Source organism: Streptosporangium sp. NPDC050284, from assembly GCF_044459525.1.
In the GTDB taxonomy this organism is placed as follows: domain Bacteria; phylum Actinomycetota; class Actinomycetes; order Streptosporangiales; family Streptosporangiaceae; genus Streptosporangium.
The window spans coordinates 56,772-114,442 of sequence record NZ_JBITIZ010000006.1 but is presented as its reverse complement, the minus strand read 5'-3'; the positions used below and the strand labels follow the sequence as shown (position 1 = coordinate 114,442).

Genomic DNA, 57,671 nt, shown 5'->3' with positions numbered 1-57,671 from the left:
TGGAGCGCTCGATGGCGGTGGGGTCGCGGTCGATCCCGATCAGGTGGAGCGAGGGATGCGCGGCCAGCAGGGCCTCGGCGTGACCGCCGAGCCCGAGGTTGGCGTCGACGAGCACGGGGGCGGGGCGGGCGAGCGCCGGAGCGAGCAACTCCAGCACCCGGTCGAGCATGACGGGGACGTGACCCCCGGCCGTCTGGAGATCATGGTTGTGGTTCTCGGCGCGCATGAAGCGCAACCCCCCTCTTTCCCGCCTCGTCCCGTGGACGCGCGGCGGACGCTCACCGGTGTCTTGAAAACAGGCCCCCACCCCCGGGGCCGTCCGGCCAGGTCCCCATCCGCACCCGCGTGTCCACCCGTCACCTGACACCGGGGAAGGTGCATCAGCTGACGGACAGGTGGTTGCGGGTGGAGACCTCGCCGAACGACGTTTTACCGATGAGTCGACCGTGGAATCACAGAATCCCTGGCAGCACCTCCTCCGACAGATCGGCGAAAGCCTGCTCTTGGTCGGCCAGATAGGCGCTCCAGGCGTCCGCGTCCCAGATCTCCAACCGGGTGTTGGCTCCGATGACCACGCAGTCGCGGCGCAGGCTGGCGTATTCGCGCAGAGGTTGCGGAACGGTGATCCGGCCCTGCTTGTCGGCGACCTCGTCGGATGCACTGGCGAAGAGGACGCGGCTGTAGTCGCGGACCGCCTTGGCGGTCACCGGCGCGGTGCGCAGAGCCTCGGTTATGCGCTGAAACTCCTCTACGGGAAAGACGTAGAGGCAGCGCTCCTGGCCTTTGGTGATCACCAGACCCTCCGCCAGCTCCTCGCGGTACTTCGCCGGCAGGAACAGCCGTCCCTTGTCATCAAGACGTGGGTGGTGGGTGCCGAGGAACACCGGCCTCACCTCCCGTGCCCAGCGGAGCGCCAGGCGTCGCAGCCCTGCCCTCCACTGCGCACCACCATACTCCACTTCTCTCCACCGTCAACTGATTCCACGCCTCTTCACGACGGGTTTCGCCGACATTTCCCCAGTTCAAATGGGGTGGTGCGGAGTGGAGGGGGTAAGCGGCCCCTCGTACGCCACGGGCGTGTCGAGTAAGGCCGCCAAATAGACTAAGGATCATGAAATAAGTCGGATCGCGGCGAAGAATGATGGAAGGCGGGGGTCCTCGCACCGTCCCGGAATCGGCGCACCCGGACACGTGATCGCGACGACCACATCGCCTGCTATGACCGTTTACCCGGAATCAGCCCTGATGACCACATAAAGTCGCCGTGGGAACGTATGGCGCCGTAGTGTCGGCAGGCAGAATGAGTTACGGGATCGCAAAGATTCCGCAACGGTAACCCCTCGGCGCACAACCGCCGCACCCTCATGGAGGCCTGGTGGCAGTAACACATGACGTCTCACCACAGCTCGATGATCTTGTGGTCACCGCTCACCGGATTCGCGAGTCGATCGAATCGGTGATCGAGGGCAAGAGCGACGTCGTCCGCCTGACCTTGACCGTACTACTCGCCGAGGGACACCTCCTTATCGAGGACGTGCCCGGAGTCGGCAAGACCATGCTCGCCAAGGCGCTGGCGCGGTCCATCGACTGCCCGGTGCGCCGTGTGCAGTTCACCCCCGACCTGCTACCGAGCGACATCACCGGGGTGAGCGCCTACAACCAGCAGACCAGGGAGTTCGAGTTCAAGCCTGGCCCGGTCTTCGCCAACATCGTGGTCGGTGACGAGATCAACCGGGCCTCGCCGAAGACCCAGTCGGCGCTGCTGGAGTGCATGGAGGAGCACCAGGTCACCGTCGACGGCGCGACCTACCGCCTGGACTCCCCCTTCATGGTGATCGCGACACAGAACCCGATCGAGATGGAGGGCACCTATCCCCTTCCCGAGGCACAGCGTGACCGGTTCACCGCCCGGATCGCGATGGGCTACCCCGCGCCCTCCGCGGAGCTGGAAATGCTCGACGTGCACGGCGCGGCCTCCCCGCTGGACAAGCTGGAGCCGGTGGCCACCACCGAGGAGGTGAAGGCCCTGATCGAGGCGGTGCGCGGGGTCTACGTCTCCCAGCCGATCAAGAAATACGCGATCGACCTGGTGACCGCCACCCGTCAGTCCCCCGACCTGAGGCTGGGCGCCTCCCCCCGCTCGACCTTGCAGCTGGTCAGGGCAGCGCGGGCGCACGCCGCACTCGCGGGCCGCGACTACGTCATCCCCGACGACCTTCAGGATTTGTGCGCCCCCGTGCTCGCGCACCGGCTGCTGCCCAGCATCGAGGCCCAGGGGCAGCGCCGCCCACCCGAGCAGGTGATCGCCGACCTGGTCCGCCGGGTGCCCGTGCCCGAGGCCCAGGCCCGGTGACCTCTGGCCTCAAGGCGCTCACCGCCCGCGGCCGGTCCTTCCTCGCGTCCGGCGTCGCGGCGCTGTTGTGCGCTTTCATCCTCGGCGAGCACGACCTGCTCAGGATCGGCGTGCTGATCGTCTCGCTGCCGCTGCTCGCGGCCCTGGTGGTCGCCCGCACCCGTTACCGGCTGAGCTGCGCCCGGCGCCTGGACCCGCCCAGGACCGAGGTGGGCAGCGAGGCCACCGTGACGCTGCGGCTGGAGAACATCACCCGGCTGCCGACCGGTCTGCTGATGATCGAGGACACCGTTCCCTACGCCCTCGGCGCCCGGCCCAGGTTCGTGCTGGACCGGGTGGAGGCGCAGGGCATCCGGGAGATCGACTACCGGGTCCGCTCCGACCTTCGCGGGCGCTTCACCATCGGGCCGCTCTCCATCCGGATCAGCGACCCCTTCGGCCTGGTCGAGCTGACCAGGTCGTTCACCATCACCGACACGCTCATGGTGACGCCTCAGGTGGTGGCGTTGCCCCATGTACGCCTGTCCGGTGAGTGGACGGGCGGGGGCGACAGCCGTACGAGAAGCGTCGCGGCCGCGGGAGACGACGACGTCGCGCCACGCGAGTACCGTCAGGGCGACGACCTGCGTCGCGTCCACTGGCGCTCGACCGCCAGGCACGGCGAGCTGATGGTGCGGCGCGAGGAGCAGCAGTGGCAGAGCAGGGGCGCGCTGCTGCTGGACACCCGGCGCTACGCCCACCGGGGCGAGGGCCCGCGCTCGTCGTTCGAGGCGGCGGTCTCGGCCGCGGCCTCCATCGGCGTACACCTCGCCCACGAGGGTCTCGGCCTGCGCCTGGTCACCGACCAGGGAGCCGAGCAGCTCACCGACAGCGGGCTGAGCCTGTCGCTGCTGGACACCCTGGCCGTCGTGCGGACCAGCACGGCACGGTCACTGGAGTACGGCGTCGGCGCGCTGCGGCAGGGGGGCGGCGACGGCCTGATCGTCGCCGTGCTCGGCAAGATGGACCTCGACCAGGCCCAGGAGCTGGCCAGGGTCAGGCACGGCAACATGACCGGCGTGGCCGTGCTGCTGGACGTCGAGGGCTGGGAGAATCCCGAACTGGGCGAGGACGAGGAGTTCCGGGCGGTGCGCTCGGTGCTCACAGGAACGGGCTGGCGCGTGGTAGGGCTGCCCGCCGGTACCTCCGTCGCGAGCGTCTGGCAGGACGTCGCGCAACGCGGACGATTCGCGGCCGGCAGGAGTGGCTCATGAGACTTTCCATCGCGTCGGGCACGGCCACGGGAGCGGTCGCGCTCGGGCTCTACCCGCTCTTCCAGGGCGGTGCCTGGTTCTGGTCGAGCCTGGGCGCCATCCTGGTCGTGACCGGGGTCGGCATGCTGGCCGGCCACCACACGCTGCCCGGCTGGCTGGCGCCGCCCGTGCAGGTGTTCGCGGTGTTCCTCTATCTCACGGCGGTGTTCGCCGGGGACGAGGCGTGGGCGAGGGTGTTTCCCACCTGGGACTCGCTCGCCAGGCTGGACGAGTTGCTGACGACGGGCTTCGCCGACATTCAGCGGTTCGCCGCTCCCGTGCCCGACAGCACCGGCATCGTCCTGCTCACCTGCGGCGGTGTCGGCCTGATCGCCGTCCTGGTGGACCTGCTCGCCGCGCGGCTGCGCAGGGCGGCGCTCACCGGGCTGCCGCTGCTGGCGCTGTTCACGGTCCCGGCCGCGGTGATCGTCGAGCCGATCAGCTGGCCGGCGTTCATCATCGGTGCTCTGGGCTACCTGGGGATCCTCGTCGCCGACGGACGGGAACGGGTCGGCCAATGGGGCCGCGCGGTGCTGGTGCGCCGCACGTCGGCCTTCACCGCCACCCGGCCGAGCCCCGCCGACACCGGGCCGCTGCGGCTCTCCGGCAAGCGCATCGGCTTCACCGCGATCGCGCTCGCCGTCCTGCTGCCCGCGCTGCTGCCCACTCTTGAGCCCGACCCGCTGTTCGCGTTCGGTGTGGGCAACGGCAGAGGCGGCGGCGGCAACTCGATCAGCATCCCGAACCCCATGGTCAACCTGCGCGGCCAGCTGTCGCTGCCGGAGAACTCCACCGTCCTGACCTACCAGGCCAGCGACAGCACGCCGCGCTACCTGAGGATGTACTCGCTCGACGTCTTCGACGGCGAGCAGTGGACGATGTCGGAGCCCAGGGGCCGCCCCGAGGACCGGACCTCGGAGGCGCCGATGCCACCGCCTCCCGGTCAGGACGCGAACGTGCCCGTCACGCCCGCGACCGTCACCGTCACGGTGAGCCCGCAGGTCAGGAGACTGAGCTTCCTCCCCCTGCCCTACCCGGTGTCCAAGGTCACGGTGGCGGGCGACTGGCGTCCCGACCGCGACACGCTCATGGTCTTCTCCACGCGGAACACCGCGGGGGGCCTCACCTACCAGGCCCTCACCGCCGAGCCCGAGGCCACGGCGGACAGGCTCAAGGCGGCATCCCCGCCCGCCACGGCGATCAGGGATCGATACCTGACGCTGCCGGAAAACCTGCCCGAGGAGATCAGGCAGCTCGCCCTCAGGGAGACCAAGCAGGATGCCGGCCCGTACGAGCAGGCGATCCAGCTGCAGGAGTTCTTCACCAAGACCGGCGGGTTCACCTACAGTCTGGCCACCCAGGGGCACGACGGCCCGGCGTTGACGGACTTCCTCATCCGCAACAGGACCGGCTACTGCGAGCAGTTCGCCGCGTCCATGGCGGTGCTGGCACGCGTCCTGGGCATCCCCTCCAGGGTCGCCATCGGTTACACCGGGGGCAGCGTCACCTCCGAGGGGTGGCAGGTGCGCACCCACGACTCGCACGCCTGGCCCGAGCTGTACTTCGAGGGCGTCGGGTGGCTCCGCTTCGAGCCCACCCCGGCGGGCGGAGCGGGTCAGGGCAGCGCGACGGTGCCGTCCTACACCCGCCCCGAGGTGGCGCCGGCCACCCCCGACGAGCCGAGCGCGGCACCGTCGTCGGCCCCCGACGACTCCGACTCGCCCACCGGCGCGGCGAACGACCGCCGCCGCGAGCAACTCGACCGGGACTCCGGTGGCGCGCTGATCCCGGTGGACGAGGGAATGCCGCCGGCCGCGAAGATCGGCATCGGGGTCGCGATCGCGCTTCTGGTCGCGCTGATCCCCGCGCTGATCCGCTGGCAGCTGCGGGCCCGCCGAGACAGGTCCTACTCACGGCCGACGAGGGGTCCCGCGGGCGGGGGTTCGGCCGTCCCCGATCCCACCGCCGCCGCGCCCGCCGCGGTCAGGGAGATCCGCTGGGAGCCGGCGGTGACGGCCGCGTGGGCCGAACTCGACGACGCCCTGTGCGACTACGGGATGTCGCGGCAGGCGAGCGAGAGTCCGCGCGCGCTGGCCAGGCGGCTGGCCGAGCAGTACGTGTTCGAGCCGGAGGCCGCCGCCGCGCTGGCGAGGATCGCCGCGGCGGTGGAGCGGATGCTCTACGCCAGAACGCCGGGCGAGATCGGTACCCTGCGCGAGGACATGCGCAGCGTGCGGCGAGCGCTGGCGGCCACCGTGACCCGTGGCAGGCGGATCAGGGCGGTGCTGCTACCGCCCTCCACGCTCCTGCGGGCGCGGGCGATGGGCGGGCGGGTGCTGGACGGTTTCGACCGGCTGGAGAACATCCGGCTGCGCCGACCGGCCAGGAAGGGCGCCTGAGCTCTCCGGTGGCCGGGGTGCGACGTCGCACCCCGGCCACCGGAGAGCCTGACGGCGAGGCCGGAGCCGCCGGGGCACGCGAGGGGGGAACTCGGCGGATGACACGGGCCGCTCCCAAGCCGGGAGTGGCCCTCGTCGTCGTGAAGGGATCGTCGGGGAGATCCACCGCGGGCGGTGACGCTCCCCGCCGGGCTAGCGCTCGTCGTTACGACGGCGCCAGCGCTCCTCCATGCGTTCCATGAAGCTCTGGCGGGAGCCGCCGGGACGGCGCCCCCCCTTGCCTCGCGGCTGATCGGGCGACGTGGCCGCGTTGGCCTCACCGAACCCGTTCATCCGCTTCCAGCTGGACAGACCCCACAGACACGCGGCGAGCATGACCACGAAACCGCCGACGCCGAGCGGGATGTTGATGATCACAACGCCGACCATCAGCAGGACGACACCCAGGATGAAGCCGATGGAGGCTTTCACCAGGCGGCGCCTGTAATGGCTACGGGGATCACTGATCCTGACGGTATTGGCCCACTTCGGGTCCTCGGCGTAGAGGGCCTGCTCGATCTGGTCGAGCAAGCGCTGCTCGTGCTCAGAGAGCGGCACGGCGCCTCCCAAGGACAGCCCCAGGACGGGGAAGACGGTGACGGACGACACGGGGTGTCCGAACCTCGCGGTCGGTTATCCCCAGAATACGAGGCTGTAGACGTAGACGAAAGAAAACGTCCAACGTAGTCCAAACCGGAGGCCGCATCATGGGTCTATTCCATCAAACGGCGGGCGAACAAGGGAGGCCGGGAGGACGGCATCGCGACCGAATCTGCGGGCCGCCCTGTCCATCGCCCGTTCGGCCTCCCGCCAGCCCGTCTCGCGCTCTCCGAGCCCGAGTTGCCGGGTCGCCCCGGCGGCCGGACCGAGGTTCTCCACCCGCACGCCGACCAGCCTCAGCCGGGTGTTCTCCAGGCCGGAGGCGGCGTAGAGGGCACAGGCGACCTCGTACAGGATCTTGGCGACGTCGGTGGGCTCGCGCAGGCTCCTGGACCGGGAAAGGGTGGTGAAGTCGGCGCGGCGGAGCTTGACGCTGACCGTGCGGCCGACACTGCCCCCCTCCCTGAGCCTGGCGGCGACCCGCTCGGAGAGCCGGAGCAGCTCCCTGCGGATCTCCACGGGATCGGCGATGTCTGTGGCGAAGGTCTCTTCCGCGCCGATGCTCTTGTCGGGGACGTACGGGGTCACCGGGCGTTCGTCGCGACCCCAGGCGAGCGCCGCCAGGTGCGCGCCGGCCGCCTGGCCCAGATCCCGCTGGAGCGTCTCCACAGGGGCCCTGGCGAGGTCGCCGACGGTCTTGATGCCGAGGCGGGCCAGTGACCGCTCCGTGCGCTCTCCGACGCCCCACAGCGCCGCCACGGGCAGCGGGTGCAGGAAGTCGACCACCTTGTCGGCGGGCACCACGAACAGGCCGTCGGGCTTGCAGTGCCGTGAGGCGAGCTTCGCCACGAACTTGCTGCCGGCGACCCCGACGGAACAGGTGACGCCCTGCTCTCGCACGACCTGCTCACGGATCATCCTGGCGATCGCCGCCGGTGGGCCGAGACGCTTGCGGGCCCCGCTGACGTCGAGGAACGCCTCGTCGGAGGCGATCGGCTCGACCTCGGGGGTGTAGGTGTGGAAGATCTCCATGACGCGCCGGGAGACCTCCGCGTATTTGCCCCGGCTCGGCGGGATGATCACCGCTTGGGGGCAGAGCCGTCGGGCCCGGGTCATGGGCATGGCCGAGTGCACCCCGAATCTCCGGGCCTCGTAGGTGGCGCTGAGCACCACCCCGCGCGCCCCGGGCGCGCCGATGATGACGGGAGAACCCCGAAGCTCGGGACGGTCGCGCAGCTCGACGCCCGCGTAGAAGGCGTCCATGTCGACGTGGAGGATCGGGCAGCCGCTGTCGTCCGTGCCCAGATCGGAACCCGGACGCGGCATCTGCTGCTTTCTCGACACGCCGCCATCCTACGGGAACACGCGTTCGATGTGGCGTTCACCGGTGGCCAAGCATGTGCAGTTGGGTCGCGATGTCGCGGAGCACCGGGTGCACCGCCGCCGCCTGCTCCAGGGCGACCAGGGCGCGGGCGGCTCCGGGCTCGCCGTCGAGCAGCCTGCTGGGCACCAGGTCGGCGAAGACCCGCACACCGTGCACCTCGCCGGGCGTGAAACCCGCCGCGGCGAGAAGCCGCTCCAGAGCCTCTCGGGTGAAACGCCTGGGCGTGGGGTCGCGGTCGCCCCAGCGGCCCTGGGGGTCGTCCAGGACCTGGAGTGCCTCGTCGAACCTGCCGGCGATGGAGCGGTGGAGCGCGGCGGCGAGCGGGTTGGCGGCGAGCACGCTGATCACGCCGCTCTCGCGCAGCAGGCCGGCCATCGCCCTCACCGCGCCGTTCGGGTCCTCCACGTACTCCAGCACGCTGTGGCAGAGCACCAGGTCGGCCCCGCCGCCCGGGAGCAACTCCCCCAGGTCCGCGGCGTCACCCTGCAGGGCGCGCACCTCCACCCCCGCCTCCGCCGCGCGGCGCTCCAGCGCGGCGAGCGAGTCGGGGCTGGGATCGACGACCGTCACGGCGTGCCCCAGGTCGGCCAGGGGAACGGCGAAACCGCCCGTTCCGCCCCCGGCGTCGACGATGTCGAGCCGCTCACGGCCTGTCGCGGCCACCCGCTCGGCCAGCACGGCACTCAGGACGTCCCACACGACCGCTGTGCGGACCGCGGGGGTGCCCGCCTGCCGTGAGATGCCTACGGCGTGCAACTTCAGATCGCCTCCTCGTTCGGTGACGAGCCCAGCCTACGCGGCGCGCCCCCCGGTGCGGCCCAAGGAGTATCCATACTCGCGCTTGATCGAGTCTTTTTCCCGGCCCGGACGGATCCCGTGGGCAAGCCGGGAGAAAAGGGGACACCTCGGGCAGGGGTACGTCGGAGCGGGGAGACCCGGAGATCCGGGCCTCCCGTGAGGCGGCCGGTGAGGCGTCTCCCAACCCTGACCGGGTTTCCCTCGGCCGAGACGGTCGTTCCCCGCCGAGACTTTCCCTGTCGACGTTCGGTGCGGGGCCGCTAGAGCGCCAGGGACGGCTTGAGCTGCTTGAAACGGGCCATCAGCCCGTTGACGAACTGCGGCGACTCGTCGGTCGACAGCTCGGAGGCCAGGCTGACCCACTCGCTGATGACGACGCCCTCGGGAACGTCCGGCATCCACAGCAGCTCGTAGGTGCCGCCGCGCAGGAGGTTGCGGTCGACCGCGGGCATGCGGTCGAGCGTCCAGCCCTCGGAGTAGGTGGTGATCAGCTCGTCGATGCGCGACCGGTGCCTGCACACGCCCTCGACGATCGTCGTGGTGTATTCGTTCACGGGCGGCTCGGCCCGCTCAAGGCGCTCGGCGAGGACGCTCAGCGGGTCCTGCCCGCGTGCCTCGGCCTCGAAGAGGATGTCCAGCGCGCGCCTGCGCGCCTTACCTCGTGCCGACATCAGGCGCGGCCGAGATAATCGCCGGTGCGGGTGTCGACCTTGACCTTCTCACCGGTGGTGATGAAGAGCGGCACCTTGATCTCGGCGCCGGTCTCCAGCGTGGCGGGCTTGGTGCCGCCGGTGGAGCGGTCGCCCTGGAGGCCGGGCTCGGTCTCGGCGACGAGCAGCTCGACGGCCGCGGGCAGGTCGACGTAGAGGACGTTGCCCTCGTTGATCGCCACGGTGGCCAGCATGTTCTCCAGCAGGTAGTTGGCCGAGTCGCCGACCGCCGTCCTGGAGACGTTGAGCATGTCGTAGGTCTCGGTGTCCATGAAGACGTAGTCGTCGCCGTCCATGTAGGAGAACTGCATCTCGCGCTTGTCGACGTTGGCCACCTCGACCTTCACGCCCGCGTTGAAGGTCTTGTCGACGACCTTGCCCGATAGCACGTTCTTGAGCTTGGTGCGGACGAACGCGCCGCCCTTGCCGGGCTTGACGTGCTGGAACTCCACGACGGCCCAGAGCTCACCGCCGTCGAGCTTGAGCACCAGGCCGTTCTTGAGGTCGTTCGTCGTCGCCACTAGTCTCTCCTGCGTACGGCCGCTCTTAAAGGACGAGCAGCTCTTTGGTCGTCCGTGTGAGAAGTTCCGGTCCGCCATCGCGCACCACGAGCGTGTCCTCGATACGGACACCACCCCTGCCGGGAAGGTAAACCCCTGGCTCGACGGTCACCGGGACTCGATCCTCTAGTCTAGCGTGCTCAAGGTCGCGCTCCGGCTCTCTCGAAGATCGTTCCGGCTTCGGAGAACCTTCCCGCTCTCCCCGGGAGTCCTGCGGTTCCTCGGGTCTTGCCGGTGACAGGAACGGCGCCTCGTGGATCTGCAGCCCGACGCCGTGGCCGAGGCCGTGTTTGAAGAACTCCCCGTACCCCGCCTCCACGATCAGGTCGCGGGCCGCGGCGTCCACCTCGTGGAGCGCCGCGCCGACCCGCGCGGCCAGGCTCCCGGCCCGCTGGGAGGCGCGGACCAGGTCGTACAGCTCGCGCTGCCACCCCGCGGGCTCGCCGATCGCCACGGTCCTGGTCATGTCCGCGTGGTAGCCCCGGTACAGCGCCCCGAAGTCCATGGTGACCAGGTCGCCGCGCTCCAGCGGCCGGTCCGAGGGCGAGTGGTGCGGGATCGCGCCGTTGGGCCCGCTCGCGACGATCGAGTCGAAGGCGAGCCCGTCCGCGCCCAGTTCCACCATCCGGCGCTCCAGCGCCCTGGCGACCTCCTTCTCGGTCAGTCCGGGACACAAGCCGGGCACGACCTCGTCGAAGGCCCGGCCGGTGAGCTCGCACGCGGTGCGGATGAGGTCGATCTCGGCGTCGTCCTTGACCGTGCGCACCGACTCCACGAGCCCGGACAGGCGCGGCAGTTCTCCGCCCAGCCGGAAGTAGTCGGTGACGGACATGTGGTCGGCCTCGATGCCCGTCCGGCCGTTCTCCGGCAGCAGGGCCCCGGCGACGTCGGGCGCCTCGATCACCTCCACGTCGGCGCAGACGCGCCGGGCGGCCTCGATGTAGCGGGAGTCGGTGGCCAGTGTGGCGCCGGCGTCGGCCCTGACCAGGACGGCCGCGTTGGAGCTGGCCAGGCCGGTCAGGTAGCGCACGTTCACGAGGCTGGTGACCAGGATCGCGTCCGCCCGGTGAGCGGGCAGCAGGGCCGCGAGGCTCGCGCGGCGCCGGGCGTGGGTGGCGGTCATGGTAGGCATGGTAGGCACGGCGTTAACCGTTTTGAACAATGTCGTCACCTCAATCCTGCGCGCACCCGGCCGACGTCAGGAGGCGAGCTCCCTCACCCTCTCGACGAGCCGGACGCGCTCCTCGTGGGTGCCCGCCAGCGGGGCGACGTTGACGGTCGTGACGCCCGACTCGCGCATCGCCTGCAGTCGCTCGCGGACGTGCCCCTCCGAGCCGATCAGGGACGTCCTCTCCAGCAGCTCGTGCGGCACGAGCGCGGCGGCCTCGTCCTTCCTGCCCTCCAGGTAGAGGTTCTGGATCTGCTCGGCCTCCTTCTCGTAGCCGTACCTGCGGGCGAGGTCGTTGTAGAAGTTTCTGCCCTTGGCGCCCATACCGCCGATGTAGAGGGCGGCCATCGGGCGGCCCAGCTCCAGCCATCCGGAGACGTCGTCGCCGATGGCGAGCGGGGCCTGGGCGATCACGTCCAGCTCGCCCAGCGCCGGGTCCCGCCTCGCCTTGCCCGCCGTCAGGGAGGCGCCCCACACGTCGGCGGCCTTCTCCGGCACGTAGAAGATCGGCTCCCAGCCCTCGGCGAGCTCGGCGGCGAGCTCGACGTTCTTGGGACCGATGGCGGCGATCACGACGGGGATGCGCTCGCGGACCGGGTGGTTGATGAGCTTCAGCGGCTTGCCCAGCCCCGTTCCCTGGTCCGCGGGGAGCGGGACGGTGTAGTGCCTGCCCTCGTAGGTCAGGCGCTCGCGCCTCCAGACCTGACGGCAGATCTCGACGACCTCGCGGGTGCGGCCGAGCGGCGCGGTGTAGGGGACGCCGTGGAAGCCTTCGATGACCTGGGGGCCCGAGGCTCCCAGACCGAGGGTGAAGCGGCCGTCGGAGACGTAGTCCAGGCCCGCGGCGGTCATCGCCAGCAGGGCGGGGGTGCGGGAGTAGACGGGCAGGATGCCGGAGGCGATCTGCAGCCTCTCGGTCTTGGCCGCGATGTAGCCCAGCTGACTGACCGCGTCGAAGCTGTACGCCTCGGCGACGAAGACGATGTCGAGCCCGGCCTTCTCGTAGTCGGCCAGCTCGGCCACCGTCTCCTTGAAGCCCCCCGAGTAGTTCAGGGCCATACCGATGCGCATCGTGAGATCGTCCTTCCGCGGTGCCGAACAAAACCGAATGTTATTCCGTCGCCTCGTCGGCAAAGGCTATCGACTCACCGCCGAAGCACCAAGCCCCGCGCCGCCGCCATCGGGCCGGTAGCCTACGCATTCCGGGGTAGGGGACCTCGGAGGTGGAGGGCGATTCACCACCACAGGGCGGACGAGGAGCGGTGTGCTGAGGCAGTCGATCGTCGTGGCGGCGGCAGCGCTCGCCCTCACGCTCGGAGGACACCGGCTCCTGCCGGAGCTGGGCGGTTTCACGCCCGTGCTGGAGAGCCTGCTCCCGTGGCTCGGGATCGCCGTGCCGATCCTGCTGATCTGCGCGCTGGCGACCCGTTCGTGGCAGGTGATCCTCGCGGCGCTGGTCCCGGCGACCGTGTGGGGCCTCATGTTCGGCCCGGCGCTGCTGCGCAGCCCGCCCGGCGGACCCAGCGACCTCTCGGTCGCCACCCTCAACGTCGGCGCGACCAACGCCGCCTCCGCCGAGGCCATGCGGTCCGTCTCCAAGGGCCGCGACCTGGTCGCGGTGCAGGAACTGACCGCCGGCGGCCCCGCGGCGAAGTTCCTCAACGACCACTTCCCCCACCGCTACCGGATCGCCACCGTCGGCCTGTGGAGCCGGTTCCCGATCGCCGAGGCACGCAAGGCCGACATCGGCCTCGACTGGGCGCGGGCACTGCGCGCGGTGGTCGTCACCCCCAAGGGCAGGGTGACCGTGTACGTCATGCACCTCGCCTCCGCCCGCCCAGGACAGACCGCTCAGCGCGACGAGACCCTCGCCCACGCCCGCAGGATGATCGACAAGGACGACAGCGAGCGCCTCCTGCTGCTCGGCGACCTGAACACCGCCACCACCGACCGCAAGCGTTCCGGCCTGGTGCCGCCGCTGTCGGACGCCCAGCAGGAGGCCGGTACGGGATTCGGCTTCACCTGGCCCGCGTCCTTCCCCGTCACCCGCCCCGACCACATCCTGTACCGCGGCATGATCGCCACCAGCTCCGGCGTCGAGCGGGCCGCGGGCAGCGACCACCGCGCCGCCGTCGCCTCACTGCGCCTGGCCGCCTAGGAAACCGGTCGGGTAACCGTACGGAGCGTTGATCGACACCGGACGCGGCCGGGCCGATCCGTTGCGACCCGCGGTTCACCGAAGGCCGAACATCGCCCGGTCCTTACCCGACCGGCGCCCTAGAGACCCGAAGCCCCCGGGCGGGCACGGAGGGCGGACAGGTCGGCCGGGGTGTCGATGTCAGCGGGGTCGGCGACGTCGTCGCAGGGGACCGCGACGACCAGTTCCGGATGGGCCCTCAGGAACGGGCGGGCGCCCGCGTCTCCGGTCGCGAGCCTGGCGACCTCCTCGAAGTGCTCCCTGCCGATCAACACCGGGTTCCTCCGCGCGCCGCCATAGGTGGCGACGGCGACCGAGGCGCCCCGCCGCGCGGCCCCGATGAGCCGCTCCACCGCCCGCGGGCCGACGAACGGCTGGTCCACCAGGGCGATCACCACGTGCTCGGCGACGGCCGGGATCGCGCTCAGTCCGGCCCTGAGCGAGGAGCCCATCCCCGAGCTCCACTCCGGATTGTGGACGGTCACCGCTCCCCCTACCCGCACGGTGGCCGCGCCGAGCACCACGACCACGGGACGGCAGCCGCCGTCGCGGAGCGCCCTTACCCCGCGGTCCACCAGTCGCTCCCCGTGGAACTCCACCAGCGCCTTGGGAGTGCCGAGCCGCGAGCCGGATCCGGCGGCGAGCAGCAGCCCCGCGCTCGCCGCACGCCCACCGATCTCTTCCGCGCTCACCCGCCGGGCCCCTCGCCGTGGATCCTGCCGGAACCGTCGGTCAGCGGCCGGCCCGAGCCGCCCCAGCGTAGCTGGATCAGCTCGGCGGCGATCGAGATCGCCGTCTCCTCCGGCGTGCGCGCACCCAGGTCCAGCCCGATCGGCGAGCGGAGCCTCTTCAGCTCGGCCTCTCCCATTCCCGCCTGGGCCAGCCGGGCCAGCCGGTCCTCGTGCGTGCGGCGCGAGCCCATCGCGCCGACGTAGCCCGCCGGGGTGCGCAACGCGACCTCGAGCAGGGGAACGTCGAACTTGGGATCGTGGGTGAGCACGCAGATCGCGGTCCGCTCGTCCACGACGGTCGAGGTGAGATAGTCGTGCGGCCACTTCACGACCACCTCGTCCGCCTCGGGGAAGCGCTTGGCCGTGGCGAACACCGGGCGGGCGTCGCACACGACCACGTGGTAGCCGAGGAACTTGCCGACCCTCGCGACCGCGGCGGCGAAGTCGATCGCGCCGAAGACCAGCATCCTGGGCGGCGGCGCGAAGGACTGGACGAAGACCGACAGCTCGTCGAGCCGTCGCTCTCCCCTCGCCCCGTACCTGCGGATGCCCGTCAGTCCCTGCGCGAGCATCCCCCTGACGTCGTCGTCCACCGCGTCGTCCAGCCGGGTCACCCCCAGGGAGCCGGAGGAGCGGTCAGGCCAGATGACCCGGCGGGTGCCGATCGCGCCCGGCCCCGACAGAACGGTCGCCACCGCCACCGGCTCGCGCCGCAGTACCGAGGCGGCGACCTCCCCAAGCTCGGGGAAGGTCTCCCTGGAAACGGGCTCGACGAAGATGTCCAGGATGCCGCCGCAGGTCAGGCCGACGGAGAAGGCGTCGTCGTCGCTCACGCCGTACCGCTGCAGGACGGGCGCGCCCGAGGAGACCACCTCCCTGGACAGCTCGTAGACGGCTCCCTCGACGCAGCCGCCGGAGACGCTGCCCTCGGCCTCGTCGCCGAGCACCGCCATGGACGCCCCCGGTGGCCGGGGCGCGCTGCGGAAGGTGTTGACCACGGTGGCCAGGCCGAACGTCTCTCCCGCCTCCCACCATCGCAGGATCTGTGACAGAACGTCACGCATGCGTGCCTCCAAGCAGCGTCGCCAGTTCCTCGAACGCGGCCAGGCTGTGCCCGGCCACGAAGTCGTCGATGTGGGGAAGCGCGGCCCGCATCCCGGCGGTGAGCGGCCGGTAGCCCTCCCTGCCCTTGTGCGGGTTCACCCAGATCACCCGGTGGGCCGTACGGGACAGCCTGGCCATCTCCGCTCCCAGCAACGAGACGTCGCCGCGCTCCCACCCGTCGGAGGCGATCACCACCACCGCCCCCGCCGCGTCGTTCAGCGCCAGAAGGCGCCGCAGCTCCTCCCCCAGGCGGGTTCCGCCGCTCCAGTCGGGAATGGCGCGGGAGACGGCGTTCATCGCGGTCTCCGGGTCGCGGTGGCGAAGCTCGGCGGTGAGCCGGGTCAGCCGGGTGCCCGCGCTGAACACCTCCGTGGCCCCCGGCTCCGACCTGACCAGCGCGTGGGCGAGGCGGAGCAGCGTGTCCGCGTACGGGGCCATGGAGCCGCTCACGTCGACCAGCAGCACGACCCTGCGCGGCCTGGTCCGGTGCGCGCGGTAGCGGAGCCCGGAGATCTCCCCTCCCCTGCGCAGGGTCTCGCGGACGGTCGCCGGGCCGTCCAGCCGCCCTCGGCGCGAAGGCCGGAAACGCCGTGACGCGCGCCGCTCCCTGCCCGCCCGCAGCAGGGCGAGCAGCCGGTGCGCCTCGGCGAGCTCCGCCGCCGTCATCCGGGCCACGTCCCGGGTGCGCAACACCTCCGTCGCGCTCGCGGTCGACGCCAGGGCGGGAGGCTCGCCACCCTGGCGGTGCTCGGGGCGTACCTCGGGCCCCGCCGCGGTGTGCCGGGTGACGGTGACCGCCTCCGCTCTCGCGCGGCCCGCCCGCAGCCCTGCGAAGTAGGCGCGGAAGACCCGGTCGTAGCGGGGCAGGTCCTCGGCCGAGGCGCACAGCGTGACCCTGCCCGCCCAGTAGACGTCGCCGGGCCTGGAGGCGTCCAGGTGGGACAGGGCGCGCAGCAGGCCCTGGGTCCGCTCGTGGTCGGCGGACACCCCCGCGGCGCGCAGCGTCCTGGCGAAACCGGTCATGACCGCGACCAGGTCCTCCCCCGCGCCGAGTGTGGAGGGGACCGCCGCGAGAGGGGCCCCGCCGTCCGGAGCGGCCCGGGTGACGGAGGAAACGCCGGTCGGGGGAGCCCCGGCCGGCGGGATTCCCGCCGAGGGAGCCCCGGTCGGGGGAACGCCGGTCGGGGGAACGCCGGTCGGGGGAACGCCGGTCGGGGGAACGCCGGTCGGGGGAACGCCGGTCGGGGGAACGCCGTCAGCTCCGGGACGCACCGAGGAACCCCTTCCCCAGCACCGTCTCGTGGTCCTCCCTGTGCTTGAGCAGGGCGCCCAGCGAGGCGGCCGCCAGGTCGGGGTCGAGCTCGCGGGCGCCGAGGGCGAGGAGCGCCTCGGTCCAGTCGAGGGTCTCGGCAATCCCCGGCGGCTTGATCAGATCGGCCTCGCGGAGCCGCCCCGTCGCCGTGGCCACCTGCTCGGCCAGGATCTCCGAGCACTCGGGAAGCCTCCTGCGCAGGATCGCCACCTCCCTGTCGAAGGAGGGATGGTCCAGCCAGTGGTAGAGGCAGCGTCGTTTCAGCGCGTCGTGCACCTCGCGGGTGCGATTGGAGGTGAGCACCACCACCGGCGGCCGCGCGGCGCGGATCGTGCCGAGCTCGGGGACGGAGATCGCGAAATCCGAGAGCACCTCCAGCAGGATCGCCTCGAACTCCACGTCGGCCCGGTCGACCTCGTCGATGAGCAGCACCGCGGGCTGGGTCTCGATCGCCCTCAGCAGCGGCCTGGCGATCAGGAACCTTCGGTCGTAGACCTCGCCCTCCAGCCGGGCGGCGTCGGTGACGCCCCCAGCCTTGGCCGCCTCGGCCGCCTTCAGGTGCAGGAGCTGGCGGGCGAAGTCCCAGTCGTAGAGCGCCTGTGAGGCGTCGAGCCCCTCGTAGCACTGCAGGCGGATCAGCGGCGCCCCGAACACCTCGGCGAGGGTCCTGGCCAGCTCGGTCTTGCCGACTCCCGCCTCGCCTTCGAGCAACAGCGGGCGGCCCATCCGCAGCGCGAGGAAGGTCGCCGTGACGAGCCCCTCATCGGCCAGGTACGACCGCTCGTCGAGCAGCTGGGCCAGCTGCGCGGGCGACTCCACATCAGATGCCTCGATTGTCCGCCTCACCACCACCTCAGGCTACGCCCGGAGGCGGAGTCCTCGCGTGATCACACCGCGCCCCGGCTCCCGCGCCCGCCCGACGTCGGCCGTCGCAGGCCCGCGTCGTCGCCGGCGGGCTCCCGGCCTGCTCCGCGCTCGGGACGAGCTTCGACATCTCCGTCACCGACGCCTCATTGGCGATATCGCTCAGTGGTCGTGGAAGGATCGCATCGTGCAGGACCGTTCCGTGTTTCCTCCCGGCCCAGAAGGACCGGGCCTTCACGCTGCAGGTGTTGAGTGAAGAACCTGCTCGACCGGATCAACACCCCGTCCAGGGCCGTCGTGCTGGCGTTCCTGGCGGTGGTCCTCGTCGGTACCGGGCTGCTTTCGCTACCGGTCGCGGTCGCGGCGGGTGAGAGCGTCTCGTGGACGTCGGCCCTGTTCACCGCCACCTCCGCGGTGTGCGTAACCGGGCTCGCCGTGCACGACACCGCGATGCACTGGTCGTTCTTCGGCGAGATCGTGCTCATGGTGCTGATGCAGATCGGCGGCTTCGGGATCATGACGCTCTCCTCGATCCTCGCGGTGATCGTCTCAGGAAAGCTCGGTCTGCGCGCCCGTCTCAACACCCAGGCCGAGACCAAGACCCTCGGTCCCGGCGACGTACGGAAGGTGATCGCGGGGGTCGCCAAGGTCACCCTGGTCGCCGAGGCGCTCACCGCCGCGGTGCTCACCGCCCGCTTCGTGATCGGGTACGGGGAGCCGTTCGGCCGCGCCGCCTATTACGGGATTTTTCATGCGATCTCGGCATTTACCAACGCCGGATTCGCGCTCTGGCCGGACAGCATGATGAGGTTCGTCACCGACCCGTGGATCTGCCTCCCGCTCATCACCGCGGTGGTCGCCGGAGGTCTCGGCTTCCCCGTCTACGCCGTGCTGCGGCAGAACTGGCGCCGTCCGGCGCGCTGGACGCTGCACGCCAAGATCACGCTGGGGATGACCGCCGTCCTGCTGTTCGGCGGGGCGGTGGCCATCACCGCCACCGAGTGGAACAACCCGGGAACGCTGGGTCCCCTCTCCCCCGGCCTGCGGATCATGGCCGGGTTGTTCCACAGCACGATGACCCGCAGCGGCGGCCTGAACTCCGTGGACACCTCCCAGATGAGCGAGAACTCCTGGCTCATCAGCGACGTGCTGATGTTCATCGGGGCGGGCAGCGCGAGCACCGGGGGCGGCATCAAGGTGACGACGTTCGCGCTCCTCGGGTTCGTGATCCTCGCCGAGTTGCGCGGCGAGCCCGACGTGTCGGCGGGCCGCCGCCGCGTTCCCGAGCAGTTGCAGCGGCAGGCGCTCACGATCGCCCTGCTGAGTGTGGCGTCGGTCGCGATGGGCACGTTCGCCCTGATGACGGTGACACCGTTCAAGCTCGACCGCGTACTGTTCGAGGTGGTCTCCGCCTTCGGCACGGTCGGGCTCTCGACCGGGATCACCGCCGACGTCGGCACCGTGGGACACCTCATCCTGACCATCCTGATGTTCGTCGGGCGGCTCGGTCCGGTGACCCTGGGCGCCGCGCTGGCACTGCACGTACAGACCCGTCGGTTCCGATACCCGGAGGAGCGTCCCCTCGTTGGTTGACAGGAAGGGCCGCAGCGAAGCGGTCGTGGTGATCGGCCTCGGCCGGTTCGGCGGCGCGCTGGCGGCAGAGCTCGTGAGCCGCGACGTCGAGGTGCTCGGCGTCGACAGCGACCCCAAGAACGTGCAGCACTTCTCCGGGCGGCTCACCCATGTGGTGTGCGCCGACTCCACCGATCCCGACGCCCTCGAACAGCTGGGCATCAGGGAGTTCGGCCGGGCCGTGGTCGGCATCGGCACCGACATCGAGGCGAGCATCCTGACCACCTCGATCCTGACCGACCTGGGAGTGGCCGACATCTGGGCCAAATCGATCAGCCTGCAGCACAGCCGGATCCTGCGGCGGGTCGGCGCGCACCACGTGGTGCAGCCGGAGCACGACATGGGCGAGCGGGTCGCGCACCTCGTCACCGGGCGCATGCTCGACTACGTGGAGGTCGACGAGGACTACGCCATGATCAAGACCCTCGCGCCCCGGTGGGCCGACGGCAAGAGCCTGAGCAGCCTGGGCATCCGCAGCGAGTACGGGGTCACCGTGGTCGGGATCAAGAAACCCGGCGGCAGGTTCACCTACGCCACCTCCGACACGGTGATCCACAACGGTGACACCCTGCTCGTGGCGGGCGACACCGACAAGGCCGAGCGGTTCGCCGAGGAGACCTGAGCGCGGGAACGCGCCGGTGCGGACCGGAACTCGGCCCCGTCACGCACCGGCGGGTTCCCGCCGCGCCGCCTACCGGGCGGTGCAGGTCACCTGGGCGGGGGCGGTGTTGGCCCCGGACCAGGCGCCGTTGAAGCCGAAGGAGGTGGTGCCTCCCGAAGACAGCGCGCCGTTCCAGGACAGGTTGACCACGGTGACGGCCGAGCCGCTCGCGGTGTGCGAGCCGCTCCACAGCTGGGTGATGGTCTGGCCGCTGGGGAAGGTCCACGCGACGGTCCAGCCGGTGAGCGCGGCGGTGCCGGTGTTCTTCACCTCGACGCTGGCTCCGAAGCCGCCGTTCCACTGGTTGGTGACGGTGTAGGTCGCCGCACAGGTCTTTCCAGTCGGAGTCGGGGTCGGAGTGGGCGTCGGGGTCGGGGTCGGGGTCGGGGTCGGGGTCGGGGTCGGGGTCGGGGTCGGGGTCGGAGTGGGCGTCGGGGTCGGCGTCGGCGTCGGGCCGCTGGTGCCGGCCTTTTCGGCCGTCCAGGCGCCGACCCAGGCCAGGACCGCGTTCCAGTTGATGGCGACCTCGTTCACCGACCAGGCGTCGATGTCGTCCAGGTAGCACTTCTGCGGCCGGCAGCCGCTGAGGCGCTGCTGGGCGACCGGGTCCTCCAGGCCGCTGTTGGGACCGCCGGCCAGAGCGCCGGGCGGCGCGATGGGCAGGGAGGAGTTGATCTGGTTGGCCCAGAACCGGTGGTGGACGTTACGGGAGGGCTTGTCGCCGTAGCCGGTGACGTAGGAGTAGCCCATCGGGTTGCGGCCGAGCTGGTACGCCATCGTCTCGAACACCCCGGTGCGGAACCGCTCGGCGCCGGAGAAGTCGTGGGCCAGGGCCAGCACGACGGCGTTGTTGAGGATCAGGTTGTTGGACCCCCAGATGTAGCCGCCGCCGGACGACTGGAAGGGCACCGGGTAACCCTGGCCGCGCATCACGTTCAGCAGGCCGTCGGCGGCCGAGACGAAGGAGGCCCGCAGCTGCTGGCCGATGGAGGATGTCAGGCCGTTGGGCACCAGCGCCAGGGTGATGTCGCCCAGGCTGCCGACCTCCGCCCACAGGGCGCCCTCGTTCGTGAAACTGCGTCCGTAGTACAGCGAGGAGGAGGTCAGGTCGGTGCGGTAGGCCTGCTTGCCGGTGGTGGCGTACAGCTCGGCGGCGGCCCAGTAGAACTCGTCGGTCACCTTGCCGTCGGCATAGGAGCCGCCGCCGGTGCCGTCGGAGGCCGGGGCGAACCGCGAGGGGTTGGCCTTGGCCGCGGCGTAGGCCTTCTCCGCCGCGGTCAGGCAGCGGGCGGAGAACGCGGAGTCGATGGACGCCCACACCCGGGCGCACTGGGCTGCCGCGGCGGCCAGGTTCAGGGTGGCGGCGGTGCTGGGCGCCGACAGCACCCGGGCCTCGGGGTCTTGGGCGGGCAGCAGCGGCAGCCCGGTCCAGTTGGCGTCGTGGATCTTGTGGTGGGCCATGCCGGCCAGCGGGCGGCCGTCGGGGACCTGCATCTTCAGCAGGAAGTCGATCTCCCAGCGGGCCTCGTCCAGGATGTCGGGCACGCCGTTGCCGCGCTCGGGGATGGACATGGTGCCGTCGGCGAAGGCGCCGGTGTCGGCGCCGGGGATGTTCCTGGCCCGCTCGTAGGTGTTGACCAGCTGCCAGGCGGACATGCCGCCGTTGATCACGTACTTGCCGTGATCACCGGCGTCGTACCAGCCGCCGCGCACGTCCAGCCGGTAGCCGCAGTCGCTGCGGCACGGCACGTTGTTGTCACCCTGGTTGGGAGAGACGTTCAGGTGGCCGGCGGCGCGGGCGTACTGGCTTCCCCCGGCGTACTGGGAGGTGATCGCGATGCCGCTGCGCTGGTGGTAGAAGAACGCCAGCGCGTCGTAGGGCAGCTTCTTCCAGGCGGCGGTGCCGATGTCGAAGGGGTGGCTGGACTCGTTGTTCACCGTGAGCACGTAGTTGGTGCCGGTCCCGGTGTAGGACGAGAAGTCGATCTTGTGGACGGAGTCGCCGGAGGGGGAGTCGGCGCCGAAGACGGTCGTGGTGCCACTGGCCACCACCTGGTCGGAACCGTCCAGCAGGCTCCAGGTCAGCGGCGATCCCGAGTTACTGATCACGGTCGCCTGCTTGGCCGCGCCGGGCGCGTAGGCGACCTGGTTGACCTTGATGTTCTGGCCGAGCGCCGGTCGGACGACGGCATGGGCGGTTCCTGTGGTGGCGGCCGCGGTGATCGATGCCGCGGCCAGGGCCGCGGCCAGCGCCGCCGCCCACAGCCGAATCCGGCCTGACGTGTTCACGTGGAGTCCTCTCGGCCTGTGTTGTGTGGGCTTCGCATCTTGGAACCCTCAGACCGGGAAAAGACAGTCACCGCCATTGGAGAGAACGCTTCATGCAGCTCACAGCGATTTTTCCGGCGAATGACCGTGTAACTTTCATGAGGTTCCAGCGATTCGCGGAACCGCGGCGTGACCGCTTTTCCCACGGCCCGCACACCTCCCCGCGTCCCCGCCGGGAGGTCACGCTCGCGCACATCACCAAGCCGGCCGGCTCCGGGACTCCCGAGAAGGCCCGGCCCGGCAGGCCGGCAGGCCGAGGGGCCCCTGAGCCCCCGTACGGCGGCTCAGCGGGTCTCCGACGCCTCTCCGCGCTCCCTGATGAGGGCGGCGAGCTCGCGGACCTGGCGGACGGTACGGTCCTTCTCCGACCCCTGCAGGCCCATCGCGCCGACCGTGGCCCCGTCGGTGAAATCGATCTTCGCCCAGGGCTCGTGGTCGATCAGGGTGACCCCGAGCACCTCGGGCCACTCGTAGCGATGCACCCGCAGCGGGTTGACGACGGTGATCCCCTGCTCGTCGGCCTCCACCCTGACCCGTCCCAGCAGGTGCAGGACCCCGGCCACCACCCCGCCCAGCGCGATCATCGCGATCCTGTCGGCCAGGGTGAACTGCTCGGACAGGAAGATCGCCATCAGCACCGCGCCGAGCATGATCAGACCGGCGAAGCCGTAGGCGGCGATCCGTCCCCTCTTGGGCCGCCACACGACGGGCAGCGGGGGCGGGGAGACGCTCTCCTGGCTCACTCTCAGATCACGATCCTTCGGAAAACCACCGGCCGGAACGGCTGTGACAGCTGGTCACGACGCCGTTGGCAACCTACCGCACGGCCCCGCCGCACCGGTCACGAGGCACGGCGGAGCGGGGCCGCGAGCGACCCTCAGGAACGGAGTTCCCGTAGCAGCAGCGCCGTCTCCAGCGCGGCGACGGTGGCCTCGTAGCCCTTGTCCTCGTGGCTGCCGGGCAACCCCGACCTGTCGAGCGCCTGGTCGAGGGACTCGCAGGTCAGCACGCCGTTGCCGACCGGGACCTCCTCGTCCAGGGAGATCCGGGTCAGGCCCGAGGTGACGGAGTCGCACACGTAGTCGAAGTGGGGGGTCTCACCGCGGATCACGACCCCGAGGGCGACGACCGCGTCGTACTTCCTGGCCAGGACCTGCGCCACGACCGGGATCTCCAGCGATCCGGTCACCCGCACCACGGTCATCTCCGCGCCGCTGTCCCTGCCCGCCTGCTCGGCCCGCGCCACGAGCTGATCGGTGATCTTCTCGTGCCACCGGGCGGCGACGACGCCGACGGTCAGCCCCTTCGCCCGCACGGCCTCGGCCGCCGGCCGCCCGGCCCCGCTCACGCGATCACCCCGCGCCCGCTGCCCCGCTCCGCCCGGTGCACTCGCTCACTCATGCGCCCTCCCTGGGAATCTCGTGGCCGAGGCGGTCGCGCTTGGCCGACAGGTATTTCTCGTTGTGCGGGTTCATCGCCACCGGCATGGGCTCGCGGCCGAGCACCTTGATGCCGTAGCCGTCCATGCCGCGCAGCTTGGCCGGGTTGTTGGTCAGCAGCCGGATCGACTTCACCCCCAGGTCGGCGAGGATCTGCCCGGCGTTGGAGAACTCCCGCGCGTCCACGGGCAGCCCGAGCTCCAGGTTGGCGTCGACGGTGTCGCTGCCGCCGTCCTGGAGGCCGTACGCCCTGAGCTTGGCCAGCAGTCCGATGCCGCGCCCCTCGTGCCCGCGCAGGTAGACGACCACCCCCCTGCCCTCGTCGGCGATCCGCGACATGGCGTGGTCGAGCTGCACCCCGCAGTCGCAACGCAGCGACCCGAGCACGTCGCCGGTCAGGCACTCGGAGTGCGCCCTGACCATGACGTTCTCGCCGTCCTCGATGTCGCCGAGGACGAGGGCGAGGTGCTCGCCGCCGTCCAGCGAGCTCGCGAAGCCGTAGGCCCGCCACTCGCCGTACCTGTTCGGCAACCGCGTCTCGGCGACCCTGGTCACCATCCGCTCGGTGCGGCGCCTGAACTCCACCAGTTGCTCGATCGAGACGAGCGCCAGGTCGTGCTCGTCGCAGAAGTCGCGCAGCTGCGGCAGCCGCATCATGGTGCCGTCGTCGTTGACGACCTCGGCGAGCACGCCCGCCTCGCTCAGCCCGGCGAGCCTGGCCAGGTCCACCGACGCCTCGGTGTGGCCGCGCCTGGCCAGGACGCCGCCCTCCCGGTAGCGGAGCGGGAAGACGTGTCCGGGCCGCACCAGTTCGGACGGCTCGGTCGCCGAGTCGGCCAGCGCGCGGATCGTGCGGGCCCTGTCGGCGGCGGAGATGCCGGTGCTCACCCCGTCCCTGGCGTCCACGCTGATCGTGTACGCGGTGCGCAGGCGCTCCTTGTTGTCGTAGACCATCAGCGGCAGGCCGAGCCTGTCGAGGTCCTCGCCGCGCATCGGCACGCAGACCACGCCGCTGCTGTGCCGGATGGTGAAGGCGAGCAGCGCCGGGGTGGCCCTGGAGGCGGCGAAGATGATGTCGCCCTCGTTCTCGCGGTTCTCGTCGTCGACGACCACGACGGCCTTGCCCTCGCGGATGTCGGCGATCGCACGCTCGATCGGATCCAGCTTGATCACAGGGCCTCCTCGGGGGCGGGCACGGCGCTCCGGACGGATTCACCGGCCGGGACGTACGCCCCGACGAGCTTCTCCACGTGTTTGGCGATCACATCGACCTCAAGGTTCACCGGGTCTCCCGGCCGCTTCGCGCCGAGGGTGGTGAGGCTCAGGGTGGTGGGGATCAGGCTGACGGCGAAGCCGCCGGAGCCGACGCCCATCACGGTCAGGCTGACGCCGTCGACGGCGATCGAGCCCTTCTCGACCACGTAGCGGTCGAGCTCGGGCGGCAGGGAGATGTGGACGACCTCCCAGTGCTCGGCGGGCTCCCGCGACAGCAGGACACCCGTCCCGTCCACGTGGCCCTGGACGATGTGTCCGCCCAGCCGCTGGTCGGCGCGGACGGCGCGCTCCAGGTTGACCGGGGAGCCGGGTCTCAGCGCGCCGAGGGAGCTGCGGTCGAGGGTCTCCTTCATCACGTCGGCGGTGAACACCTCGCCCTCGACGTCCACCACGGTCAGGCAGACGCCGTTGACGGCGATCGAGTCACCGTGCCCGGCGTCCGAGGTGACCGTCTTACCGCGGATCGAGAGCCTGGCCGCGTCGGTCAGCGGCTCGATCCCGGCGATCTCTCCCAGTTCTTCGATGATTCCGGTGAACATTCACAGCTCCTTGCGGGGGACCGCCCGGACGGCCGGGCTCGGGAGAGTCGTCCGGGACGCCCAAGGACGTGGGCCGGGAGGCGAGGACGTGGAAGAACGCGGCCCTGGAGCCCGAAGACCGACAGAGCGTGTCTCAGGAAGGCGGAGCACGCTCGGGAAGCTCGGGAAAAGGGAAATGCCGGTGTGCCCGGACCATGAAGGGCCGGGCGGGAAATGCGGGAAATGGTGGGGGCCGACGGCGCCGCGCCCGTGAGGGGCACGCCCGGCCGCCTGGCGCGTCCGCGCCGGATCAGTCACCCGAGGTCTCCTACTCGCCAGTAGCTTTTCGCCACGGCGGGCCCCGGGGGATCAACGGATGCGTACACCCGATCAGTGAAGGGTGCCCGAAGACACTCCTTCACTCGCGCGCTTCCTCCCATCCGGACTTTAACCGTCGGTCCTGGAGTTTCACCAGGTCAACCGGTCGATGGCTTCGACCGGGTCGCGGACTGTAACCGCCGGCTCGGAATTTCACCGACCCCGGAGCACGCTGCTCTGCTTTTCTCGTTCGATCGAAGGACGCGCCGCGGACGGCACACCCTCCCCCACCAGTGTGCCATGTCCGGAAAACCGGACGACACGCTCTTCCATCATGTGGAACAAGCGAGCACTTGGTCGAGTCACGCCACGCGCTCGGCGACCGCCTTCCGCGCCTTCAGCGCGTCCGGGGAGTAGCGCACCTGCTCGGGCACCAGGCCGATCCCGGCGTGCAGTGCCCGCAGGGAGGCCGTCGCCCACAGGTCGCCCAGCGGGGTGGCGGGCAGGCCGTACAGCCTGCGGGCCCAGCGCGGCAGGGTCGCGAAGGCGAGTCCGGTGATGAGGGGGAACATCGGCTTGAGCGCGGTGAGGCGAGCCGGGAGCGGCGCGTTGAGCGACCGCAGGAGCGGGTGGGCCACCTCGGGGACGAAGTAGAGGCCGGGACGGCTGGCCCGGATGTAGTCGTCCATCTCGCCGACCGAGCCTGGCACGTCCTCGGGGCGCAGGCCGACCACCTCGGCCACCCGACGCCACTCGGCGACGAACCTGTCGGCCTCCTCGTCGCTCAGGCGCACTCCCGCGCGCCGGGCGACCGAGAGGTAGGAGTCGACCTCGCCGACGTGGACCCAGAGCAGCGCGTCGGGGTCGTCGAGGCGGAACCGCTCGCCGGTGTCGAGGTCGAGGGCGGTGAGGCCGGCGTGGATCTTCCGGACCCTGGCCCCCGCCCGGGCGACCTCGGCGGTCGTGCCGTAAACGCGGACCCGGACGAACTCGGTGGTGCGCACGAAGCGGGACCACGCCTCGGCCGGGTCCATGAGCGCGGAGTTCTGCGCGACCCCGCGCATCGCCCGAGGGTGCAGCCCCTGCATGAGTAACGCACGGAAACCGGCGACGAGCAGGATTCGCTCGCCCATCACCTTCCAGGTCACCGACTCCGGTCCGAACAGGCCGTAATCCATGCGTCGCCTCTCTAACAAGTACCGACGACGTTACAGGAGGGGGTCTGAGGCATATGTCTCGAATCCGCGACACAAGCGAGACGAGATCCAGGCAGGGGTGTCACGACCAGGTCATCAAAGTGTCACAGATCCGTGAAAACCACCATTTATGTGCATCGATTCTTTCACCTTGCCCCCCCATCACGTCAACAGAATTGACGCTACGAACAGATGGAAATTACACAACAATAAAATGAGTAAGGAGCAGACCATTGATTTGACCTTCGCTGCTTTGCGATGGTTCCAAGGATCAGGCTCAACCATGCTGTTGGGAGCGCCCGCACGATGACCATCCCTGCACCAGCCGCGTCCACCACCGAGGACCCCCTCTCGGTGAAGGCAACGGAGACGGTGGGCCGTTCCCCCGGCCAGTTGATGTGGCTGCGCTTCCGTCGCGACCCCACCGGAATCGCCTCGGCCCTCGTGGTGATCTTCTTCTTCCTCGTCGCGATCCTCGCGCCGGTCATCTCCTGGCTGTACGGAAAGGACCCCTACACCCTCTATGGGCAGGACACCCCCGGGCTGCTGAACGACTTCGGCTACCCGGTGCTGCCCAACGGCGGCATGAGCTCGGACTTCTGGTTCGGCGTCGAGCCCGGCCTCGGCCGTGACGTGTTCATGCAACTCGTCTACGGCATCAGGACCTCACTGATGATCGCGATGGCCGCGACGCTGCTCATCTCGATGATCGGCATCGTGATGGGCATCGTCGCCGGGTACATCGGGGGCAGAACCGACTACTTCATCGGCCGCCTGATCGACATCGTCCTCTCGTTCCCCTCGACCCTGTTCATCATCGCGTTCATGCCGGTGGTGGAGAACCTCTTCGTCGACCCCTCGGAGGAGACGCCGGTCTGGCTGCGCGCGGTGACGCTCATCACCCTGTTGACGGCCTTCGGCTGGGCCGGCATCGCCCGGCTGCTGCGCGGCCAGGTGCTCTCCATGCGCGAGCGGGAGTTCGTCGAGGCCGCCAAGGTGACCGGCGCCTCCCCCGCGCGGATCATCTTCAAGGAGCTGCTGCCCAACCTGTGGACACCGATCCTGATCCAGTCGACCCTGCTGCTGCCCGCGATGGTGACCGCCGAGGCGGCCCTGTCCTTCCTGGGCGTCGGCATGATCGAGCCCATTCCCGACTGGGGCCGGATGTTCCTGCGGGGCACCGAGGTCTACCAGAACGACATCACCTACCTCATCTTCCCCGGCGCGGCTCTGCTCATCTTCGTGATCGCCTTCAACCTTCTCGGTGACTCGGTCCGCGACGCCTTCGATCCAAAGCTCAAGCGTTAGACCCGATAGGAGAGAGATGAAAGTCCGTACGCGGTCAGCGATGGCCGTACTCGCCATAGGCGCGCTCGCACTCACCAGCGCGTGCGCCGAGGGCAACCAGGGCGCCCCCGCCGCTCCCAGCGGCTCCGCGGGCGCGTCCGCCCCCGCCGCGGAGCCCTTCAAGGCGCCGACCATCACGGTCGGCACCGCGGAGGACTCCAAGGGCCCCGCCATCGAGCCGGAGGGTGTCGTCAAGGGCGGCACCGTCACGATGATCGACCGGGACGACTTCTCCCACATGGACCCGGCCCAGCTCTACGTCAACACCGAGACGAACTTCTCCCTCCTGATCGCGCGTACCCTCACCGGCTACAAGCGCACCGACAAGAGCGAGTACAAGCTGGTCGGCGACCTCGCCACCGACACCGGCACCCCCTCCGACGGCGGCAAGACCTGGACCTTCACCCTCAAGGACGGGGTGAAGTGGGAGGACGGCACGCCCATCACGTCCGAGGACGTGAAGTGGAGCATGGAGCGGACGTTCGCCCCCTTCGTCACCCAGGGCCCGACCTACATCCAGCAGTGGCTCACCGAGACCGACCACAAGAAGGCCTACCAGGGCCCCTACGACGGCAAGCGCCTCGACAGCATCGAGACGCCGGACGACAAGACGATCGTCTACAAGTTCAAGACGCCGCACGCGGACGCCAACTACGCCTTCGCCATGGGCGGCTACGGCATCGTCCCCAAGGAGAAGGACACCAAGGAGAAGTACGACAAGGCCCCCGTCTCCAGCGGCCCGTACATCATCAAGAACCACGTGGTCGACAAGTCCATCGACCTTGAGCGCAACCCCAACTGGGACCCGGCCACCGACCCGATCCGCGGCGCCTACCCCGACAAGTGGCGTCTGGAGTTCGGCCAGGAGAACCTGCAGATCACCGACCGCCTGATCGCGGACACGGGCCCGGACCAGACCGCCTTCACCTTCTACGCGACGGTCCCGCCGGAGCGTCTGCAGCAGGTGCTCGGCGACGCCAGCCTGGCCAACCGCCTGATGAAGAGCCCCTCCCCGTACGGGAACTACTACTACTTCAACCTTGACCGGGTGAAGGACCAAAAGCTCCGCCAGGCCATCAACTACGCGTGGCCGTCCAAGCAGATCCAGCAGGTCTACGGTGGCCCGCAGGCGGCCGCGCTGCCGACCACCATCCTCAACGAGAACACCACGGTCGGCTACCAGCCCTACGACCTGTTCGGCAAGGAGACCAAGCCCGAGGGTGACATCGAGAAGGCCAAGGAGCTGCTGGCCGAGTCGAGCAACCCGACGCCGACCATCGTCTTCGCCCACAACCAGACGCCGCTCCAGGAGCAGATCATGGTCGTGATCAAGAGCGCCCTGGAGAAGACCGGTATCAAGGTCGTCGCCAAGCCGCTGGACCGCAAGACCTACTACGACTCCATCGGCCTGGTGAAGAACGAGTTCGACATGTACTGGGGCGGCTGGGGCGCCGACTGGCCGTCCGGCTCGACGGTCATGCCCGTCATCTTCGGCCCGATCGCCGACGGTGCGCCGAACTACGCGCACCTGAAGGACGAGGCGCTCACCAAGGAGATGGACGAGATCACCGCGATGACCGACATCGACGCCCAGAACAAGGCGTGGATGGACCTGGACAAGAAGATCCAGGAGACGATCACCCCGCTCGTGGTCGCCGAGAACCGGATCGCCAACACCCTGCACGGCTCCAAGATCGGCGGCGCGGAGATCGACCCGCAGTCGTGGGTCGTCCAGCCGAACAGAATCTTCGTGAAGCAGTAACGCCCACGAAGCCTTAGGAGACACCGGCGGGCGGGGGGGGGGGGGGGGGGGGGCCCCCCCCCCCCCCCGCCCCCCCCCCCCCGGCGCCCCCCCCCCCCCCCCCCGCCCCCCCCCCCCGGGCCCGGGGCGGGCCGGCCCCCCCCCCCCCCCCCCCCCCCCCCACGGCCAAGGGGCCGTCAGGCCCCAGCAGCGGTCCCAGCCACCTCGGGAAACAGGCAATGCTTCCATTCATCACTCGCCGCACGCTCGGCGCCGCGGTCACGCTTCTGATCATCTCCGCGGTCACGTTCTTCCTCTTCTTCGCCGTGCCCGCCGACCCGGCGAGGCTCGCCTGCGGCAAGGTCTGCCCGCCCGAGCTCCTGGAGCAGGCGCGGCACAACCTGGGACTGGACCAGCCCCTGTTCGCCCAGTTCGTGGCCTGGCTGGCCGGCATCTTCGTCGGCCGCGACTACGAAAGCCTGGGCCACTGCCCGGCCCCCTGCCTCGGCTACTCGTTCGTCAACCGCGAGCCGGTGTTCGAGACGATCCTGGACCGGCTTCCGGTCACCGTCTCCCTCACCATCGGCGCGGCGATCGTCTTCCTCATCTTCGGCATGGCGACCGGTATCGTCGCGGCCCTGCGCCAGGGCAAGCCGCTGGACAAGATCGCCAGCGTGGCGTCCCTCATCGGCGCCTCCGTGCAGATCTACTTCATCGGCACGCTCGCGCTCTACTTCCTCGTCTACAAGAACCAGATCCTCCAGCGGCCCCAGTATCTGCCGTTCACCGAGAACCCCGTCGCCTGGGCGAGCGGGCTCGCCCTGCCCTGGGTGGTGCTGGCGATCATCTTCACCGCCAACTACACCCGTATGACGCGCTCGACGATGGTGGAACAGCTCAGCGAGGACTACGTCCGCACCGCGCGGGCCAAGGGCATGTCCGGGCGGAGCGTGGTGCTGAGATTCGCCCTGCGCGGCACCCTCACCCCCATCATCACGATCTTCGGCGTGGACCTCGGCACGCTGATCGGCGGCGCGATCATCACCGAGACCACCTTCGGGTTACAGGGACTCGGGCGGCTCTCCATCAAGGCCGTCGACAGCTCCGACCTGCCCATGCTGATGGGGACGGTGCTCGTGGCGGCCGCCGCGATCGTCTTCTTCAACATCGTCGTCGACATCCTGTACGCCTTCATCGACCCTCGCGTCCGGCTGAGCTAGGAGTTCTGAAAAAAGTGTCAACTCCCTTCCTCTCGGTCCGTGACCTGACCGTCGACTTCCACACCGAGGACGGCGTCGTCCACGCGGTGGACGGGCTCTCCTTCGACGTGGAGAAGGGCACCACGCTCGGCATCGTCGGCGAGTCCGGGTCGGGCAAGTCGGTGACCAACCTGACCGTGCTAGGCCTGCACAATCCGGAGACCACCAAGATCAGTGGAGAGATCCGGCTGGACGGCGAGGAGCTGATCGGCGCCTCCAACTCCACCATGGAGAAGCTGCGCGGCAACAAGGTCGCGATGATCTTCCAGGATCCGCTGACCTCGCTCTCCCCGTACCACACCATCGGCAAGCAGATCTCCGAGGTCTACCGCAAGCACACCGGCGCGAGCCGCGCCGAGGCGAGGGACCGCGCGATCGAGATGCTGACCCGGGTCGGCATCCCCCAGCCGAAGACCAGGGTGGACGACTATCCCCACCAGTTCTCCGGCGGCATGCGGCAGCGCGCGATGATCGCGATGGCCCTGGTGTGCGACCCGGACCTGCTGATCGCCGACGAGCCCACCACCGCCCTGGACGTGACCGTGCAGGCCCAGATCCTGGACCTGCTCAAGGAGCTCCAGGACCAGACGGGCGCCTCGATCATCCTGATCACCCACGACCTCGGCGTGGTCGCCAACACCGCGCACGACGTGCTGGTGATGTACGCCGGGCGGGCGGTGGAGCGCGGGACCGTGAGAGAGGTCCTCCGCGAGCCCCGGCACCCCTACACCTGGGGTCTGCTCGCCTCCATGCCCCGCCTGAGCGCCCCCGTGGACGTGCCGCTGCGGCCGGTCCGCGGCACCCCGCCGAGCCTGATCAACGTTCCGCCCGGCTGCCCCTTCCACCCCAGGTGCGACTACATGAAGCTGGCCGGTCCCGAGCTGTGCCGCTCCGAGCGGCCGGAACTGTCCCCGCACCGCGGCCACGGCGACGCGTGCTACCTGACCCTCGCCCAGAAGAGGGAGATCCAAAAGTGAGCGAGACAACCGGTGAACCCCGCGGCGAGGCGCTGCTGGAGCTGTCCGGCCTGAAGAAGCACTTCCCGGTGATGGGCGGCCTCATCTTCAAACGCCAGGTGGGCAAGGTCCACGCGGTGGACGGCATCGACCTGACGGTGCACGCCGGTGAGACGCTCGGCCTGGTCGGCGAGTCGGGCTGTGGCAAGTCCACCGCCGGACGGCTGGCCTCCCGGCTGCTGGAGCCCACGGCGGGCAGCATCAGGTACGCCGGGCGGGAGATCGGCCACGCCACGCGCAGGGAGCTGAAGCCGATCCGGGCCGAGATCCAGATGATCTTCCAGGATCCGTACTCGTCGCTGAACCCCCGGCACACGGTGGGCACGATCATCGGCGGCCCGATGGAGATCAACGGCATCAACCCCCCCGGCGGCAGGGAGAAGCGGGTCCGGGAGCTCCTGGAGATCGTCGGGCTCAACCCCGAGCACTTCAACCGCTTCCCGCACGAGTTCTCCGGCGGCCAGCGGCAGCGCATCGGGGTGGCCCGCGCGCTCTCCCTCGACCCCAAGCTGATCATCGCGGACGAGCCGGTCTCCGCCCTCGACGTCTCCATCCAGGCGCAGGTCGTCAACCTGCTCCAGCAGCTTCAGCGGGACCTGGGCATCGCGTTCCTGTTCATCGCGCACGACCTCGCGATCGTGCGGCACTTCTCCCAGCGGGTCGCGGTCATGTATCTCGGCAAGATCGTCGAGGTCGCCGACCGCGTCTCCCTGTACGAGCGCCCCCGTCACCCCTACACTCACGCGCTGCTGTCGGCGGTGCCCGAGGTGCTGGAGGACGAGGCGCCGCGCGAGCGCATCCGCCTGGCCGGGGACGTGCCCTCCCCGATCAACCCGCCGTCCGGCTGCCGCTTCCGCACCCGCTGCTGGAAGGCCCAGGACAAGTGCGCGACCGAGGAGCCCCCGCTGCTCAGGCTGGAGGGCAACAGGGAAGGTCACCTGACAGCCTGCCACTTCCCCGAGGAGCCGACCGTGCACGGCCAGGACGTGGTGCTGGACCCGGCGCTGCAGACCTGACGGTCCGGCGTCTCGCCGCGGGACGCCTGGCCCGTGACCGCGGACCCGAAGGTCCGATGGCGGCGATCCCCGTCGATCCCCGCCGTTTTCCGGTACCGGCCGCCGAGGCGGCGGCCGGTGCCATCGGCTCGGCGGCTCAACGACCGCCGGCCGGTGATCCGTCGATCAGCGGCCGGTGTTCGGCGGTCGGCCTCAGTGGCTCAGCGGCCGGTGATCCGGCGGCCGGCCGCTCACGACTCGGCGGAGGTGGCCAGAGCACGCAGGCCGTCGACCGCGCGGGCCGGGTCCTCCGCGCCGTAGACGGCGTTGCCCGCCACGAAGACGTCGGCGCCCGCCTCCGCGCAGCGCTCGATCGTCGTGTCGGAGACGCCGCCGTCCACCTGGAGCCAGACCTGCCCGCCGTGCCGGCCGATGAGCTCGCGGGCCCTGCGGATCTTGGGCAGCACGATGTCGAGGAACTTCTGCCCGCCGAAGCCGGGATCGACGGTCATCACCAGCAGCATGTCGATCTCACCGAGCAGGTCCTCGTACGGTTCGACGGGGGTGGCCGGGTTCAGCGCCAGGCCCGCGCGGGCGCCCGCCTGGCGGATCTGGCGCAGCGTGCGCACCGGGGCCTTGGCCGCCTCCACGTGGATGGTCACGCTCCCGGCGCCGGCCTCGGCGTAGTCAGGTGCCCAGCGATCCGGGTCTTCGATCATGAGATGGCAGTCGAGTGGCGTCGAGGTCGCCTTGAGCAGAGACTCGACGACCGGCAGCCCAAGGGTGAGGTTGGGCACGAAGTGGTTGTCCATGACGTCCACGTGCAGCCAGTCGGCGTTGGGTACCGCAGCGGCCGCCTCGGCGAGGCGGGCGAAGTCGGCGGACAGGAGGCTGGGCGAGATCTGTACGGCCATAATTGGCCGATTCTAGCGGCGGGGGCCTCGCCGCCCGTTCTCCCCCTGTGGCGGGGCCGGTGCCCATGAGGCGGGACACGGCCCCCTCCACCGGACGAGGTGCCCGTGAGGCGGGACGCCTCCTCCGCCGGACGGCTCACAACGCCACACGAACGTTGGGACAGGACACTCCCTGACCGACCGAGGCCAGGCCGGCCCCGTACCTCGGCGGACGGGCGGCGCGGAGACGCGGGTCAGATGTCGACCCGGACGCGGTATCTCTCCAGCCAGGCGTTGAACTGGAGGAGTCCCTCCAGCGACGCCCGGCCTCCCCCCGGACCGCCGCCCGTCTCCGGCCGGTCGATCACGGCCCGTACCTTCTCCCTGTCGACGAGCGGCGCGGCGGCGAAGTGGTCGCCGCCGAGCAGCCGGGCCGCCTCCGCGCGGACGGCCTTCTCGTAGGTGGGGTCCTGCGTCGAGGGGTAGGGGCTCTTGCGGCGCCCGACGACCGAGGGCGGCAGGACGTCCGCGGCGGCGGCGCGCAGCAGGCTCTTCTCCTGCCCGTCGAACGTCTTCATCGCCCAGGGGGCGTTGAAGACGTACTCCACCAACCGGTGGTCGCAGAACGGCACCCGGACCTCCAGCCCGACGGCCATGCTCATCCGGTCCTTGCGGTCCAGCAGGATCTGCACGAACCGGGTGAGGTGCAGGTAGGAGATCTCTCGCATGCGCCGCTCCAGGCCCTCCTCGCCCGGCAGCCGGGGCACCTCGTCGAGCGCCCGCCGGTAGCTGTCGGCACGGTAGCCGGGTATGTCCAGCTTGCGCATCAGATCCTCGTCGAGGAGCGCCCCCACACCCGCGAACCGTCCGAACCCCGGGGACACCAGCCACGGGAAGGTGTCGGCGGAGACCGCCTCGGGGTCGAAGAACCACCGGTAGCCGCCGAAGACCTCGTCGGCGGACTCGCCGGACAGCGCCACCGTGGAGTGGCCCCGGATGGCGCGGAACAGCAGGTAGAGGGAGGTGTCCATGTCCCCGATGCCGATCGGCAGGTCACGCGCCCTCAGGACCGCGGCGCGCACCGCGGGGTCCATGAGATCGGCGGAGTCCAGGACGATGTCGGCGTGCTCGGAGCCGATGTGCCGTACGACGTCGTGCACGTACGGCGTGTCGGGGGTGTCGCGCATCTCGTCGGGCGTGAAGTTCTCGCTGTATCCGGTGAAGTCGACGGAGAACGACCGGATCTTCCCTCCCCCCTGCCCCTCCGGCCCGAGCGCGGCGAGCGCCGTGATGGTGCTGGAGTCGAGCCCCCCGGAGAGCAGGGTGCACAGCGGCACGTCGGAGACGAGCTGACGGGTGACGATGTCGTTCAGCAGTTCGCGCACGGTCCCGACGGTGGTGGTGAGGTCGTCGGGGTGCTCGTGGGCCTCCAGGTGCCAGTAGGGGCGCCGGCACAGGAAGTCGCGGGTCACCCGGACGGTGTGGCCGGGGCGCACCTCGTACATGTCCCGGTAGACGGCGCGTTCCGGGTTCTTCACGAAGGCGATCAGCTCGCGCAGGCCGTCGGCGTCGACGGTGGGCGTCCCGGTCAGGGGGTTGGCCAGGATCGCCTTGGGCTCGGAGCCGAACAGCACGCCGCTCGGGAGCGGGTGGTAGTACAGCGGCTTGATGCCCATCCTGTCCCGGACGAGCAGCAGCTCCTCGCGGCGGGCGTCCCAGATCGCGAAGGCGAACATGCCGTTCAGCCGTTCGGGGAAGCCCTCACCCCATTCGAGGTAGGCCCGCAGGAGGACCTCGGTGTCGCTCCGGGTCGAAAAACGGTGGCCGTGGGCGATCAGTTCCGCGCGCAGCTCGACGAAGTTGTAGATCTCGCCGCTGTAGGTGAGGACGGCGAGTGGCTGCCCGTCCTCATCGGCGATCATCGGCTGGCGCCCGCCCTCGATGTCGATGACGGCCAGACGCCGATGACCTATCGCGGCGTGCGGGGCGAGCCACAGCCCCTCGTCGTCGGGTCCACGACAGGCCATGGTGTCGGTCATGGCCTGCGCGGCGGCCCGTGACTGTCGAAGATCGCGCTCGAAGTCCACCCATCCGCAGATTCCGCACATTTCGACAACCCCGCATCCTGCTCGGAAGCAGTTACATTCAGTCGAACAGCCCTAGGTGTCGATATATGCCCAGATAATGCCCTCTGACCTGCGGCGATGACCTCAGCCGCCCTCCTTCGCCAGGAGGGCGGCGCTCGTTCAGCGGCGGCGCAGCAGGGCGAGGAACATCGCGTCGGTGCCGTGCCGGTGCGGCCAGAACCGCGCGTACGGCCCCTCGCCCAGCCCCTCGACCTCGGGAAGCGGGTCGCGGGCGTCCAGCGCCTCGACGTCGTCGCGGCGCCGCAGGACGTCGCCGACCACGGCGACGGTCTCCGCCAGGTGCGGCGAGCAGGTCACGTACGCGACGACCCCACCGGGACGCGCCGCGTCGATCGCCGAGTCGAGCAGGGCACGCTGGATCCTGCCCAGCTCGGGAAGGCTCCGGGGATCGCGACGCCAGCGGGCCTCGGGACGGCGGCGCAGCGCGCCCAGGCCGGTGCAGGGGGCGTCGAGCATGACCCGGTCGAAGACCCCCGGCCGCCAGGCGGGCGCGGTGCCGTCCGCGGTGATCACCGCGGCCTGCCGGGTCGTCTGCCACACCAGCCGCGCCCGGTGATACTGCAGCTCGGCGGCGAGCAGGCGCGCCTCGCCCTGCTGGGTCGCGATGGCGTCGAGCAGGCCCGCCTTGCCACCGGGACCCGCGCACAGGTCGAGCCAGCGGGAGTCGGAGCCCTCCAGCGGGACCCGCGTCAAAGCGAGCGCGACGAGCTGGCTCGCCTCGTCCTGCACGGCCGCGCGCGACTCGGCCACGGCGAGGACCGCACCGGGGTCGCCCTCGGCCAGATAGGCCGCGTACGGGGAGTATCTGGCGGGTTCCGCACCCGCGTCGAGAAGCTCGGCGACCGAGGAGCGGCCCGGGCGGGCGACGAGGGTCACCTTGGGACGCTCGTTGTCGGCCGCGAGCAGGGCGGCCGTCTCGTCGAAGTCACCGCCCACCGCGTCGCGCAGGGCGTCGACGATCCACCTCGGGTGGCTGTGGGCCACCGCCAGGTGACCCACGGGGTCCTCGGCCAGGTCGGGCGCCACGATCGGGATCCACTGCTCCAGGGAGCGGGTGGAGACCTTGCGCAGCACGGCGTTGGCGTACTTCGACGCGCCGATGCCCACGCGCAGCCGCACCAGGTCGACCGTGGTGCCGACGGCGGCGTGCGGGGGAACCCGCGTCCTGAGCAGCTGGTGCACGCCCAGGCGGACGGCGTCGAGCAGCGGCGGGTCGACGTCCTCGGGCGCCCGGTCGCTGCAGGCCGCGATGACCTCGTCGTAGGTGCCGAGGCCGCGCAGGGTGCCGTAGGCCAGCTCGGTGGCCAGGCCCGCGTCGCGCCCGGAAAGGCGGCGCTCGCGCAGCAGCGCGGGCATCAGCAGGTTGGCGTAGGCGTCCCGCTCGTCGACGGCGCGCATCAGGTCGTACGCGGCGTTGCGCGCCTCGTCGCGGACCGGCTTGGGCGGGCGCCCGCCTCTGCCCCTGCCTCCGGCGCCGCGTGAACCGCCCGCCGGGCCGTGACCCCCGCCGCGCGGGACGTTACGGCCGTTACCACTGCTCATGATCTTCAGGCCAGCCGATCCTCGTCGGTGGGCCGCACGCCGCGGGCCCACTCCCCCGCGCCCATCAGGCGCTTGCCCTGCGGCTGCACCTCGCCCAGCTCGACCGGGTAGGTGGCGGTGCCGACCAGGACGGAGTTCTTGGACGCCACGATCTGGCCGGGGGCCAGGCCGGAGGCGTCGGGAACCGGTCGCACGGGACCCAGCTTGATCCGCCCGCCGCGGAACTCGGTCCACGCGCCCGGGGCGGGGGTACAGGCGCGGACCAGGCGGTCGACCCGCATCGCGGGGGCGGACCAGTCGACCCTCGCGTCGTCGACGCTGATCTTCGGGGCGAGGCTCACCCCCTCCGCGGGCTGTGCCACGGCCTCCAGCTTGCCCTCCTCGATCCCGTCGAGGGTGGCCGCCAGCAGCCCCGCACCGGACTCGGCGAGCCGGGCGAGCAGCTCCCCGCTGGTGTCGGTGGGGCGGATCTCCTCGGTCACCACGCCGTAGACCGGCCCCGCGTCCAGCTCCTTGACGATCTGGAAGGTGGCCGCACCGGTGATCTCGTCGCCGTGGAGCACGGCGTGCTGCACCGGCGCCGCGCCGCGCCAGGCCGGCAACAGCGAGAAGTGCAGGTTGACCCAGCCGTACCGAGGGATGTCCAGGGTGGCCTGCGGCAGGAGCGCACCGTAGGCGACCACCGGACAGCAGTCGGGGGCGAGCTCGGTGAGCCGGTCGAGAAACTCCGGGCCGCCCGCCTTGGGCGGCCTGAGCACCTCGATGCCCGCCTCCTCGGCGAGCTCGGCGACGGGGCTCGGATGGACCTTGCGGCCCCTGCCCGACTGGGCGTCCGGGCGCGTGACGACGGCGACGACGTCGTGGCGAGGCGAGTCGATCAGTGCCCGCAGCGAGGGCAGGGCGGTGTCCGGAGTTCCGGCGAAGACCAGTCGCAAGGTTCCTACAGAGCCTTCCCTTGGGTGGCGTGCGGGGAGAACTTGAACGTGGGGGCCGACAGCCCGCTCCAGTCGGCCTCGCGGATCGCCTTCATCGCGAGTTTGCGCTGCTTGGCGTCCATCCGGTCGATGAACAGCACGCCGTCCAGGTGATCGGTCTCATGCTGGAAGCAGCGGGCCATCAGGTCGGTGCCCTCCAGGGTCACCGGCTCGCCGTGCATGTTGAAACCGGTCGCCACGGCCCGTATCGACCTGGGCGTGGGGAAGGACAGGCCGGGGAACGACAGGCAGCCCTCCTCGCCCTCCTCGTCCTTGTCCTCCGACAGGTCGAGGTTGGGGTTGATCAGATGCCCGAGCTGGTCGTCCACGTAGTAGGTGAAGACGCGCAGGCCGACCCCGATCTGCGGCGCGGCCAGCCCGGCTCCCGGCGCGTCCATCATCGTGTCGGTGAGGTCCTTGACGAGCTTGCGCAGCTCCTTGTCGAAGTCCTTGACCGGGTCGGCGGGAGTGCGCAGCACCGGATCGCCGAAAAGACGGATCGGCTGAATGGACAACAGGGGTCTCCTCACACTTCATGGGATGCGCCCAGTCTAAGGGCGACGGCCGCCTCCCCCGGGCCTTCCACTCAGCGGGAGCGGGCCTTCATCGCCGCCTTGCGGGCGGACTTGGCCACCGCCGCGTCACCGTGGCGAGAACCCAGCAGATCCAGGACGGCGAAGGTGTCCGGGTGGTCCACCAGCGCCATCTCCTCGATCACCCGGACGAGGTCCTCACCGGGTTCTAGGGCGTCGAACTCACAGATCGCCTCCGAGGCGTCGCCGCGCTCGAGCAGCGAGGCGAGCGAGTCGACCGCGAGCCAGGTGTTGTCGGCGGGCGTGAGGGCGGGCGCGGACAGGTGGCGGATGTGCAGCCAGGAGGCGGCGTAGCGCCACATGGCGGGCTCGGAGAGCGCCTCCCTGAGCGGGACCTCGGCCTCGGGGCCGAGCTCCTCCAGGATCGTGCCCACGGCGCCACGGCGGCCGGCCGTACCCGAGGCGGCGACCTTGACCAGCTCGCGGGCGGCGGCCTCGGGGTGGCGGGACTCCAGCCACACGGTGACGGCGCTGGGCGCGGCGGAACCCTTCATGATCGCCTCGACCAGCTCCGCCGCGCCCAGGTCGGTGAAGACGGCGACCTCCGCGCCCGTCGGCGCGTCGTGGCCCTCCCGCATCAGATCCTGGCGGACGGCCCACATGCCCAGCGGGGTCAGCCTCGGCCGTCCTGACCGCGAGGTCTCCACCAGTCCGCAGTAGCTCAGAAGCGACAGGGCCGACTCCAGCTGGGCGGGAAGCGCGCCTGTCAGCACCCGCATCTCCACCTGGCGGGCACCGCAGGCCACCTGGTGCGACTGCAGGATGCCCTTCACCAGGGTCGCGGTGGACAGCCCCTCGCGCACGGCGTACAGCGTGGCGAGCATCTCGGCCAGATGGTCGTCGATCACCGGGGAACCGGTCAGGTCGTCGTCGGCACGGTCGAGGACGTCCATGACCACGCCGTCCCAGAATCCCAGCAGCGCCCGGGGCGGCAGGTCGGAGGAGAGCACGAGCGGGCCGGGCGTCACCTCGCCACGGGAGATGCGGAGCATGCCGGTGTTGACGGCGACCACCCAGAGCAGGTGCAACCGCGCGGGGCCCGGCAGTCCGAGCTCGGCGCACGGCGTGAACGGGTCGGGCAGCAGGCCCTCGGGGGTCACCCGGCGGGTGCCGGTCCAGACGGCCACACGCTGTGCGTCGATCACCAGCGGCACGTGCGGGACGTGCGCGGCCAGCTCCTCGTCGGTGGCGAGGTCGACCGGGGGAAAGCTCAGCGCGTCGCCACGTGGGGGGCGACCTCGGCCCGTGGTGGCGACGGACTCCTCAAGAACGGCCGCCCGCAGCTCGCGTGGCGCCGTTCCCAGCTCGTCGACCAGCCTGCGCAGTTCGCCGATGTCGAAGACGTTCCCACTGTTCCCGCTCTTTGCCACTCGTGAAACTTACTGCACTCGCGCCTCACGCATACACGGCTCAGCCGATGGCGCGGGAACGTGCCTTGAAGGCCGCCTTGCGGGCCGCCTTGGCCGCTCCGTGATCTCTGAGAGAGCGTCCGAGCAGCTCAAGGACGTCGACGACCTCCGGATGGTCGACCCTCCACATCTCCTCGATCACGTGTGGCGGAGGGCCTGAGGCGGACATGTTCTCGGCGAACGTCTCCGGATCCTCCTCGGCGGCGGGCATGGCCAGGGCGAGCATGTCCACGCTCATCCAGAGCATCTCCTCCTGGGTGAGCGTGGGAGCCGCCAGGCCGCGCGAACTCAGCCAGTGGATGGCGTGCGGGCGCAGCTCGGGCTCCTCCAGGAAGGCGCGCACCGCCTCTTCCGCGTCGGGGCCGAGACGGTCGACGATCGTCACCGCGATGCCCCTCGCGACCGACGGCGCGCCGGAGACGGAACCGAACAACTCGGTGACCGCCTGCGCCGGTGTCCTGTTCTCCAGCCAGCCCCCGATATCGGCCTCGGCCATCTCGGCGGGCATTCCGGAAAGCAGCCCCTCGATGAGCTCGGGCGCGTCGGCGGTGGTCAGATCGGCCGCCTCGGGTGCCTCGACGCCCAGGTCGGTGTAGAGCTCGCGCAGTCCCCACAGGGCCAGCGGAGTGAGTTCGAGCAGCTCGTCACCCGGCTCGGCCATCCCGCAGTACGCGAGCCGCCTGACGGCCTCGGGAACGTCGATCTCGCCGCCCTCGACCAGGCCGATCTCCTCCAGATACTCCCCGACGAGGGGGATCGGCACGGGCGCCTGGAGGCGGTAGAGCATGTCGCACAGACCGTAGAGCTCCTCGTCGAGGGAGACGTCGCCCGTCACGGCGCCGCCGGTGTCCTTCTCGACGACGAACTCGACCGTGGCGGCCCAGATTTCGAGCGGATCGAAGTCCTCGCCGTCGAAGATCGCGCTGCCCTCGACCTGGACCAGGCCGGTGTGGACCGCGAGCTCCCACAGCAGCCCCGGGTCGGCCACCGAGAGCTGGGCGGCCGCCTCGCCGGCGTCACGGACCCGCAGGCGGCCCTTGAGGGTCGGGGTGCGGCCGCCGGCGAGCATCCACTGGACCAGCCTGCGCGCGTCGGTGACCAGCGGCACCCGCAGGGCGCTCTGGACGAGTGTCTCGCGGGGCGCCAGGCGTACGGGGGGAAGGGGCGAGCAGCCGGGACAGTCACAGTGCTCGACGGCGGGCTCCTCGCGCACCGCGGAGACGGAGAGGATCGCGCTCCCGGCGTCCTGCTCCAGCGAGTCGGCGCCGATCGCGCTGAAGAGGCTCTTGGCCATGCCGAACCGGGAGGTGTCGGCGAGTGCGATGGGCATCTCGGGTTCGATCCGGTCGAGGACGCTCCTCATCCGGACGGCCATCTTGCCGCCGATCTCCTCGGTGGCGAGCAGGAAGTCGACCAGGGTGCGGGCGGCGGCGACGGTCTCCGGGGCGCTCTCCGGGGGGGCGATGACCTTGCGCGGATAGATGTTGAGCAGCAGTTCCTCGAAGGTGACAGGGGTGAAGTCACCCAGCTCGTTCACGTCCAGATAGTCACTCGCGTAGTCGCAGAGCAGCCGCACCTCGTCCACGTCAACGTCAAGGCTGTGCGCACGCCCCCACGCGCGCAGGTCGTCTACGGCCCGATTCACCCATTCGATCGACACAGGGGAAAATTAACGGCTTACTGCCAGCACCGCGAATCGGGGAAACAACTCAAATCACATCTAGGGGGTCTATGCACACCTTGACCACCTCCGCCGCCTTGCGCGCGGAGCGTACTCCGGCGGCCCCTTTCAGCGCCGCGGCCAGCGCCGCTCCCGAGTCTCGCGCGATCCGCACCATGGCACGTTCCCGCACTTGATCCCCCTTGGGAGAGGCCACGGGAACGGGGCCGAGCACCTGCGCCCCCACCGGCAGGGTCATCTCGCCGATCATTTCCCGCACCGCCGCCGGAGACCCGGTGAGCGTCGCCATTTTCACCGCGGGGGGGAAACCGAGTTCTGTCCTGTCGGCCAGTTCTCTCTCGGCGTGGTTCACCGGATCCCAGCGCAGCAGAGCCTGTACGGCGGCGAGTGAGGAGTCGGCCAGCACGACCAGTTCGGCCGAGGCCCGCAGCAGGGCCGCCGCGTTCATCCACCGGCGCAGCGTCTCCTCCGCGGCGCGCAGATCGGGCCTGCCGAGCAGCGCCCAGCCGTCCAGCAGCACCGCCGCCGCGTACCCTCCCTCGGGCACCGGCTCGGCGCCCGGGGTGGCCACCACCAGGGCGCGGCCCGCGCCGACCGTGGCGAGCACCCCGTCCCTGCCCGACGTCTTGACCTTTACCGAAGGGAAGGCCCTCCCCAGCTCCTCGGCCGTGCGGCGGGCACCGACCACCAGGGCCCGCACCCGGGCGCCGCCGCAGGACGCGCAGCGCCAGTCACCCGCGATCCGGCCGCACCAGCGGCAGTACGGGGCCACGTGGCCGCCGCGCAGCGCGAACGGGCCGCCGCAGTGCCCGCAGCGGGCGGTCGCCCGGCAGCTCTGGCAGGCCAGCGCGGGCAGGTAGCCCCGGCGGGGGACCTGCACCAGCACGGGACCGCTCTCCAGCCCGGCACGCAGGGCCCGCCAGGCGAGGCTGGGCAGCCGGGCGGCCCTCGCCGCCTCGTCCCTGGCCAGCTCCGAGTCCTCCCCCGCCGGACGGACCCTCGGCGCCCTCGCCCTCACCGTCGCGCGGGTCGCGACGATGGGCCCGGCCCAGCCCGCCGCGATGAGCCTGGTCGCCTCCGCCGTGCGGGCGTATCCCCCGATGAGCAGGCCCGCTCGCACCCGGTGGGCACGCAGGGCGAGAACCTCCCTGGCGTGGGGGTAGGGGGCGAGCCGCTCGGAGTGCAGGTCGTCGCCGTCGTCCCAGATGACCGCGAGCCCGAGATCCCTGACCGGGGCGAACGCCGCTCCCCTCGTCCCGACCGCGACCCGCACCTGCCCCCTGGACACCCGCAGCCATCGCCGGTAGCGCTCGGCGGGTCCGAGGTCGGCCGTGAGGGCCACGTGCGCGCCGGGCTCCAGAACGGCGCTCAGGGCCGCGTCGAGCAGACCCACGTCCTTACCGTCGGGAAGCACCACGAGGGCTCCCCTACCCCCGCCCAGGGTCTCCCGTACGGCAACCGCGACCGCCTCCGGCCACGTGGGCCCGCTCTCCCCGGTGCCCGGCAGGGCCGTCCACACCGCGCGGGGGGCGCCCCCCTTCGCCAGGGCCGCCAGGAACGCCTCCCCCTCCGAGTAGTCCGCCCACGGCCCGGGCCCCTCTCCCCGCACCGGATCCTGGGCGGCCGGGGTGGGGGTCTCGGCCTCGACCCTCGCGTGGCGGGGCGGGATGGCGAGGCGCAGGACGTCGGCCATGGTCCCGGCGTAGTGGTCGGCCACGGCCCGGGCCAGCGCGGCGATCTCCGGGGTGAGCACGGGCTCGGCTGAGACGACCCGCTCCAGGCGGGTCAGTTTGCCCTCGTGCTCGGTGGTCTCCACCCGCTCCAGCAGGAACCCGTCGACGAGCTTGCCCGCGAACCGGATGCGGACCCGGGTCCCCGGCACGGCGGCGGCGTCCAGGGGGGCGGGGACGAGATAGTCGAACAACCGGTCGAGGTGCGGCAGCGGCGTGTCGACGAGGACCCTCGCGACCGGCAGCTCGGCGGCCGGCTCCGGCACCCCTCTCACCGGCTCGGCCACCCCGGAGGCTTTGGCCGTCCCTGCGGCCCTGACCACCCTGGCGGCCCTCACGGTCCCGGCGCGGCCACCCCGCGCCCTCGTGGGACCGCCCGGCACGTGCCGCGCACGGACCGCGTCGAGCGGCAGCAGGGCGTCGTCGTCCGGCGAGGGGCTGGCGTGGGTCACCCACCTGTCCTACCAGACCCGGGCACCCCCTCCAGACGACGGCGGGAGGACGGGCCGGTCCCGTGCCTCTGACGGCCAGGTCCCCGTACCTGCGGCAACCCGGTCCCGAGCCGCTGACGGCGAGAGGCGAACCCGGCGCGATCGCCCGCAAGGCCGGTCAAATGGAACGGCGGTGGGTCCAGCGGCCACCGAGCAGGGTGCCGAGGATCGGCATGTGCCGCAGGCCGTCCCCGTCCAGCCCGGCCGGATCGTACTCAGTGATCACCAGGTCGGCGGGGTCGCCCGGACGCACCCCCGTACGTCCTCTGGCGGCCGCCGCGAGCGCCACCGGCAGCGGGATCGCCTGCTCCGGGTGCCACGGCGGCCGCTCGTCGTCGGTCCTGGCCACGGCGGAGGCGATCCCGTCCCACGGGTCGAGCGGTGCCACCGGGGCGTCGGAGCCCAGCTCGACGACCGCTCCGGCCGCCAGCAGGTCGGCGTAGGCGAAGGCCCTGCCGGTCCGTCCCCGCCAGTGCAGGTCGGCCACGTCGCGGTCGTCCGGCGCGTGGGCGGGCTGCACGCCCGCGACCAGCCCCGGTCTGGCGAACCTCCCGAAGTCCTCGGGGCGGACGAGCTGCGCGTGCTCGATCCTCCCCGGGCAGCCGACCCGCTCGAACGCGTCCAGCGCGATGCCCACCGCCAGATCGCCGATCGCGTGCACCGCCGGGTCGATCCCGTGCCCGGCCGCCAGGACCATCACGCCGTACAACTCCTCGGGCGCCGTCTCCAGCAGCCCACGCGCCTCGCCGCCGGGGTACGGGTCCTCGCAGTAGGCGGTCCTGGTGTTCAGCGACCCGTCCACGAACGTCTTGACCGGTCCGACCTCCAGCAGGCCCCCCGCACCGGCGACGGGCTCGCCGGTACGCAGCCCGCGGCCGATCGCCTCCTCCAGCCGGTTCACCGGGATCGAGCAGCCGACCCGGACGTCGATCCGCTGCGTCCCCACCCGCCGGGTCCAGTCGGTGACGTTGTCGGCGAACTCGAAGTCCAGCACGCCCACGACGCCCCTCGCCGCGGCCGCGGTGGTGGCCTCGGCCACCCAGCGATCCAACTCGTCCTGCGGCGGCGGGGGCATCTCCGCCATCGCGTCGTAGCAGTCGCGCTCGCGCAGCACCCCCGTCGGATGCCCGCCCCTGCCGACCACCGCCAGCGCGGCCGGGCTGAACCAGGCGGTGTGCAGATCGTTGCTCACCAGCACGATCGGACGGTCGGGTGCCGCCGCCTGGAGCATCGACTTGTGCGGCGTGTCCGGCCACAGGCCATCGCGAAAGCCGTAGCCGACCGTGAACCCGGACGCACCGGACCCGCCGGACGCGATAGGCGTACCGGATGTGTCGGCCCACGAGACGACGAGGTCGACCGCCTCCCGCGCCGACCGCGCCGAGGTCAGATCGATCCTGCGCCGGGCCTGCGCCCACTGTACGGAGTGCACGTGCGCGTCCCACAGGCCCGGCAGGAGGGTGGCACCCCCGGCGTCGACCGACTCGTCGCAGGGGGGCGGCTCCGCGGCCACCTCCGCGACCCGGCCGCCGACGATCAGGACATGGCGCAACGGGCCACCGGGACCCAGTCGCGCGTTGCGCAACAGCAGGCGAGAAGACGGTGAGGACATAAGGCAGAGATTAGGCGGAAATCCGACGCACGCTCCCTCGGGTACCGGCGTTTTCCCCGGGCCGTCGTCGCGCATCCCCTCTCCTCGCTTCCTTCCCTTCTTTCCGGTTCTCCCGGATTTTTCGGCCGTCGTCGCGCACCGCCTTCCCAGTCAACCTCGCGCACCGCGCCGGAACCGATACGGGGAGAAGCGAAGCCGATGCCCCTTGCTCCCGCATCCCCTGCACCGCTCCCGCACGCTCCCAGGCGATCGAACTCCTGTCCGGCTGCGATCCGGGTGCTTAGAGTAAACGTGGAGCGCCTTCGGCAGGAGACCTTTGATATGGGACCGAGCTCGCCTGTTCCATCAGGAAACGGGTCATCTTCGGATGAATACTCGGGAATCAATCCAGAGCTCATGGAACGATTCATCGCCTCACTGGAGCATGCGCGAAAAGTGGTGGGCGAGCAGCTCCCGGCGATCCTCCGATTGCTTTCCTCGGTGGACGCCGACCGGTCCGCGGCGCTGCCGATCCGCGAGATCGAAGACTGGCTGGATCAGGAGATCCCGCGACTACGCAGACGCAACCAGCTGATCCAGGAGCCCGACCTCCTGACGGACTGGGCCCCGAGCCTGGCCGGTCCTGGTCTGCCGGGCCTCACGCCGGGACCGGGGCGCGAAGGACTCATCGCCTTCGACGAGAAGACCCTGGCGAGATGTGCTCTCGCCACCAACGAGGGCAGGAAACTCGCGGAGACCCTCGCCGCCCAGGGACACCCGACTCCCCACTCCTCCAAGAACGTCTACGACGGGATCTTCGACCAACTCGCCGAGAGGCGGCAGGACCCCGACTTCGCCGCGGGATTCTTCGCCACTCTCGGCCCGAAGGGCGCGGCCGCCGCGCTCAGGAAACTGAACGACTACCACGGAGAATCCGGCAAAAAGCACTGGAAAACCATGGGAGAAGCCCTCGCCACGGCGGTGGCCCGGCGTCCGAAAACGCTCGGCCCGTCCTGGGAGCCGGAGAACCTCGGGAAGATACAGGCGGCCAACCTGGGCCTGGTGCTCGGCCACGGCAGCTTCCCCTTCACCTGGCTCGCCGAGGTGATCCGTCCCCGCACCCAGAAATCCCCCGGCGCCGGGGCCTTCACCCGCCAGGCCGCCGACCTGAGCCACTTCCTGTCCGCTCTGGCCAACAATCCGGAAACGGCCAGGGCATTGTTCAACGGCATGTCTCCCGAAGATCGCAGGGATCTGTTCTCCGCACTCAACCGGGAGGTCGCGCTCTACACCAACGAGCACGACACGATCGCCTTCGACCCGGAGGCGGAGTTCGGCCGGATGCTCGCCGCCGGAGCCGGCGTCTTCGAGAAGCGCTCCCCCGGCCCCGAGGCGGTGCGATTCGCCTTCAACGCCATGACGACCATGGGCAACCTCCGGACCGAGGCGAACTTCCGCAATCCTGAGGGGCAGCCGATGGAGGTGGCGCAGGGCGCGAGAATCTTCATGTCGATGCTCGCGGGCGCCTACCCCGCCGAAATGATCGAGGGCGCCAACGCCGGGGACGCCAATCGGACACAGGACAGCGCGTTCGAGAAAACCGCCGCACTCACCGCCGGCCTGCACCCGAAGTTCCGCCTGAGCCCCGGCGACACCTACCGTTTCATCAAGACCTTCGCCGACTCGGCGGAGCGGATGAAACCGTTCAATGCGGGATTGGGCAAATTCTCCAGACACCTTATGGACGCGGCGGCCGCCAAGGATCAGGGGAAAGGCATCAAGCACCTCGCAAACACCTTCGCGAGCCTCGGGTATGTCTCCGGCATGCAGTTCGCCGCCGCGAACGAAGTCCAAGGGAAAATGGATGAGTACGACCAGGAGATGCAGGACCGGCTCTTCTTCCTCATGGGCCTGAGCGTCGACCTCGTCGGGTTCGGCATCGGGGGAGGGGGTGCCGCGTTGTTTGACCTCTCGGGTCCTCTCGTAGAGCTGGACGGGGCCGGCGAGCTGATCTGGTTGATGATCAGCAAGTCTGCGAGCGAGACCATCGACTCGTACAAGGACATCGAAGGAACCCGCCTGGACAAGCTCAAGGAGAGCAACCGCCTGGCCGCCCTTGGCCGTGAATACTGGATTTTTCACGAGTTGAAGCGCTACGGGTTCTCCTACACGGTGCCCCCGAACGATCCGGCCTTCAGCCAGCCTCCCATCACCGGGAAAGACGGCAACCTGCTCCCCTTCGACAAACTGGCCAAGGACCCGAAGGCGTTGAAGAATCTTGCCGACTGGATGATCCGTAACGGCTCCGGGAGCGGAGACGACAGCACCGTCGGAGAAGCGACCACTCGGCTCAACAACGCTTTCGGAGGAGCCAAGGAAAGCACGCAAACAAATCCCGCTCCTTTTGGGTAGCTCACAAAGAGGCCCTAAGGCATTGAGTCTCACCGAAAAGCTCGAAGTGTTTTTTACGCGAAGAATCGACAGTAATTCTGACGCGCGATTTGTCCTTGACAGACTCATTGCTCGGCTTTTCCCAGTCAACAGAAACAACCTTATATCCACGTCTCCCCAGGCCGCCGGTCAACATATTGAATATGATGACCGGCTCGTCGACACTGGAAGTGTCCACTCCGGCAACTCCATACGTGCGCTTCGCCTTCCCCTCTCCACAAGGAATGTCCCTGCCCCCCTCGTCCGTCACCTTGACATCTTTTGCATGGGTCGACTTCACCAACCAGTCGATGTCGGCCTTCAGCGTCGCCTCCGCCTGAGCCGCCGTCGGCCCCGGAGGATCGGAGGAACATGCCCCCAGGGCAAACATCCCCAAGACGGCGATCACCGCTGATCCAACGCGGGCGGAAGCAAGATGCATCACGAAACTCTCCGTTCACGCCGTCCAACATCACCCAGGTCCAATGATGTCCGATAATCAAGCGATTTCCAGGAAAAGCGCCGGAATATGTCAAATCGGGATCGACAGCAACCGCAACCGTTCATCCAGATCTCGGACGTTCTTGTTGCCCTCCCACGGGCGAAGCTGAGCGCGGACCTGTCGTATCGAGTGCAGAAGTCTGGCGGAACTGTGTCTCACGGTGATTTGAGCAGCGGCATCGATCGCTGCCGACGCCTCCGGGATCTCTCGCTTCTGGATCAGCGCGGTAGCGTATTCGAGATACAGGATTCCACGTTCACGGTTCCAGCTCGGATCCGCTCTGGCCAGGGTCTTTTGGGCTAAAGGTATCGCCCGATCAGGTTGCTTGAGCTCTACCAGACAGAACACGGTATGACGGGCGATGCGCTCCGGGTTGACCCAGAAAAGGTGACGAAGGTCAGATCCGTTGCGCTTGTCGCCTGCCAGATCGATGGCACGATCGAGGAAGCGAAGACCCCCCTCATCGCGCCTCACTCCGGCGGAAATCCGGGCCGTCATGAGCGAGACGGCCGACTGCTGCAGACGGTTGCCGCTGTTCTTCGCCCACCCTTCTGCGGCGAAGGAGTGGTCCATCGCGACAGTGGGCTTCCCCTGATAGAGAGCCATATTGGCTGACAGGCTGTGAAGATGGGCGAGAAGCGCGGGAGCACGCAACTCATGAGCTACCGCCAGCCCTTCCTCATACCGCTGGGCGGCACCTTGGTAGTCCATGAGATCGTAGTGGGCCCATCCGGCGAGGTGGGAGAGGCTCCAGTAGACGTGAAGAAGACGATCACGTGAGGCGGGCCCGAGGGAGCCCTGCTTGAGTAGATCCTGGACCAGGGCGCGTTTCGCGTCGGCTACCGGAATGATCTGCCGAGGCCCCATCGTCTCGTCCATCCCCCAGAGACGAGTCGTGAGATTTTCCAGCACGTTGATGGTGGCCGCGTCGATCGGGTGTTGGTGCCGAGCGGCGACTGCCAGGCGTTCCCGTTCCGGTGGGGTGAGGTGGCGCAGCAGGCCCAGGGCCGGTGTCCCGCCCAGGAGCAGGGCGAGTTCGAAGAGCAGTTCGCGGCGTTTCACGTCGGCCTCCTCTGCGCCGACCGCGCGCAGCAGGTCGGCACAGCGGGCGGGCGCGGGAACGAGTGGGGGAAGTGCCTTCGTTCCCTTGGTGCCCGGGATGGCCGGTGCGGACACCTCGCGGCGGTGGTGCGCGTCGAGGTGACGGTGATCCGTCTGGTCGATCAGGTCGCGGTCGCGCACCCCGTAGGAGGCGTAGACCTCGTCGGTGACCAGGCGGCGGGCGGTGGTCTGGTAGATGCGGGCGAAGATGGCGATCGCCCCGGCACCGGGACGCCGCCCGGCCTGCGGCCAGGCCTCGTAGTCGTAGAAGCGCGCGGCACGCAGGGTCGCGGTGCCCGCGGGGTCGAGGTCGTTGTAGGCGGCCACCACGTCGCCCGCCGTGCGACCGTGGGCGTAGCGGTACAGGCGCAACGGGCTGACCTGGTGATCGAGGGCGAACACCCCGGCGATCTGGTCGAACGTGAGGCGGCAGGCCCGCAGCGCCTCGCTGCGCCTCCTGCATCCCAGCAGGATCCGGTATCCCTCTCCGGGCATCCTCGACTCCCTTCCCCGAACACACACGGATCGTATGCCTGTGGTCACGGAGAATGACAGCCCGCGGGAGAAGTGGGGATCCTCGACCGCCGGATGCGGCGTTCTCGCAGGTCAGTGCCGCTGTGCGCGGAGTATCCGATCGGCGGCGTCACGGAGGGCTACCGCACGGGGGCGCCGGGCCACTGTTCTGCTGACGATTTTCCCCTGACCAGGAAAGCAGGAGAGCGCGCATGACCACTGCCCACGACGGCGTGGCCCCAGAACTCATCGAGGCGATGGTACGACTCAGCCCCGGCGGCATGACCTGGCGGCGGACCTTCCCCGGCCATCCCCACCAGGTTCCCGAGGCTCGACGCTTCGTCCGGTTTCTCCTGGTCGACTCCCCGTTCGGCCAGGACGCGGAGCAGGTCGTCGCCGAGCTCGCCGCCAACGCGATCCGCCACACCGCGAGCGGGCGACCGTACGGCACGTTCGTCGTCGAGGTCGTCCGCAGGCCCGAGGTCACTCGCGTGACGGTCTACGACTCCGGCCAGGGCGCCGTTCCCACCCTCCTTCACCCCACCCTTCTCCGCGAGGGTGGCCGGGGACTTCCCCTGGTCGTCGCCCTCGCCTCCCGGGTCGGCTGCCAGGGCACCCGGTCCCACGGTCACGCCGTCTGGGCCCAGTTCACCAGCGAGAAGTGCCCCGCATCCCCCGAGTACTCATGACGAGCGGGCCGTCATGAGCACTCGGGCCTGCTCGGAGTTCGGATCTTCAGCTGGTCGGAGGCTCCGGATCCACAGGGCGGACCGCGCGGACGGAGTTCTGCCAGACAGCTCTCCGGCGTCTTGTCGAAACCGGCCTGACGAGGGAGGGACGGCGCCGGTGGGCGGATGCGCCTGCGGTGCCACGGTGCCGAGCGTGGGCTGGGCGCGCGAGCTCAGCCGGCGTGCAGCCTGGTGATGAGCTCATGCGCGACGTCCAGGAACTGATCGCGCGAGGACGTCGTCGTCTGCAGGTCGACGAATGCCTCGTGGGCACCGAACTGGGCGAGGGTCAGCAGGTAGTCACCGATCTGCCGCACGGTTCCGGCGTGCGGTACCTGGTCGTCGGGCGCGGGAGAATCGGTGATCTTCGGATTGACGCGTACCACCATTCGCAGGGCCGACGGGTCCCGGTCGACGCGTGCCGCGGCCTGCAGCGCCACATCCCACAGGGAGGCCAGATAGGGCATGGGTATCGCCGCGCTCAGCCAGCCGTCGGCTCGCCTGCCGATCCTCTCCATGGACGAGGGCGTGTAACCGGCGAGCAGGATCGGGGGGCGCGGCCGCTGGAAGGGCTTGAGGTCGATGTGCGACGGCGGCACGGTCCAAAGCGTGCCCTTGTGCTCGACGACCTCACTGCTCCAGACGGCCTCCATCACGTCGAGCGTCTCTTCGAGCCGGTCTCCCCTCCCCTGCCAGGGCACCCCGGTCGCGGTGTATTCGTCACGCAGCCATCCGAGACCGATGCCGACGTCCAGCCGTCCGTGGCTGAGCAGGTCGAGCGAGGTCAGCATGCGGGCGAGCAAGACCGGCGGTTGCCACAGCGCGTTGAGCGTGCTGGTTCCCAGCCGGACCTCCCGAGTACTGACGGCGGCCAGCGTCAATGCGGTCAGCGGGTCGAAGAACGTCGCGAAGGCCGGAGGGATCTCGCCGTCTCCTCCCGGGTAGGGATCGCTGGGTGCGAGCGGCAACATGATCCGATCACCCGCCCACAGGCTGCTGTAACCCATGGCCTCCAGATCCGCGCCGGCCTGCCGGATGAAATCGGGGTCGGCGAAGGCGCCGTACTGCGGGACTGCATATCCGATCTGCATGAGATGCTCCTTGATGCTTCGCCATGGAAAGCCGGGAGGAACCGAGGTGCGTATTGCGTACGCGTCTCGATACCGGGACGCTCCCGGTCTAGTGTCCAGAAGACGTTAGGCGACACCTCTTGGACATGATTTGCTATCGGGTTGGGGTGGCCTCTGGGCGCTAAAAGCCCGCTTAAGACCTTGCTGTGATGTCCCCTCGGGCAGCGTTCCCTGGTCTTCTAGACGGAGGTGAAACCAAGTGCCGCGGCGGCCTCGCTCTGCGCGGTGTCACGGCCGGCGAAGCCGAGCTTGTCCCTCGGCTCCTCCAGAAGCGGCACGGCCGCCAACTCCGCGGTGGCGAGATGCATGGCGTCGAGCGCACGAAGGGCATGGGTGTAGACGATCTCCACCGCCCGGCGTTCCACGGCGTCACGGGGAGCGCTCACAGCAACGTGACCGGACCGTCCTCTCCAGGGTCCGCCGCCAGTACGGCGATCCTGGTGTCCAGTTCCCGGTATCCCGCCGGGCGGGACAGGGGCCGGGAACGCGAACGGCCCCCGCGAAGGAGTTCGCGGGGGCCGTCTTGAAACGTGCGGGTCAGAGACCGGCGGCGGCGCGCAGGGCGTCGGCGCGGTCGGTGGACTCCCAGGAGAAGCCCTCGCGGCCGAAGTGACCGTACGCGGAGGTGCCCGAGTAGATCGGGCGGAGCAGATCGAGGTCGCGGATGATCGCGGCCGGACGCAGGTCGAAGACCTCGAGCACGGCCTGCTGGATCTTCTCGACGTCGGTCTTCTCGGTGCCGAAGGTCTCGATGAACACGCCCACCGGGTGTGCCTTGCCGATGGCGTAGGCGACCTGGACCTCGGCCCGGTCGGCGAGACCGGCGGCCACGATGTTCTTCGCGACCCAGCGCATGGCGTAGGCGGCCGAGCGGTCGACCTTGGACGGGTCCTTGCCGGAGAAGGCGCCGCCACCGTGGCGGGACATGCCGCCGTAGGTGTCAACGATGATCTTGCGGCCGGTCAGGCCGGCGTCGCCCATGGGGCCGCCGATCTCGAAGCGGCCGGTCGGGTTGACCAGGAGGCGGTAACCCTCGGTGGCGATCTCCAGGCCGGCGAGGACCGGGTCGACCACGTGCTCCTTGATGTCGGGAGCGAGCATCTCCTTGAGGTCGATCTCGGCCGCGTGCTGGGTGGAGACCACCACGGTGTCGAGCCGGACGGGCGTGTCGCCCTCGTACTCGACGGTGACCTGGGTCTTGCCGTCGGGGCGCAGGTAGGGCACCGTGCCGTTCTTGCGGACCTGCGACAGACGCTCGGCGAGACGGTGCGCCAGCTGGATCGGCAGCGGCATCAGCTCGGGGGTCTCGCGGCAGGCGTAGCCGAACATGAGGCCCTGGTCACCGGCGCCCTGGCGGTCGAGGTCGTCGCCGGCCTCGCCCTCACGGTTCTCGTAGGCGTCGTCGACGCCCTGCGCGATGTCGGGCGACTGCGCGCCGATGGACACCGACACGCCACAGGAGGCGCCGTCGAAGCCCTTGTGCGAGGCGTCGTAGCCGATCTCGAGGATCTTCTCCCGGATGAGGCCGGGGATGTCGACATAGGTCTCCGTCGTCACCTCTCCGGCGACGTGGACCTGACCGGTGGTGATCAGCGTCTCGACCGCGACTCGGCTCCTGGGGTCACCCTTGAGCATGGCGTCGAGAATCGCGTCACTGATCTGGTCGGCGATCTTGTCCGGGTGGCCTTCTGTGACCGACTCGGAGGTGAAAAGGCGACGGGACAAGTCAGTGGCTCCTCATGCAGCGGCTGCTGGCGTCTGGGGGCTCTGGCGTCGGCGGACACCAGTAGCGCTCCGGCGAATTCTAGCCCCACCTGATGTGGAGCCGCGAAATCGTCTCAGATCATGTCACTCTAAAGTCTCGGTCACATACGGAAAAGAGCCCTGTCCCGTGGGGATCCGGGTTTGAAACGTCCCTGACCGCCACAGTGAGGTGCGCTCGACCGCAACGCAAGGACGAAGTACGCCAAAACCCCGCTGTGCTCATAAATCGGGCAGCGGATCGGGAGGTAACGTCTCGGGGGCGAAGACCTCGGCGTCAGCGGCGGCGACCACCGCGGCATACTCCTCGTCGATCTCGAACACCATCCCGCCAAGCTCGATCGCCGCGCCCATGGAGAACTCCAGCGGGCCGAGCCGGGTGCGACGGGAGTGGGTGGCGTACACCGAGGTCGGCGCGTCACGATCGAAGAACTTGGTGGAGATCACGCAGATGGTGCGATCGGTGACCACGATGAGGAAGGTCGCCATGCACGGGTTTCCCACCGACAGCGCCGGCAGGACGTAGTGGATCTCCTCACCCGGGGGGAGCAGCGCCCGGCATCGAGCCCTCACGGCGGCGGCGACCGGCATGATCGAAACCCCTCCCAGGCGCGACATCGCAGGTCATCTCGGACGAAGTATCCGCCGGGAGGTGGTCTACGGCAAGAGGTTAGAGCAGGCGCGCGGCGACAAGATGGCCGCCTGGTATCGGTCGGCGTCCGAGGCGCGGGTCAGAGCAGGCGCGCGGCGACAAGGTCCCAGACCGTGTCGGCGAGGGACTCCTTGGGCCCACGCGGGATGTCGACCTGCTCCCCGTCCGCGACCAGAACAACGGCCGCGTTGTCGGGTGTGCCGAAGGCGAGGCCGTCACCGACCTGATTGACGACGAGGAGATCGCAGCCCTTGCGGGCGAGCTTGGCCCGCCCGTTGGCAAGGACGTCGTCGGTCTCGGCCGCGAACCCCGCGATCACTCGCGGGTACGGCTTGAGGCCCTCGCGGCGCCGCTCACCCAACTCCGCCAGAATGTCTGGATTTTTCACTAGATAAATGGCGTCAGGCTCGCCGGCGGTCTTCTTGATCTTCGATCCGCTCCGTACCGAGGGCCGGAAGTCGGCGACAGCGGCGGCCATCACCACGGCGTCGGCGCCCTCCACCGCCTCCAGCACCGCGTCACGCAGCTCCAGGGCCGACTCGACCCGGACGACCCTGGCTCCCGCCGGATCGGGCAGGGCGACGTTGGCGGCCACCAGGGTGACCTCGGCCCCTCGGGCGACGGCCGTGCGGGCCAGCGCGTAACCCTGCAGGCCCGAGGAGCGGTTGCCGATGAAACGGACCGGGTCGATGGCCTCGCGGGTGCCCCCGGCGGAGATCACCAGACGGCGACCGGCGAGATCGGCCGGACGCCCGGCGATGACACGGCGGCAGACCTCGAAGATCTCCTTGGGGTCCGGCAGCCGGCCGGGGCCGGTGTCGGCGCCTGTCAGGCGGCCCACGGCGGGATCGACGACGATCGAGCCGCGCTCGCGGAGCGTGGCCACGTTGGCGCGGGTCGCGGGGTGCTCCCACATCTCGGTGTGCATCGCGGGGGCGAACACCACCGGGCAGCGCGCGGTGAGCAGGGTGTTGGTCAGCAGGTCGCCCGCCAGCCCGTGGGCGGCCTTGGCGAGCACGTCGGCGGTGGCCGGCGCGACGACCACCAGGTCGGCGCCCTGCCCGATGCGGACGTGCGGAACCTCGTGCACGGACTCCCAGACATCGGTCGTGACCGGGTTGCCGGACAGCGCGGCCCAGGTCGGCTCGCCGACGAAGCGGAGAGCCTCCCTGGTCGGGACGACGCGCACGTCGTGGCCCGACTCGGTGAACAGGCGCAGCAGCTCACACGCCTTGTAGGCGGCGATGCCCGCGCTCACGCCGAGGACGACCCTGGGCCTGTCAGGAGGCCCGGCTTCTTCGGGGGTCCGCATCGAGGTGGCTTCAGCCCTCGATCGGCTCGGAGGTGAGCAGGCCCTCGCTGACCTCGCGCAGCGCGATGGACAGCGGCTTCTCCTGCGCGTGGGTCTCGACGAGCGGGCCCACGTACTCGAGCAGACCCTCGCCCAACTGGGAGTAGTAGGCGTTGATCTGACGCGCCCGCTTGGAGCCGAAGATCACGAGACTGTACTTGCTGTCGACGATGTCGAGCAGGGCGTCGATCGACGGGTTGGTGATGCCTTCGGAGTAGGCGGCGCTGGTTGCCACGTGTGATTTCCCCTAGCTAGGTGAACGTCCGAGGCGCGAATCCTCGGGAGCATCAGCCAACAAGGCTATCAGCCGATGGCATACGTCCTGGACGGACGTGTTGACGAGCGTCAGGTCGAACTCCTGCTCCGCCGCCATCTCGATCCGGCCGGCCGCCAGGCGGCGGGCGATGACGTCCTCGGGCTCGGTGCCCCTGCCTCGCAGGCGCTTCTCCAGCTCACCCCACGTCGGGGGCGCCAGGAAGACGAGCAGGGCCTCGGGCATGGTCGCGCGGACCTGCCTGGCGCCCTGGAGGTCGATCTCCAGCAGTGTGGGCACCCCGGCCTCAAGCTTCTCGATCACGGGGCCGCGCGGGGTTCCGTACCGGTTACCGGCGAACTCGGCCCATTCCAGCAGCTCGCCCGAGGCGGCGAGGCGGTCGAACTCCTCGTCGTCGGCGAAGAAGTATTCGACGCCGTGGGTCTCCCCCGGACGGGGCTTCCTGGTGGTCACCGAGACCGACAGCCACACCTGCGGGTGTGCCCGCCGAAGCTCGGCGACGACCGTGGACTTGCCGACACCCGACGGCCCGGACAGGACCGTCAGGCGCTTACCTGCCGGGAGCCCGGGGAAGGCTCGCGCCCTCTCCGGACCTACGGCCGGGGATGTGGAGCGACCGGCCCCGCCCTCGGCGGTTGCCTCCGGAGTCCGACTCTCGTCGGACCACGACGTTGCGGTCACTCCAAACCCCCCGTGATGCCGTCCCCCATGCGGGGCGAGCGTGGTCGTATGAACCGAGATTAGCTCTCGGCCCCGCCGAACTCACGCTCGAGCGAAGCTCGCTGGTTCGTACCCAGACCCCGCACACGGCGGGACTCTGCGATGCCGAGCTTTTCCATGAGCTGCTTGGCGCGGACCTTGCCCACGCCGGGAAGCGACTCCAGAAGAGCCGAAACCTTCATCTTGCCGATGACGTCGTCGGCCTGCCCGTCTTTGAGCACC

Annotated in this window: 51 protein-coding genes and 1 riboswitch (2 of these 52 cut by a window edge); of the genes, 13 read left to right on the top strand and 38 right to left on the bottom strand. The window is 70.1% G+C overall.

Translation table 11 applies throughout. The annotated features are described in order from the left end of the window. Together rsmH and mraZ are read right to left on the bottom strand one after the other, a co-directional pair. Positions 1-226, bottom strand: partial view of a 16S rRNA (cytosine(1402)-N(4))-methyltransferase RsmH gene (rsmH, locus tag ACIBH4_RS16210; RefSeq protein ID WP_362507000.1) — the beginning only. 767 nt of this gene lie to the left of the window's left edge; 226 of the gene's 993 nt are visible here — the first part of the coding sequence; it begins with the start codon at positions 224-226; its stop codon lies off the left edge, out of view. 226 nt (positions 227-452) lie between these two features. After that, entirely contained in the window at positions 453-884 is a 432-nt protein-coding gene (mraZ, locus tag ACIBH4_RS16205) for a division/cell wall cluster transcriptional repressor MraZ (RefSeq protein WP_362507296.1), read from the bottom strand. Between the two features lie 491 nt (positions 885-1,375). On the opposite strand from mraZ, the gene ACIBH4_RS16200 reads away from it, so the two are divergent. Genes ACIBH4_RS16200 through ACIBH4_RS16190 form a run of 3 tightly spaced genes read left to right on the top strand, consistent with a single transcriptional unit; the run spans position 1,376 to position 6,044 of the window. Beyond that, positions 1,376-2,353 carry a MoxR family ATPase gene (locus tag ACIBH4_RS16200; protein WP_362507003.1) on the top strand — a complete coding sequence of 326 codons (978 nt, stop codon included), beginning with the start codon at positions 1,376-1,378 and terminating at the stop codon, positions 2,351-2,353. After that, entirely contained in the window at positions 2,350-3,606 is a 1,257-nt protein-coding gene (locus ACIBH4_RS16195) for a DUF58 domain-containing protein (protein WP_362507006.1), read from the top strand. Before ACIBH4_RS16200 ends, ACIBH4_RS16195 begins: the two co-directional genes overlap by 4 nt. Then, the gene (locus tag ACIBH4_RS16190) at positions 3,603-6,044 is read left to right on the top strand and encodes a DUF3488 and transglutaminase-like domain-containing protein (RefSeq protein ID WP_362767383.1); all 2,442 of its coding nucleotides are present in this window, start codon (positions 3,603-3,605) and stop codon (positions 6,042-6,044) included. Before ACIBH4_RS16195 ends, ACIBH4_RS16190 begins: the two co-directional genes overlap by 4 nt. Positions 6,045-6,236: 192 nt before the next feature. On the opposite strand, the gene ACIBH4_RS16185 is transcribed toward ACIBH4_RS16190, so the two are convergent. From ACIBH4_RS16185 to ACIBH4_RS16155, 7 genes are all read right to left on the bottom strand, one after another. Then, a complete protein-coding gene (locus ACIBH4_RS16185) occupies positions 6,237-6,641 on the bottom strand; it encodes a DUF3040 domain-containing protein (RefSeq protein WP_350948148.1) in 405 nt (134 codons plus the stop codon). 147 nt (positions 6,642-6,788) lie between these two features. Continuing rightward, a complete protein-coding gene (gene dinB / locus ACIBH4_RS16180) occupies positions 6,789-8,009 on the bottom strand; it encodes a DNA polymerase IV (RefSeq protein WP_362767410.1) in 1,221 nt (406 codons plus the stop codon). A gap of 55 nt (positions 8,010-8,064) precedes the next feature. Further along, positions 8,065-8,823 (bottom strand): methyltransferase domain-containing protein, encoded by a 759-nt coding sequence (locus ACIBH4_RS16175; protein ID WP_362507012.1) that lies wholly within the window; start codon positions 8,821-8,823, stop codon positions 8,065-8,067. A gap of 302 nt (positions 8,824-9,125) precedes the next feature. Continuing rightward, on the bottom strand, positions 9,126-9,536 hold the full coding sequence (gene nusB / locus ACIBH4_RS16170; protein ID WP_350948088.1) for a transcription antitermination factor NusB: 411 nt from the start codon (positions 9,534-9,536) through the stop codon (positions 9,126-9,128). Further along, positions 9,536-10,096, bottom strand: a complete 561-nt coding sequence (efp, locus tag ACIBH4_RS16165) for an elongation factor P (protein ID WP_362507015.1) — start codon at positions 10,094-10,096, stop codon at positions 9,536-9,538. The genes nusB and efp overlap by 1 nt, the downstream gene beginning before the upstream one ends. Positions 10,097-10,121: 25 nt before the next feature. Further along, entirely contained in the window at positions 10,122-11,258 is a 1,137-nt protein-coding gene (locus ACIBH4_RS16160; RefSeq protein ID WP_399172260.1) for a M24 family metallopeptidase, read from the bottom strand. A 75-nt stretch (positions 11,259-11,333) separates the two neighbouring features. Continuing rightward, positions 11,334-12,374 (bottom strand): LLM class F420-dependent oxidoreductase, encoded by a 1,041-nt coding sequence (locus ACIBH4_RS16155; RefSeq protein WP_362507021.1) that lies wholly within the window; start codon positions 12,372-12,374, stop codon positions 11,334-11,336. A gap of 193 nt (positions 12,375-12,567) precedes the next feature. Between ACIBH4_RS16155 and ACIBH4_RS16150 the strand changes: the two genes are divergently transcribed. Then, positions 12,568-13,461: an endonuclease/exonuclease/phosphatase family protein gene (locus ACIBH4_RS16150; RefSeq protein ID WP_362507024.1), complete on the top strand. Its 894-nt coding sequence runs from the start codon at positions 12,568-12,570 to the stop codon at positions 13,459-13,461. A 119-nt stretch (positions 13,462-13,580) separates the two neighbouring features. On the opposite strand, the gene ACIBH4_RS16145 is transcribed toward ACIBH4_RS16150, so the two are convergent. The 4 genes from ACIBH4_RS16145 to ACIBH4_RS16130 are packed head-to-tail and all read right to left on the bottom strand — an operon-like array spanning position 13,581 to position 17,496. Beyond that, on the bottom strand, positions 13,581-14,192 hold the full coding sequence (locus ACIBH4_RS16145) for a nucleotidyltransferase family protein (protein WP_362507027.1): 612 nt from the start codon (positions 14,190-14,192) through the stop codon (positions 13,581-13,583). Beyond that, positions 14,189-15,295, bottom strand: coding sequence for an XdhC/CoxI family protein (locus tag ACIBH4_RS16140; RefSeq protein ID WP_362507030.1), 1,107 nt, complete (start codon positions 15,293-15,295; stop codon positions 14,189-14,191). Before ACIBH4_RS16140 ends, ACIBH4_RS16145 begins: the two co-directional genes overlap by 4 nt. Next, on the bottom strand, positions 15,288-16,607 hold the full coding sequence (locus ACIBH4_RS16135; protein WP_362767377.1) for a VWA domain-containing protein: 1,320 nt from the start codon (positions 16,605-16,607) through the stop codon (positions 15,288-15,290). The genes ACIBH4_RS16140 and ACIBH4_RS16135 overlap by 8 nt, the downstream gene beginning before the upstream one ends. Then, complete coding sequence (locus ACIBH4_RS16130; protein ID WP_362507036.1) at positions 16,591-17,496, bottom strand: MoxR family ATPase; 906 nt, start codon at positions 17,494-17,496, stop codon at positions 16,591-16,593. Before ACIBH4_RS16130 ends, ACIBH4_RS16135 begins: the two co-directional genes overlap by 17 nt. 267 nt (positions 17,497-17,763) lie before the next feature. Between ACIBH4_RS16130 and ACIBH4_RS16125 the strand changes: the two genes are divergently transcribed. Next, positions 17,764-19,104, top strand: coding sequence for a potassium transporter TrkG (locus tag ACIBH4_RS16125; protein ID WP_362507039.1), 1,341 nt, complete (start codon positions 17,764-17,766; stop codon positions 19,102-19,104). After that, a complete protein-coding gene (locus ACIBH4_RS16120) occupies positions 19,097-19,765 on the top strand; it encodes a TrkA family potassium uptake protein (RefSeq protein WP_362507042.1) in 669 nt (222 codons plus the stop codon). Before ACIBH4_RS16125 ends, ACIBH4_RS16120 begins: the two co-directional genes overlap by 8 nt. A gap of 69 nt (positions 19,766-19,834) precedes the next feature. On the opposite strand, the gene ACIBH4_RS16115 is transcribed toward ACIBH4_RS16120, so the two are convergent. The 6 genes from ACIBH4_RS16115 to ACIBH4_RS16090 all read right to left on the bottom strand — a co-directional run bounded on the left by ACIBH4_RS16115 (position 19,835) and on the right by ACIBH4_RS16090 (position 26,860). Next, the gene (locus ACIBH4_RS16115) at positions 19,835-22,093 is read right to left on the bottom strand and encodes a glycoside hydrolase family 9 protein (RefSeq protein WP_362767374.1); all 2,259 of its coding nucleotides are present in this window, start codon (positions 22,091-22,093) and stop codon (positions 19,835-19,837) included. Between the two features lie 323 nt (positions 22,094-22,416). After that, complete coding sequence (locus ACIBH4_RS16110) at positions 22,417-22,875, bottom strand: PH domain-containing protein (protein ID WP_362507048.1); 459 nt, start codon at positions 22,873-22,875, stop codon at positions 22,417-22,419. 134 nt (positions 22,876-23,009) lie between these two features. After that, the gene (ribH, locus tag ACIBH4_RS16105) at positions 23,010-23,480 is read right to left on the bottom strand and encodes a 6,7-dimethyl-8-ribityllumazine synthase (protein WP_362507051.1); all 471 of its coding nucleotides are present in this window, start codon (positions 23,478-23,480) and stop codon (positions 23,010-23,012) included. A gap of 49 nt (positions 23,481-23,529) precedes the next feature. Then, positions 23,530-24,744, bottom strand: a complete 1,215-nt coding sequence (locus ACIBH4_RS16100; protein WP_362507054.1) for a bifunctional 3,4-dihydroxy-2-butanone-4-phosphate synthase/GTP cyclohydrolase II — start codon at positions 24,742-24,744, stop codon at positions 23,530-23,532. Then, positions 24,741-25,385 carry a riboflavin synthase gene (locus ACIBH4_RS16095; protein ID WP_362507057.1) on the bottom strand — a complete coding sequence of 215 codons (645 nt, stop codon included), beginning with the start codon at positions 25,383-25,385 and terminating at the stop codon, positions 24,741-24,743. Before ACIBH4_RS16095 ends, ACIBH4_RS16100 begins: the two co-directional genes overlap by 4 nt. Before the next feature lie 401 nt (positions 25,386-25,786). Beyond that, positions 25,787-25,917, bottom strand: a riboswitch (FMN riboswitch). 127 nt (positions 25,918-26,044) lie between these two features. Next, a complete protein-coding gene (locus tag ACIBH4_RS16090) occupies positions 26,045-26,860 on the bottom strand; it encodes an oxygenase MpaB family protein (RefSeq protein WP_362767371.1) in 816 nt (271 codons plus the stop codon). A 324-nt stretch (positions 26,861-27,184) separates the two neighbouring features. Between ACIBH4_RS16090 and ACIBH4_RS16085 the strand changes: the two genes are divergently transcribed. From ACIBH4_RS16085 to ACIBH4_RS16065, 5 genes are all read left to right on the top strand, one after another. Next, positions 27,185-28,186, top strand: coding sequence for an ABC transporter permease (locus tag ACIBH4_RS16085; RefSeq protein WP_350948071.1), 1,002 nt, complete (start codon positions 27,185-27,187; stop codon positions 28,184-28,186). Between the two features lie 16 nt (positions 28,187-28,202). After that, positions 28,203-29,987, top strand: a complete 1,785-nt coding sequence (locus ACIBH4_RS16080; RefSeq protein WP_362507064.1) for an ABC transporter substrate-binding protein — start codon at positions 28,203-28,205, stop codon at positions 29,985-29,987. A gap of 218 nt (positions 29,988-30,205) precedes the next feature. Further along, the gene (locus tag ACIBH4_RS16075; RefSeq protein WP_362507068.1) at positions 30,206-31,186 is read left to right on the top strand and encodes an ABC transporter permease; all 981 of its coding nucleotides are present in this window, start codon (positions 30,206-30,208) and stop codon (positions 31,184-31,186) included. 14 nt (positions 31,187-31,200) lie between these two features. Next, positions 31,201-32,202 (top strand): ABC transporter ATP-binding protein, encoded by a 1,002-nt coding sequence (locus ACIBH4_RS16070; protein ID WP_362507071.1) that lies wholly within the window; start codon positions 31,201-31,203, stop codon positions 32,200-32,202. A gap of 71 nt (positions 32,203-32,273) precedes the next feature. Continuing rightward, positions 32,274-33,257: an oligopeptide/dipeptide ABC transporter ATP-binding protein gene (locus tag ACIBH4_RS16065; RefSeq protein ID WP_362507303.1), complete on the top strand. Its 984-nt coding sequence runs from the start codon at positions 32,274-32,276 to the stop codon at positions 33,255-33,257. 230 nt (positions 33,258-33,487) lie between these two features. On the opposite strand, the gene rpe is transcribed toward ACIBH4_RS16065, so the two are convergent. From rpe to ACIBH4_RS16020, 9 genes are all read right to left on the bottom strand, one after another. Further along, on the bottom strand, positions 33,488-34,150 hold the full coding sequence (rpe, locus tag ACIBH4_RS16060) for a ribulose-phosphate 3-epimerase (RefSeq protein WP_362767367.1): 663 nt from the start codon (positions 34,148-34,150) through the stop codon (positions 33,488-33,490). Between the two features lie 233 nt (positions 34,151-34,383). Continuing rightward, a complete protein-coding gene (gene asnB / locus ACIBH4_RS16055; protein ID WP_362507077.1) occupies positions 34,384-36,237 on the bottom strand; it encodes an asparagine synthase (glutamine-hydrolyzing) in 1,854 nt (617 codons plus the stop codon). A gap of 138 nt (positions 36,238-36,375) precedes the next feature. Beyond that, positions 36,376-37,818, bottom strand: a complete 1,443-nt coding sequence (locus ACIBH4_RS16050; protein ID WP_362767365.1) for a transcription antitermination factor NusB — start codon at positions 37,816-37,818, stop codon at positions 36,376-36,378. A 5-nt stretch (positions 37,819-37,823) separates the two neighbouring features. After that, complete coding sequence (gene fmt / locus ACIBH4_RS16045; RefSeq protein ID WP_362767362.1) at positions 37,824-38,753, bottom strand: methionyl-tRNA formyltransferase; 930 nt, start codon at positions 38,751-38,753, stop codon at positions 37,824-37,826. Between the two features lie 5 nt (positions 38,754-38,758). Continuing rightward, positions 38,759-39,307 carry a peptide deformylase gene (gene def / locus ACIBH4_RS16040; protein WP_350948063.1) on the bottom strand — a complete coding sequence of 183 codons (549 nt, stop codon included), beginning with the start codon at positions 39,305-39,307 and terminating at the stop codon, positions 38,759-38,761. A gap of 71 nt (positions 39,308-39,378) precedes the next feature. Beyond that, positions 39,379-40,755, bottom strand: coding sequence for a hypothetical protein (locus tag ACIBH4_RS16035; protein ID WP_362507086.1), 1,377 nt, complete (start codon positions 40,753-40,755; stop codon positions 39,379-39,381). A gap of 40 nt (positions 40,756-40,795) precedes the next feature. Continuing rightward, entirely contained in the window at positions 40,796-42,454 is a 1,659-nt protein-coding gene (locus tag ACIBH4_RS16030) for a hypothetical protein (RefSeq protein ID WP_362507089.1), read from the bottom strand. Between the two features lie 49 nt (positions 42,455-42,503). After that, on the bottom strand, positions 42,504-44,657 hold the full coding sequence (locus ACIBH4_RS16025; protein WP_399172249.1) for a primosomal protein N': 2,154 nt from the start codon (positions 44,655-44,657) through the stop codon (positions 42,504-42,506). A 157-nt stretch (positions 44,658-44,814) separates the two neighbouring features. Continuing rightward, entirely contained in the window at positions 44,815-46,308 is a 1,494-nt protein-coding gene (locus ACIBH4_RS16020) for an amidohydrolase family protein (RefSeq protein ID WP_362767359.1), read from the bottom strand. Between the two features lie 396 nt (positions 46,309-46,704). Here ACIBH4_RS16020 and ACIBH4_RS16015 point away from each other — a divergent pair, with 396 nt between their 5' ends. Further along, a complete protein-coding gene (locus ACIBH4_RS16015) occupies positions 46,705-48,699 on the top strand; it encodes a hypothetical protein (RefSeq protein WP_362767356.1) in 1,995 nt (664 codons plus the stop codon). A 1-nt stretch (position 48,700) separates the two neighbouring features. On the opposite strand, the gene ACIBH4_RS16010 is transcribed toward ACIBH4_RS16015, so the two are convergent. Then, on the bottom strand, positions 48,701-49,162 hold the full coding sequence (locus tag ACIBH4_RS16010; RefSeq protein WP_362767353.1) for a hypothetical protein: 462 nt from the start codon (positions 49,160-49,162) through the stop codon (positions 48,701-48,703). Between the two features lie 87 nt (positions 49,163-49,249). Beyond that, on the bottom strand, positions 49,250-50,815 hold the full coding sequence (locus tag ACIBH4_RS16005) for a hypothetical protein (protein ID WP_362767351.1): 1,566 nt from the start codon (positions 50,813-50,815) through the stop codon (positions 49,250-49,252). 230 nt (positions 50,816-51,045) lie between these two features. On the opposite strand from ACIBH4_RS16005, the gene ACIBH4_RS16000 reads away from it, so the two are divergent. Further along, positions 51,046-51,522, top strand: coding sequence for an ATP-binding protein (locus ACIBH4_RS16000; RefSeq protein ID WP_362767348.1), 477 nt, complete (start codon positions 51,046-51,048; stop codon positions 51,520-51,522). Positions 51,523-51,734: 212 nt separating this feature from the next. On the opposite strand, the gene ACIBH4_RS15995 is transcribed toward ACIBH4_RS16000, so the two are convergent. The 8 genes from ACIBH4_RS15995 to mihF form a co-directional block, all read right to left on the bottom strand. Beyond that, the gene (locus ACIBH4_RS15995) at positions 51,735-52,652 is read right to left on the bottom strand and encodes a TIGR03619 family F420-dependent LLM class oxidoreductase (RefSeq protein WP_362507109.1); all 918 of its coding nucleotides are present in this window, start codon (positions 52,650-52,652) and stop codon (positions 51,735-51,737) included. A 218-nt stretch (positions 52,653-52,870) separates the two neighbouring features. Next, on the bottom strand, positions 52,871-53,077 hold the full coding sequence (locus tag ACIBH4_RS15990) for a hypothetical protein (RefSeq protein WP_362507112.1): 207 nt from the start codon (positions 53,075-53,077) through the stop codon (positions 52,871-52,873). 151 nt (positions 53,078-53,228) lie between these two features. Beyond that, a complete protein-coding gene (gene metK / locus ACIBH4_RS15985) occupies positions 53,229-54,416 on the bottom strand; it encodes a methionine adenosyltransferase (RefSeq protein ID WP_362507115.1) in 1,188 nt (395 codons plus the stop codon). Between the two features lie 258 nt (positions 54,417-54,674). Beyond that, positions 54,675-55,070: a hypothetical protein gene (locus ACIBH4_RS15980; protein WP_362507118.1), complete on the bottom strand. Its 396-nt coding sequence runs from the start codon at positions 55,068-55,070 to the stop codon at positions 54,675-54,677. A 113-nt stretch (positions 55,071-55,183) separates the two neighbouring features. After that, positions 55,184-56,416 (bottom strand): bifunctional phosphopantothenoylcysteine decarboxylase/phosphopantothenate--cysteine ligase CoaBC, encoded by a 1,233-nt coding sequence (gene coaBC, locus ACIBH4_RS15975; protein WP_362507121.1) that lies wholly within the window; start codon positions 56,414-56,416, stop codon positions 55,184-55,186. 10 nt (positions 56,417-56,426) lie between these two features. Beyond that, the gene (rpoZ, locus tag ACIBH4_RS15970; protein ID WP_030909981.1) at positions 56,427-56,690 is read right to left on the bottom strand and encodes a DNA-directed RNA polymerase subunit omega; all 264 of its coding nucleotides are present in this window, start codon (positions 56,688-56,690) and stop codon (positions 56,427-56,429) included. 12 nt (positions 56,691-56,702) lie between these two features. Then, entirely contained in the window at positions 56,703-57,275 is a 573-nt protein-coding gene (gmk, locus tag ACIBH4_RS15965) for a guanylate kinase (RefSeq protein WP_362507309.1), read from the bottom strand. Between the two features lie 194 nt (positions 57,276-57,469). Continuing rightward, positions 57,470-57,671: the 3' portion of an integration host factor, actinobacterial type gene (gene mihF / locus ACIBH4_RS15960; RefSeq protein ID WP_350948044.1), read on the bottom strand. 122 nt of this gene lie beyond the right edge of the window; 202 of the gene's 324 nt are visible here — the last part of the coding sequence; its start codon lies off the right edge, out of view — the gene reads right to left on this strand; the stop codon is at positions 57,470-57,472.

What these genes read in the sequence shown, in the direction of transcription:
- ACIBH4_RS16190 (WP_362767383.1), top strand. Translation starts at nt 3,603, where the DNA reads ATGAGACTTTCCATCGCGTCGGGCACGGCCACGGGAGCGGTCGCGCTC.
- dinB (WP_362767410.1), bottom strand. Translation starts at nt 8,009, where the DNA reads ATGCCGCGTCCGGGTTCCGATCTGGGCACGGACGACAGCGGCTGCCCG.
- nusB (WP_350948088.1), bottom strand. Translation starts at nt 9,536, where the DNA reads ATGTCGGCACGAGGTAAGGCGCGCAGGCGCGCGCTGGACATCCTCTTC.
- ACIBH4_RS16160 (WP_399172260.1), bottom strand. Translation starts at nt 11,258, where the DNA reads ATGACCGCCACCCACGCCCGGCGCCGCGCGAGCCTCGCGGCCCTGCTG.
- ACIBH4_RS16155 (WP_362507021.1), bottom strand. Translation starts at nt 12,374, where the DNA reads ATGCGCATCGGTATGGCCCTGAACTACTCGGGGGGCTTCAAGGAGACG.
- ACIBH4_RS16140 (WP_362507030.1), bottom strand. Translation starts at nt 15,295, where the DNA reads ATGCGTGACGTTCTGTCACAGATCCTGCGATGGTGGGAGGCGGGAGAG.
- ACIBH4_RS16095 (WP_362507057.1), bottom strand. Translation starts at nt 25,385, where the DNA reads ATGTTCACCGGAATCATCGAAGAACTGGGAGAGATCGCCGGGATCGAG.
- ACIBH4_RS16090 (WP_362767371.1), bottom strand. Translation starts at nt 26,860, where the DNA reads ATGGATTACGGCCTGTTCGGACCGGAGTCGGTGACCTGGAAGGTGATG.
- ACIBH4_RS16085 (WP_350948071.1), top strand. Translation starts at nt 27,185, where the DNA reads ATGACCATCCCTGCACCAGCCGCGTCCACCACCGAGGACCCCCTCTCG.
- ACIBH4_RS16080 (WP_362507064.1), top strand. Translation starts at nt 28,203, where the DNA reads ATGAAAGTCCGTACGCGGTCAGCGATGGCCGTACTCGCCATAGGCGCG.
- ACIBH4_RS16075 (WP_362507068.1), top strand. Translation starts at nt 30,206, where the DNA reads ATGCTTCCATTCATCACTCGCCGCACGCTCGGCGCCGCGGTCACGCTT.
- ACIBH4_RS16065 (WP_362507303.1), top strand. Translation starts at nt 32,274, where the DNA reads ATGGGCGGCCTCATCTTCAAACGCCAGGTGGGCAAGGTCCACGCGGTG.
- rpe (WP_362767367.1), bottom strand. Translation starts at nt 34,150, where the DNA reads ATGGCCGTACAGATCTCGCCCAGCCTCCTGTCCGCCGACTTCGCCCGC.
- asnB (WP_362507077.1), bottom strand. Translation starts at nt 36,237, where the DNA reads ATGTGCGGAATCTGCGGATGGGTGGACTTCGAGCGCGATCTTCGACAG.
- ACIBH4_RS16050 (WP_362767365.1), bottom strand. Translation starts at nt 37,818, where the DNA reads ATGAGCAGTGGTAACGGCCGTAACGTCCCGCGCGGCGGGGGTCACGGC.
- ACIBH4_RS16020 (WP_362767359.1), bottom strand. Translation starts at nt 46,308, where the DNA reads ATGTCCTCACCGTCTTCTCGCCTGCTGTTGCGCAACGCGCGACTGGGT.
- ACIBH4_RS16015 (WP_362767356.1), top strand. Translation starts at nt 46,705, where the DNA reads ATGGAACGATTCATCGCCTCACTGGAGCATGCGCGAAAAGTGGTGGGC.
- ACIBH4_RS16005 (WP_362767351.1), bottom strand. Translation starts at nt 50,815, where the DNA reads ATGCCCGGAGAGGGATACCGGATCCTGCTGGGATGCAGGAGGCGCAGC.
- ACIBH4_RS16000 (WP_362767348.1), top strand. Translation starts at nt 51,046, where the DNA reads ATGACCACTGCCCACGACGGCGTGGCCCCAGAACTCATCGAGGCGATG.
- ACIBH4_RS15995 (WP_362507109.1), bottom strand. Translation starts at nt 52,652, where the DNA reads ATGCAGATCGGATATGCAGTCCCGCAGTACGGCGCCTTCGCCGACCCC.
- ACIBH4_RS15980 (WP_362507118.1), bottom strand. Translation starts at nt 55,070, where the DNA reads ATGTCGCGCCTGGGAGGGGTTTCGATCATGCCGGTCGCCGCCGCCGTG.
- coaBC (WP_362507121.1), bottom strand. Translation starts at nt 56,416, where the DNA reads ATGCGGACCCCCGAAGAAGCCGGGCCTCCTGACAGGCCCAGGGTCGTC.